Raw genomic sequence first — 57,471 nt, forward strand, 5'->3', positions numbered from 1 at the left:
GCCCCGGACGCCGCGTCACCACCGCGTCCACCGCCGGAATCTCATCGTCCGACCACGGTCCGTCGACCACCGCGACGTCCCGGCCGTGCACCTGGTTCATCCATACGACGGCCGCCGGGTCCAGGCCCATCGCCTTGGCGGCCAGTTCGCGGTTGGTCCGTACGGCCTGGGGGTCGTCGCCGACCGCCCCGCCGAGATTGAGCTCGTCATACGGAGCGGCGCTCACCCCGCCCCACCGATCGGTGAAGGCGAAGTGCGCGCCGCTCGCGTCGTGCTGTTGCGCTATCACGTCTGATTCACTTCAAAGTCGCCGTCGAGCCATGCCGGACGGCTCACTTCAGGAAGTCCGGGACGTCCAGCTCCTCGGCCTGGCTATCCGGGTACGGACGGGCCGGCGGGACCTGGGGGTGCGGGGTGGGCACCGGGGGCGGCGGCACCTCGGCGACCGGAGTCGGGTCCGCCGGGGCGGACTCCTCCTCGCGGGAGGTGACGCTGCCGAGCCCGCCGAAGGACGGGCGGCTGTTCTCCTGGCCGGACGGGCGGCTCGAGGAGCTGCCCGATCCCTCCTCGCGGCTGCCGCTGTAGGAACCCAGCACCTTGTCGCGGTTCTTGGGGGGCGGCTGACCGCCGTCGAAGCCGGCCGCGATCACGGTGACCCGGACCTCGTCGCCGAGCGCGTCGTCGATCACCGCGCCGAAGATGATGTTGGCCTCGGGGTGGGCGGCCTCGCTCACCAGCTGGGCGGCCTCGTTGATCTCGAACAGACCGAGGTCGGAACCGCCGGAGATGGAGAGCAGCACGCCCCGGGCGCCGTCGATGGACGCCTCCAGCAGCGGCGAGGAGATGGCCATCTCGGCCGCGGCCACCGCGCGGTCGTCACCGCGGGCCGAGCCGATACCCATGAGCGCCGATCCGGCCTCGGACATCACGGACTTGACGTCCGCGAAGTCGAGGTTGATCAGACCCGGGGTGGTGATCAGATCGGTGATGCCCTGAACACCCGACAGCAGCACCTGGTCGGCCGACTTGAACGCGTCGAGCACGCTCACCTGACGGTCCGAAATGGACAGCAGCCGGTCGTTCGGGATCACGATGAGGGTGTCGACCTCGTCCCGCAGACCCGCGATGCCGTCCTCGGCCTGATTGGCGCGGCGGCGGCCCTCGAAGGTGAACGGGCGGGTGACCACACCGATCGTCAGGGCGCCCAGCGAACGCGCGATATTGGCGACCACCGGCGCACCGCCGGTGCCCGTGCCACCGCCCTCGCCCGCGGTCACGAAGACCATGTCGGCCCCCTTGAGGACCTCCTCGATCTCCTCACGGTGGTCCTCGGCGGCCTTACGGCCGACATCCGGGTTGGCGCCGGCTCCAAGGCCCCGGGTGAGCTCACGGCCGACGTCCAGTTTGACGTCCGCGTCACTCATCAGCAGGGCCTGCGCATCGGTGTTGATCGCGATGAACTCGACGCCCTTGAGCCCGACCTCGATCATCCGGTTGATGGCATTCACGCCACCGCCGCCAATGCCGACGACCTTGATGACTGCGAGGTAGTTCTGCGGTGCTGCCACGTCGAAGGCCTCTCGCCTCGAGTTACGTGTCGCCACCCCGCCGTTGCCGCGGTGCGCCGACTGATGCCGAATGGGACGGTTCCGATTGCCGACCCCAACCCTAACGCTGAAGTTTAGGGTTACCAGTACCTCTGTTTCCCGGACTCTTCGGAACAGGACACTAAGTCGACAAGTGGCGCGCGTTCAATGAACACGCCGAACCTCCCGCTTTTCTTTTCACCCTATGTGATCACCCTGTGGGCTAGCCAACCAGGGTGCTGGCCTGCCGCTATCAGGTCAACTGCGAGACACCGCAGGGGCGCTCGGCGCACTGACGTCGAAGTGGTCCGCGTCCGGCTGCGCTTTCATCAGTGCGGTGAGCGTCTTCGCCTTCGCCTCGCCTCGCTCTCCGCTCCCCCAGGTGATGGTACGGCCTCCGGTCAGCTCCAGGGTGATCGAATCGTACGAGCGGACCCGGAGGGAACGGGTGTCCTGGCGGACCTTCTCGGGGAGTTGGGTGACCACCCGGACCGCCTCGCGGCGCAGTCCGGCGGGGCCGAAATGGCGCGAACTCGGCGACCGGTCCGGCTCCATTTCCAGCACCGGAACCCCGTTCGGACGCTTGCTCACGGTGGAGAACCGGACTCCGGCGGCGTCCACTTCATGGAACTTCCCGCCCTCTTCGACAATGGCTTCGGGCCTGCGTTCCGTCACTACCAGACTGATGGTGTGCGGCCATGACCGGGATACGTCCACTTTTGCAATCCGCGGCAGCCGCTCGCGCAACCGGTGTTCGATCGCGGCCGTGTCCACCGCGACCATCGGGGTGTTCAGCGGAACGTCGGCGGCGGAGCGCACCTCCTCGACGGTGAGGACGCCGGCGCCGGCGACCCGCACCCGCTCGGCCCGCAGCCAGCTCGAGCCGTACAGCAGCCAGACCGCGCCGGCGCCGAGCAGGGTCACCGCCACCGCCGTCACCACCAGGGGCCGGCGGCCGGGCAGCCGGAACCTGCGGCACGCCCGGAGGAAGCGTGGGGGCGGGCCGGACGGAATCGTCCCTCGTGCGCCGCGCTCGGCGGTCGACGGTCCGGCCACGCTCCCTGCCTTCTCACGCCTGGCGGCGTGCGCTGATCGCCTCGTACACCATGCCGACCAGCAGCTCGTCGGCGTCCCTGCGGCCGAACTCCGCGGCCCGCCGGGACATCTCGTACAGCCGGTGCGGGTCGCCGAGCACCGGGAGCACATTGCCCTGCACCCACTCGGGGCTCAGCTCGGCGTCGTCGACCAGCAGTCCGCCGCCCTCCTTGACCAGCGGCTGGGCGTTGAGCCGCTGTTCGCCGTTGCCGATCGGCAGGGGGACGTAGGCGGCCGGGAGCCCGACGGCGGACAGTTCGGCGACGGTCATCGCGCCCGCGCGGCAGAGCATCATGTCGGCCGCGGCATACGCGAGGTCCATCCGATCCAGGTACGATACCGGGATGTATGGCGGCATTCCGGGCATGTTGTCCACATGCGGCAATTCGTTTTTCGGACCGACCGCGTGCAGCACCTGGATCCCGGCGCGCTGCAGGAACGGCGCCACCGTCTGGACCACCTCGTTGAGCCGGCGCGCGCCCTGCGAACCGCCGGAGACCAGCAGCGTCGGCAGGTTCTGGTCGAGCCCGAAGGCCGCGCGGGCCTCGGGGCGGACCGCCGCCCGGTCGAGAGTGGCGATGGAGCGGCGCAGCGGGATGCCCACGTAGCGGGCGTTGCGGAGCTTGCTGTCGGGGGTGGAGACCGCCACGTACTTGGCGTAGCGCGAGCCGATCTTGTTGGCGAGCCCGGGGCGGGCGTTGGCCTCGTGGACGACGATCGGCACTCCGAGCCGCTTGGCCGCCAGGTATCCCGGCAGGGCCACATAGCCGCCGAAGCCGACGACACAGTCGGCCTTGGTGCGCTCCAGGATCTGCTCGGCGGCCTTGATGGTGCCGCGCAGCCGCCCGGGGACGGTGATCAGTTCGGGGGTGGGCTTACGCGGCAGCGGTACGGCCGGGATGAGCCCGAGTTCATAACCACGCTCCGGTACGAGCCGGGTCTCGAGCCCACGCTCCGTTCCGAGCGCCGTGATCCCCACGGTCGGGTCCTGCCTGCGCAGGGCGTCCGCGAGGGCGAGCGCTGGCTCGATGTGGCCGGCGGTCCCCCCACCGGCGAGTACGACATGCACCGAAATTCACCGCTCTCCGGACGGCCGCCTCTTGACGGGCCGTCGCATCGTCTTCCGTCTCACCCGAGCCAGCTTCTTCCGCAAAGCAGGCTGCCGCATGGCCAGCGCCGCTCGCGCACCGGGCTCAGCCCGTGCGAAGGCGATCAGCAGGCCGACGGCGAACATGGTCGGCAGCAGGGCGGACCCTCCGTAGGAGAACAGCGGGAGCGGAACACCGGCGATCGGCAGCAGACCGAGCACCGCACCGATATTGACCACGGCCTGGGCCGTGATCCAGGTGGTCACGCCTCCCGCGGCGTACCTCACGAAGGGGTCCTCCGTGCGTCCGGCCACGCGGATACCCGCATAGCCTAGAGCCGCGAAGAGAACGAGAACCGACAGCGTCCCCGCCAGGCCGAGTTCCTCCCCGGTAATGGCGAAGATGAAGTCGGTATGCGGTTCGGGTAGTTCGCCCCATTTCTCCATGCTTGCCCCGAGTCCGGATCCGAACCAGCCGCCGTTGGCGAGCGCGTAGATCCCGTGGACGGCCTGCCAGCACTGATCGTGGGCCCCGGGCTCGGTGGCGCCGATACAGGCGAGCCGGGACATCCGGTTGGCACTGGTCTTGATCAGCAGCATGCCGATGGCCCCGGCGAAGGCGAGGACGCCCACAAAAAGCCGGGTGGGGGCACCGGCCAGCCAAAGCAGACCGAAAAGGATCGCCGTGAGAATGATCGCAGTGCCCATGTCCCCGCCCAGCATGATCAGGCCGAGCAGCATGCCGGTCGCGGGCACCAGCGGGACCAGCAGGTGCTTCCACTGGGCCAGCAGCCGCTTGTCCTGTTTGCGGGCGAGAAGATCGGCGCCCCACAGGACGAGCGCCAGCTTGCCGAACTCACTGGGCTGGAGCAGGAACGGGCCGCCGAAGGAGATCCAGTTCTGGTTGCCGTTGACCGCGATGCCCATGCCCGGGACCTGCACCAGACACATCAGGAAGACCGAGACCGCGAGCAGCGGATAGGCGAAGGCGCGGTGCAGTTTGATGGGCATCCGCACGGCGAGCAGCATCAGCGCGCCGCCGAGCACGGCGGCGAAAAGCTGTTTGCGGAAGAAGTACGACGGTGAGAGCCCGGACTGCAGCGCCTTGATCTGGGAGGCGGAGTAGACCATGACCAGACCGAGCACCAGGATCAGCAGCGAGCCGCCGAGCAGCAGGTAGTACGCGGTCAGCGGCCGGTCCCAGGCCCTCCGGAGGCGCTGCTGCAGCCCGCGCAGCGCGTCCAAGGCGTTTCCCCTCGACGGGCGGCGCGGAGGGCGGGAGGCGCCCGCTGTGCCGCGCGGGCGGGCCGGGGACGCCGCCTTGCCCTTCGCCCGCGCGGCCTCCCGCAGCCGGGGGGCGCCGCCCGAGCGCGGCGCGGGGCGGCCGGTGCCGGGGCGGGCCGGCCGGGAGCGCGGGGCGGCGGGCTGGTCAGGCGTCATGGTCTTATCCCCTCCGGTTTCCCCGCGCGGGCGGTCCTCGCCGGGGGGACCGGCGGACTACTGATCGTCCGGCACCCGGCCGGAGGCCAGGTCCTGAACCGCCGCGGCGAAGGCGTCGCCCCGCTTGTTGTAGTTGATGAACATGTCCATCGAGGCACAGGCCGGGGCCATCAGGACGGTATCGCCCGGCCGGGCGAGCCGCGCCGCTTCGCGCACAGCCGCCGCCATCGCCCCAGTGTCGGTCCGGTCGAGGTCCACGACCGGGACATCTGCTGCGTGTCGCGCGAGCGCTTCGCGGATCAGGGCGCGGTCGGCGCCGATCAGCACGACGCCGCGCAGCCGCTTGGCCGCCGTAAGGACGAGCTCGTCGAAGGTGGCCCCCTTGGCGAGGCCGCCCGCGATCCACACGATGTGCTCATAGGCGCCCAACGACGCCTCCGCGGCATGGGTGTTGGTCGCCTTGGAGTCGTCGATATAGGCCACACCGTCGACGTCGGCCACATGCTCCACCCGGTGCGGATCGGGCCGGAAGGCGCGCAGGCCGTCCCGTACGGCCTTCGGCGGGACGCCGAAGGAGCGGGCCAGGGCCGCCGCCGCGAGGGCGTTGGCGATGTTGTGCGGGGCCGGCGGGTTCACATCGGAGACCTCGGCGAGCTCCTGCGCCTGCTTCTGCCGGTCCGCCACGAAGGCCCGGTCGACGAGGATGTTCTCCACGACGCCGAGTTGGGAGGGGCCGGGGGTGCCGAGGGTGAAGCCGATCGCCCGGCAGCCCTCCTCGACATCGGCCGCGCGCACCAGGTCCTCGGTGGCGGGGTCGGCCACGTTGTAGACGCAGGCCACCTGGTTGCCCTCGTAGATGCGGCCCTTGTCGGCCGCGTAGGCCGCCATGGAGCCGTGCCAGTCGAGGTGGTCCGGGGCGAGGTTGAGCACCGCCCCGGAGTGGGCGCGCAGCGAGGGCGCCCAGTGCAGCTGGTAGCTGGAGAGCTCGACGGCGAGCACGTCGTACGGCTCGTCGCCCAGCACGATGTCCAGGAGCGAGACGCCGATGTTGCCGACGGCGGCGGTGCGCAGCCCGGCCGCCTCCAGGATGGCGGCCAGCATCCTTACGGTGGTCGTCTTGCCGTTGGTGCCGGTCACCGCGAGCCACGGCGGGGCGTCCTCCCCGCGCAGCCGCCACGCCAGCTCCACATCGCCCCAGATGGGCACGTTCGCCTCGGCGGCGGCCAGGAAGAGCGGGCTGGTGGGCTTCCACCCGGGGGTGGTCACGATCAGCTCGGTGCCCTCGAGCAGCCCCGCGGCGGAGCCGCTATCGGACACGGCACCGTCCCCGAGGCGGACCGTGATGCCCAGCGGCTCCAGTTCGGCCGCCTGGGCGCGCTGCGCTTCACCGTCGCTGCCGTTCACCACGGTCACCGAGGCCCCGAGGCCCCGCAGCGCACGCGCCGCGGGGACCCCGGAGACGCCGAGTCCGGCGACGATGACCTGCCGTCCGGCGAGGTCGGACACGTCGAGGGCGACGGCGTCGGACGTCACGAGGCTCGCCACCCCGCGTAGAACAGGCCGAGGCCGACGATCACGCACATGCCCTGGATGATCCAGAACCGGACCACCACAAGGACTTCGCTCCACCCCTTGAGTTCGAAGTGGTGCTGGAGTGGCGCCATCCGGAAGACCCGTCGTCCGGTCGTCCGGAAGGAGCCGACCTGGATGACCACGGACATGGTGATCAGCACGAACAGGCCGCCGAGGAGGGCCACCAGCAGCTCCGTGCGCGAGCAGATGGCCAGGCCCGCGAGCGCGCCGCCGAGCGCGAGCGAACCGGTGTCGCCCATGAAGATCTTGGCGGGTGAGGTGTTCCACCACAGGAAGCCGAAGCACGCGCCCATCAGGGCGGAGGCGACGACGGCCAGGTCGAGCGGATCGCGGACCTCGAAACAGGACGCCGGGTTGGTGAGCGTCTGCGCGTTGGCGCAGGACTCCTGGTACTGCCAGACGCCGATGAAGGTGTAGGCGCCGAAGACCATCACGGAGGCGCCGGTGGCCAGACCGTCGAGGCCGTCGGTGAGGTTCACGCCGTTCGACATCGCAAGGATCATGAACAGCGCCCAGATCGCGAAGATCACCGGGCCGAAGGACCAGCCGAAGTCCTGGACGAAGGAGAGCCGGTCGGAGGCGGGGGTCTGCTGGCGCGCGTCGGCGAAGTTCAGCGCGAGGATCGCGAAGGCGATACCGACGATCAGCTGACCGGCCATCTTGGCCTTGGCCCGCAGGCCCAGGCTGCGCTGCTTGACGATTTTGATGTAGTCGTCGAGGAAGCCGACCAGACCCATGCCGGCGAACAGGAAGAGCACCAGCACGCCGGAGAAGGTCGGCTGACTGCCCGTGATCACCTTCGCCAGGGCGTAGGCGATCAGTGTGGCCAGGATGAAGGAGATGCCGCCCATCGTGGGCGTGCCCTTCTTGCTGCCGTGGGTGCGCGGGCCGTCGTCCCGGATGAACTGGCCGTAGCCCTTGCGCGCCAACAGCTTGATCAGCAGCGGGGTGCCGATCAGGGTCAGAAAGAGCCCGATGGCTCCCGAGAAGAGGATCTGCCTCATGCCACCCATTAGCGGACGCCCTCACCCTCGCCCTCGAGCAACGCCTGCGCGACCCGCTCCAGCCCCACCGACCTGGATGCCTTCACCAACACGACGTCCCCCGGTCGCAGCTCGCTGCGCAGCAGATCGACCGCTGCCCGCACGTCGGACACGTGCACCGACTCCTCACCCCACGAACCCTCGTTCTTGGCGCCCATGTCCAGCCAGGCGGCCTCCTGGCCGCCGACCGCCACGAGCTTGCTGACGTTGAGCCGGACGGCCAGCCGTCCGATCGCGTCGTGCTCGGCCAGTGACTCCTCGCCCAGCTCGGCCATCGGGCCGAGCACCGCCCACGTGCGACGCCCCGGTGTGACAGCACCCATGGCGACCAGCGCGCGCAGCGCTGCTCGCATGGACTCGGGGTTCGCGTTGTAGGCGTCGTTGACGACCGTCACGCCGTCCGAGCGCTCGGTGACCTCCATCCGCCAGCGGGAGAGCTGCCCCACCTCGGAGAGCGCCACGGCGATCTCGTCGACGGACATGCCCAACTCATGGGCGACGGCGGCCGCGGCGAGCGCGTTCGACACGTGGTGCTCACCGTACAGGCGCATGGTCACTTCGCTGCACCCGGTAGGGGTGTGAAGCGTGAAGGCGGGGCGGCCGCCGTCGGCGAGCCGGACATTCCCGGCACGCACATCGGCGTCCTCGGCCTCCCCGAACAGGACGGTACGGGCCTTGGTGCGCGACACCATGGCGCGCACCAGGGGGTCGTCGGCGTTGAGCACCGCCACCCCGCCCTCCTCGGCGGGGGGCAGGGCCTCCACCAGCTCGCCCTTGGCCTCGGCGATCTGCTCCCGGCCGCCGAACTCTCCGATATGGGCGGTGCCGACGTTGAGCACGAGTCCGATACGGGGCGGGGTGAGGTCCGTCAGGTACCGGATGTGGCCCTTGCCGCGGGCACCCATCTCCAGCACCAGGTGCAGGGTGGCCTCGTCGGCGCTCATCGCGGTGAGCGGCAGGCCGATCTCGTTGTTGAGCGAGCCCGGCGTCCATACGGTGGGGCCGCGGCGCTGGAGGAGCTGGGCGATGAGGTCCTTGGTGCTGGTCTTGCCCGCGGAGCCGGTGAGCGCGACCACAGTGGCGTCCAGGCGCTCCACGACGGCGCGCGCGAGCGCTCCCATGGCGGCGATGACATCGGGCACGACGATCGCCGGTACGGGGGCGTCCGCGGTGCCGACGGGGCGCGCGGCCAGGACCGCCGTGGCGCCGGCCTCGATCGCCCCTCGGGCGAAGTCGTGGCCGTCCACGCGCTCCCCGGGGAGCGCGGCGAAGAGGCTGCCGGGCCGCACCTCACGGGAGTCGATCACCACAGGGCCCGTGACCTTCAGGTCCGGGTCCGGTATGTCGTGCGGCTGTCCACCGACTAGGCCGGCGATCTCGGTGAGGGACAGTGCGATCACTGATCACCTCCGGCCGTGCGGGAGAGCTGCCTTGAGGGGGCTGGTGCGCGCATGGCGGTCTGTCATCCCTGGTCGTCTTGGTGATTGTCCCGGTGTTGTGGGCTTGCCTCGGGGCGCGTGGCATCGCGCCTGTGGGCTCGCTCACTGAGTTCGATGGCCTCGCGGAGTACCTGGCGGTCGTCGAAGGCACGGATCACGCCGGCGATGTCCTGGCCCAGTTCATGGCCCTTGCCGGCCACGATGACGGTGTCACCCGGCTCGGCGCGGGCGACGGCGGCCGCGATGGCGTTGGCCCGGTCCTCCTCGACCAGCACATCACCGCGCTCGTGAGCGGGCACCTCGGCGGCGCCCGCGAGCATGGCGGCGAGGATCGCGAGCGGGTCCTCGGAGCGCGGGTTGTCGGAGGTGAGGACGGCCGTGTCGGAGTACCGGGCCACCGCGGCGCCCATGGGGCCGCGCTTGAGCCGGTCACGGTCCCCGCCGCAGCCGAGGACGGCGTGCAGCTTGCCGTCGGTCACCTTACGGAGGGCACGCAGCACCGACTCCACGGCGTCGGTCTTGTGGGCGTAGTCGACGACCGCGAGGTAGGGCTGGCCCAGGTCGACCCGCTCCAGCCGGCCCGGTACGCCGGGGACGGCGGCGATGCCGTCGGCGGCCGTCTGCGGGTCGATCCCGGCGACGGCGAGGGCGACGACGGCGGCGAGGGCGTTGGCCACGTTGAAGGGGCCCGGGAGGGGCGCGGCGGCCCGTACGGACTCACCGTTCGGGCCGACGGCGGTGAAGGTCGAGCCGAGCGGGCCGACCTCGACGTCCGCGGCGCGCCAGTGGGCGTCGGGGTGGCCCTCGGCGGAGAAGGTGGTGACGGGGACCTCGGACTGCTCGATCAGCCGCCGGCCGTACTCGTCGTCGTAGTTGATCACTCCGGCGCGGCTGCGGGCCTTGGTGAACAGCTGGGCCTTGGCCTGGAAGTAGTCCTCCATGCCGGAGTGGAACTCCATGTGCTCCGGGCTGAGGTTGTTGAACACCGCGACGTCGAAGACGCAGCCGTCGACGCGGCCGAGGACCAGGGCGTGGCTGGAGACCTCCATGACGACCGAGTGAACGTCGCGCTCCCGCATCACCGCGAACAGGGCCTGCAGATCGGTGGCCTCGGGGGTGGTGCGCTCGGACTTGATGCGCTCGTCGCCGATCCGCGTCTCCACCGTGCCGATGAGACCCGTAAGGCCGCCATCGTGCTTCGCGGCGGCCTTGAGGCCGCCCTCGATGAGATACGCGGTCGTGGTCTTGCCGGAGGTGCCGGTGATGCCGATCTGCAGCAGGTCCGCACCCGGCTCGCCGTAGATCGTGGCGGCCAGCGCGCCCATCCGGCCGCGCGGGTTGTCCACCGCCAGGACCGGCAGTCCGGTGGCGGCGGCGCGCTCGGCGCCGGCCGGGTCGGTCAGCACCGCGACCGCGCCGAGGTCGGCGGCCTGGGCGGCGAAGTCCGCGCCGTGGAGGCGGGCGCCGGCCAGCGCGGCGTACACATCGCCGGGGCGTACGGCTCGCGAGTCATGGGTGATCCCGGTGACCGCGGCCCCCTCCGAGGCATCGGGGGCATCGACGCCCAGCTGATCCGCCAGCTCCGCCAGCGGGATCGGGCGGACCTGGAGAGGGCGGGGCGCTCCCGGGTATTCCACAGAAACGTCCTTCTGAGGGGTTTGGGACTGATCAGCGTGGGGCACGGCGGTGAGCGTACCCGGGACACCCGCTCCCCCGCGAAATGAGGCGGCGAAGCGGGGCCGTACCGGACCGTGGTTCCCGGGGTCCGGCGTGATCGTCGTCACTGCTGGGTCCGCTCACTGGCCCGGGTTGTAGCTCACGGGGAGCCGTTTGGGCTGCTTCCCGGACGGCGGGACCTGCAGGGCCTTGAGGCCGAACTCCATGACCTTCTTGTAGACCGGTCCGCAGACCTGACCGCCGAAGTAGCTGCCCTTCGTCGGGTTCTGAACGGCACAGTAGACGGTCAGCCGCGGTTTGTCGGCCGGGGCGAAGCCGGCGAAGGACGCGGTGTAGCCGCGGTAGCGGCCGGTCTTGGGGTCCACCCGGTTGGAGGTGCCGGTCTTGCCCGCGACGAGATAGCCGGGGATCTTCGCCTTGGCGCCGGTACCCTGCTGGTCGTCGACGACCGACTCGAGCATCTCGGCGAGCGTCTTCGCGGTCTCCTTACTGACGACACGGGTCTTCTCGGGGGCGGGCGCGGCCGTGTAGTCGCCGCCGGGCCCCTTGGTGCCGCGGACGAGGGTGGGCGCGATGCGCTCGCCGCCGTTGGCGATGGTGGAGTACACGGAGGCCGCCTGGACGGCGTTGAGCGACAGCCCCTGGCCGAAGGGGATGGTGTACTGCTGCGAGGCGCTCCAGTCCTGCGGCCGGGCCAGGATGCCCGGGGTCTCGCCGGGGAGGCCGAGCCCGCTGGGCCGGCCGATCCCGAACTTCCGCAGGTAGGAGTAGAGGATCTGGTTCTTCTGCTTCTTGGTCTTCCCCAGCTGCTCGGTGGCCAGGATCGTGCCGATGTTGCTGGACTTGGCGAGCACGCCGTTGAGCGTGAGGTACCAGGTGGGGTGGTCGATGTCGTCGGCGAATGCCCGGTCCGCGCGCGGCAGCCGGTTGGGGACCACCACATGGGTGTCCCAGCGGGCCACGCCCTCCTGGAGGACCGCGGCCATGGACATGAGCTTGCTGACGCTGCCGGGCTCGTAGGCGTCGGAGACCGCGGCGTTGCCCAGGTCGTCCGCGTCCGTCGTGGTGATGTCGCCGGGATCGAACCCGGGCGCGTTGGCCATCGCCAGGAGCTGTCCGGTGCGGGTGTCCTGGACGATGACATAGCCGCGGTCGGCCCCGGACTTGCGGACCTGGTCGGCGATGGCGCTCTGGGCGGCCCACTGGATGTCCCGGTCGATGGTCAGCTCGTAATCGCTGCCGGGGACCGCGGGCTGCTCCTTGAGGTCCCCGGTGGGCACCTGGTGGCCGCCCGACTGGGCGTAGACGCGCTTGCCGTCCTTGCCCGCGAGCTTCTTGTTGAGCTGCTGCTCGAGCCCGGCGGCGCCGCGGCCGTCGGCGCCCACGAATCCCAGTACCCCGGCGGCGAGATCCCCGTTCGGATAGACCCGCTTGCTGTGCGCCTCGCGGTTGACCCCGGCCAGGACGTTGGTGCCCTTGCCCTTGGTCGCCGCGTCGTCCAGGGCGCTCTTCAGGTCCTTGATCTGGTTCCAGACCTGCGGCGACTGCTGCCGGGCGAGCACCACGTACTGCGACGTGGGGTTGTCGGTGAGCTTCTTCTCCAGGTCCGCCTCCTCCTTGCCGAGGATCGGCGCGAGGAGGGCCGCGGCCTGGCGCGGCGCGTCACGGGTCTTGGCCGTCTTGGGCGTGAGCAGGTCGGGGGCGGCGGTGATGTCGTACGCGTCCACCGTGGTCGCCAGGTCGACGCCGTTGCGGTCGGTGATGGAGCCGCGCTCGGCGGACAGCTTCACCGGGATGTAGCGGTTGACGTTGGCCTTGGCCGCGTAGGCGCTGGCGTCGACGGCCTGCACCTGCAGCAGCCGTACGACGAAGACCAGCATGACGAGGGTGAGGCCGAGGCTGATCAGCCGCAGCCGGGGGCGCGGGCTGCCCAGCCGCAGCCGCTGGGCAGCACCGGGGCGCGGGCGCTGGGCCGGACGGCCGGACGATCCTCCCTGGCGCCCACCGGGGCGCCGCGCCGCGTCCTGGCGCGGGCGGCGGTCGCCGCGCGGACCGGCTGGGCCGGGCACGCCACGGCGGCGGGGATGCTGGGGCGCGCTCACGCGACGGCCGCCCTCGGCTCGGCGGCCGCCCCCCGCGCGCGGGCGGTGCTCCGCGCGGGCGGGCCGGGCTGGGCGCGGGCTGGGGATCGCGTCACCGTGTCACCTCTGAGGGGCCGGGGTGGACTGCGCGGAGGCGGAGGAGGTCGCGGAGAGGGCGCTGGGCAGCCCCCACGGGGTCACGGACGCCGTGCCCGTGCCCGCCGCGGACGGGGTGGCGGCCGACGGCGCGAGGACGGACGGGGTGGGCGACGCCTGGGACGGCGTGGGGTCGAGCGCGGACGGCGGCGCCGGGCCGGGGGCGCCGAGCACCGAGGGCTGCCCCGAGGCGGGGGCGGGCACCCCGCTGACCGAGCCGTCGGGGTTGAGGAAGGCCGGGCTGCCGCCGGGCACCATCCCCAGTTCCCGGGCGCGCCGTTCCAGTTCGGCGGGGGCGGAGAGCTGGTCGACGTCCTGCTGGAGCGCCTGGCGCTCGTCGGTGAGTTCCCCGGTCTGCTTCTCGAGCCTGCTGAGCTCGAACGCCCCCTGGTTGAGGGAGGAGTTCAACAGCAGCAGGGCGATCAGGCCGGAGCCGAGCAGGACCACGACGAGCAGCACGAAGGGCGTGCGCCTGGCCGTGGTGGCGCCCGGCACCGGCCGGCCTTTCGGCCCCGTCCCCCGCACGCTCATGGACCGACCTCTTCCCGGATGCGCTCAGCCCCCCGGAACCGGGCCGGGGCGGCCCGCCGGTTCTCGGCGATCTCCTCCTCGGTGGGCAGCTCCGCGCCGCGGGTGAGCAGCTTCAGCCGGGGCTGGTACTGCTCGGGGACGACCGGCAGCCCGGGGGGCGCCGTATTGCGGGCACCGGCCGCGAACACCTGCTTGACCAGGCGGTCTTCCAGCGAGTGATACGAGAGCACGGCGATCCGCCCGCCGACCGCGAGCGTCCCCACGGCCGCCGGAATGGCCTGCTCCAGGACCGCGAGCTCGCCGTTGACCTCGATCCGCAGCGCCTGGAAGGTGCGCTTGGCCGGATTGCCGCCGGTGCGCTTGGCGGCCTGCGGCAGCGCCGCGCGGATCAGCTCGACGAGCCGGGCGCTGTTGGTGAACGGCTCCTTGGCGCGCTCGCGCACCACCGCGTCCACGATCTTCTTGGCGAACTTCTCCTCGCCGTACGCCCGCAGGATGCGCACCAGCTCGCCCGGCGGATAGGTGTTGAGCACCTCCGCCGCGCTGACGCCGGTGGTCTGGTCCATCCGCATGTCCAGCGGGACGTCCTGGGCGTAGGCGAAACCGCGCTCGGCCTCGTCCAGCTGCATGGAGGACACGCCGAGGTCGAAGAGGATCCCCTGGACGCGCGGGACGCCGAGCCGGTCGAGGACCTCGGGCAGCTCGTCGTAGACCGCGTGGACCAGCGTGGCCCGGTCGCCGTACGGGGCGAGCCGCTCACCGGCGAGTCGCAGCGCGGACGGGTCGCGGTCCAGGGCGATGAGCCGGGCCTCGGGGAAGTCGCGCAACAGCGCCTCGCTGTGGCCGCCGAGGCCCAGGGTGCAGTCGACCACGACCGCGCCGGGCCGGGCGAGAGCGGGGGCCAGCATGTCCAGGCAGCGCTGGAGCATGACGGGAACATGGAGAGCGTTGCTGCTCATTGCGCTGCTGGTGCGCCCTTCTGAGGATCGGGCGAGGATGGTACGCACCTCCGGGTCCCCGCCCGCTCTGAAGGGGAAGTGGCCTACTGGCGCCGGGGAAGTGACGTCAGGCGACCGGAGCGGGAGGAGGCCGAGGGGTACGTACGCACCGCGCTCACGCGAAATTCCGGGATCCGAGGGGAGCGTCACGCCTCCCACTTCGCGTCACTTTAGTCCACTCGTCCCTTCGGTCAACCAACCGGCCAGCGCGTCCCGCCCCGGGGGGTGGTATCACCTCCCTCAAGCACCACACCGAGGGGCACAGGGGGCTGTGGGTTGTCTCACATCACCCGCTCGGCCCACCCCGTTGCCCTCGTTTGCCCTACCTAAAGAGAAGACAAAAATTCCTGGTGAGAGGTAGCGTCGTCATTATGTCGATAGCAGCGCCGCAGCCGAATCCGTCCACCGACCGCGACGCCCGTACGGGAGACACGGTCACCGACCGCCTCGTGGAGGCCAACCGCAAGTACGCCGAGAAGTTCACCGACCCCGGAATGGACGCGCGGCCCGTGCAGCGCGTCGCCGTCGTCGCGTGCATGGACGCCCGACTGGACCTGCATGAGGCACTCGGCCTGGAGCTGGGCGACTGCCACACCATCCGCAACGCCGGCGGTGTGGTCACCGACGACATCATCCGGTCCCTGACCATCAGCCAGCGCGCGCTCGGGACCCGCAGCGTCGTACTCATCCACCACACCGGCTGCGGTCTGCTGAGCCTCACCGAGGACTTCCGGCATGAGCTGGAGGAGGAGGTGGGGCAGCGTCCGTCATGGGCGGTCGAGGCGTTCAAGGACCTCGACGCCGACGTCCGCCAGTCGATGCAGCGGGTGCGCACCTCGCCGTTCCTGGTGCACACCGACGACGTCCGCGGCTTCGTCTTCGATGTGACGACGGGTCTGCTGCGGGAGGTCACGCCGCGCGCCTGAGGGATGCCGAGGTACTGAAGGGATTCAGCACCCGAATTCGCACAAGCGTGACAAATAACCCCGGGTTATCCACAGCCGAGTGACGCGAGGCCGCGGAGACCGCAAGAATGCATAGGTGACATCGTCCCCCGCAACCACGCGGGGGACCGATGTCAGCGTTTGCGGTGGGCCGGTCCGTTCCGAGGGCAACGGCCCTGAGAACGGGCCGAGGAGGGCCGGGTGACGACCTATGACGAGCGAGCGAGCCTCAGCGATCTGACCACCACAGCGGAGCGGATCCGCCGGTCGGTGGAGGGTGTGATCGAGGGCAAGCCCGAGGTCGTACGGCTTTCGCTGACCGTGCTGCTCGCCGAGGGGCATCTGCTGATCGAGGACGTCCCGGGCGTGGGCAAGACCATGCTGGCCAAGGCGCTCGCGCGGTCCATCGACTGCTCCGTGCGGCGGATCCAGTTCACCCCGGACCTGTTGCCGTCCGACATCACCGGCGTGAGCATCTTCGACCAGCAGCGCAAGGAGTTCGAGTTCAAGCCGGGCGCCATCTTCGCCCAGATCGTGATCGGCGACGAGATCAACCGCGCCTCGCCCAAGACCCAGTCCGCGCTGCTGGAGTCGATGGAGGAGCGCCAGGTCACCATCGACGGGGAGAGCTACGAGCTGCCCAACCCCTTCATGGTGGTGGCCACGCAGAACCCGGTCGAGATGGAGGGCACCTATCCGCTGCCCGAGGCGCAGCGCGACCGCTTCATGGCCCGTGTCTCCATCGGATACCCCAGCCCGCAGGCCGAGCTGCAGATGCTGGACGTCCACGGTGGCGTCTCCCCGCTGGACGACCTGCAGCCTGTGGCGCACGCCCATGAGATCGTCAAGCTGGTCGAGGCGGTGCGCTCGGTCCATGTCGCCGAGGCCGTCCGGCGCTACGCGGTGGACCTGGTGGCCGCCACCCGCAGCCACCCCGATCTGCGGCTGGGCGCCTCGCCCCGCGCCACGCTGCATCTGCTGCGGGCCGCCAAGGCGTCGGCCGCGCTGGCCGGGCGGGAGTTCGCGCTGCCGGACGATGTGCAGTCCCTCGCCGTGGCGGTGCTGGCACACCGGCTGCTGCCCACCGCACAGGCCCAGCTGAACCGGCGCACCGCGGAGCAGGTCGTCACGGACATCGTGCAGCGCACCCCGGTGCCCACCTCCGGCTCACGCGGCGCGGGTGGCGGGATGCCCCCGATGCCGCCCATGCCCCCGGCCGACTTCGGCCGGCAGCAGCCGGGCGCGCGGAGGCTGTGATGGCCGCGGGGGGGACGGACATGGGCCCCGAGGGCCCCGGCGCCGGCGAGGACTCGGGCGGGCTGCGGGCCGCCCTCGCCGGGCTGACCACCCGCGGCCGTTCCTTCCTGGCCGCCGGGGTGGCCGCCGCGGTGTGCAGCTATGTCCTGGGCCAGGCGGATCTGCTGCGGGTCGGGCTGCTGCTGGCCGCGCTGCCTCTGGTCTGCGTGGCCGTGGTCTACCGCACCCGGTACCGGGTGGCGGGCAGCAGACGGCTCGCTCCCGCGCGGGTGCCGGCGGGCTCCGAGGCCCGGGTGCATCTGCGGATGGACAATGTCTCGCGGCTGCCCACCGGGCTGCTGATGCTCCAGGACCGGGTGCCCTACGTGCTGGGGCCGCGCCCCCGGTTCGTGCTGGACCGGGTGGAGCCGGGCGGCCGCCGCGAGGTGTCCTACCGGGTCCGCTCGGATCTGCGCGGCCGCTATCCGCTGGGCCCGCTGCAGCTGCGGCTGAGCGATCCGTTCGGGATGTGCGAGCTGACCCGCGCCTTCAGCGCCTACGACACGCTCACGGTGATCCCCCGGGTCGAGCCGCTGCCCCCGGTGCGCCTGACCGGCGAGGCCGCGGGGTACGGGGACGGGCGGCACCGCTCGCTGGCCCTGGCCGGTGAGGACGACGTCATCCCGCGCGGCTATCGCATAGGCGACGATCTGCGCCGGGTGCACTGGCGATCCACCGCGCGCTACGGGGAGCTCATGGTCCGCCGGGAGGAGCAGCCGCAGCGGGCCCACTGCACGGTGCTGCTGGACACCCGGCGTACGGCGCACTACGGCTCCGGGCCCGACTCGGCCTTCGAATGGGCGGTCTCCGGGGCGGCCTCGGCAGCGGTCCATCTGCTGGAGCGGGGCTATGCGGTCCGGCTGCTGACCGACTCCGGAAACTCGGTGCCGGGCCCGGACGGCGGAGGCGGCTTCACCGGCTCCACCCATGACTCGGCGGAGACCGCCGGGCTGATGCTGGACACCCTCGCCGTGGTGGACCACTCCGACGGCGGGGGGCTCTCGCCCGCCTTCGAGGTGCTGCGGGGCGGCGGTGAGGGGCTGCTGGTGGCCTTCCTGGGCGATCTGGACGAGGAGCAGGCGGCGACGGCCGCCCGGATGCGGCACCGCACCACGGCCGCGGTGGCGTTCGTGCTGGACGCCGCGGCCTGGTCGCGCGGGGCGGAGTTCGGGGGCACACGGGAGCTGGAGGAGCGGCTGCGGCGGCTGCGCGAGGCGGGGTGGACGGCGCTGCCGGTCGGCCCGGGGGCCTCGCTGGCACAGCTGTGGCGGCAGGCCGACGCCCAGGGCGCCACCCGGGCGGACGCCGGAGGCCCCACGATCGGCGGCATGACAGGGAGCTGGGCATGAGTGGGAGCGTTCGGCTCGCGATATGTGCGGCGCTGGCCACGGTGGCGGCGGCCTGTGCGCTGCTGCCGCTGGTGGACCCGGCGAGCTGGCTGTTGCAGGCCACCCTGTTGCTGGCGGTCCAGAGCGGGACGGGCGTGGCGGCCCGCCGGGTGCCGCTGGCCCGCCCGCTGACGGTGGCCGCGCAGGCCGTGGTGACGCTGCTGCTGCTCACCCTGGTCTTCGCACACGAGCAGGCGCTGGGCGGGGTGCTGCCGAGCCCGCAGGCCCTTCACGAGTTCGCGGTGCTGCTGCGCGACGGCGCCGACGACGTGGGGCAGTACGCGATCCCCGCGCCGCTCACCGATGGCATCCGGCTGATGCTGGTGGCCGGGGTGCTGGTGATCGGCCTGGTGGTCGACGCGCTCGCGGTGACCTACCGCAGCGCGGCCCCCGCCGGGCTGCCGCTGCTCGCGCTGTACTCGGTCGCGGCCGGCCTGTCCGACGCCGGGAGCGACTGGCTGTGGTTCCTGCTGGCGGCGGCCGGCTATCTGCTGCTGCTCCTGGCCGAGGGCCGGGACCGGCTCTCCCAGTGGGGCCGGGTGTTCAGCGGCGGCGCCCCCCGTCCGGGGGGTATGCCGCCCTCGGGCCTGGCCGGGGCCGGAGGCGCCCCGGCGCTCGCCCCGGTCCGCACCGGCCGCAGGATCGGAGTGCTGGCGCTCGGCATCGCGCTGGTGGTGCCCGCGGCGCTGCCGTCCCTGGACGGCGGACTGCTGGACCGGCAGGGCAGCGGTGGCGGGTCGGGCAGTGGCGGCGGCACGATCTCGGCGGTCAATCCGCTGGTGTCGCTGCAGGACAGCCTGAATCAGCCGGAGAACAAGGAGGTGCTGCGCTATCGCACCTCCTCACAGACCACGCAGGACCTGTATCTGCGGATCGTGGCGCTGGACCGGTTCGACGGCACCTCCTGGAAGTCGTCCGAGCGGCATGTCACCGATGTGCCCGGACAGCTTCCGTCGCCCGCCGGGCTCGGCCCCTCGGTCCGGGTCTCCTCGATCGACACCTCGATCTCGGCCGCCGACTGGTACGCGCAGAACTGGCTGCCCCTCCCCTACCCCGCGTCCAGGGTCGAGATCGACGGGCGCTGGCGCTATGAACCGGAGGGCCGCACGCTGGTCGGCGACCGCGGTCAGACCACCCGGGGCGCGCGCTACCGGGTCACCAGCCTGCTGGTGGAGCCGACGGCCGAGCAGCTGGCGGCCGCGCCCGCCCCGCCCTCGCGGCTGCGGAAGGAGTACACCGAGGTGCCGGACTCGCTGCCGTCCGTGGTGGCCAGTACGGCGCGGGAGGTGACCGCCGGCGCGTCCAACGCGTACGAGAAGGCGGTCAAGCTCCAGGACTGGTTCGCGGTGAACGGAGGATTCCGTTACGACACCGAGGTGCAGTCCGGCAGCGGCTCGGCCGCCATCGTCCGGTTCCTGAAGCAGAAGGAGGGCTTCTGCGTCCACTTCTCCTTCTCGATGGCGGCGATGGCCCGGACGCTGGGCATTCCGGCGCGGGTGGCGGTCGGGTTCACCCCCGGCACCGCCCAGGCGGACGGCTCGGTGTCGGTGGGCCTGAAGGACGCGCACGCCTGGCCCGAGCTGTACTTCGAGGGCGTGGGCTGGACCCGTTTCGAGCCCACCCCGAGCCGTGGCACCCAGCCCGACTACACGATGGAGCAGACGCCCTCGGGCAGCCCGTCCGACGAGCCGACGACCGAGCCCAGCACGACCTCCGAGCCGACGGCCGCCCCGACCGCCTCCGACAGCTGCTCCCTGGAGATGAAGAAGCTGGGCACCTGTGGAGGTGCCGCGGCCCAGCAGCCGGACAACGGCGCCTCGGGCGGCGGCTGGTCGGCGACCAAGGTCACCAGCTGGAGTTCGCTGGCGGTGCTGCTGGCCGTGGTGCCGCTGCTGCCCATGCTGTGGCGGCGGCGGATACGGACCCGCAGACTGGACGGCTCGGGCGGGCGCACCGAGCAGGACGCCGCCGACCGGGTCCTCGCCGCATGGCGTGAACTCACGGATTCGGCCTGGGACTTCGGCGTGCTGCCGGACGACTCGCTGACCTCGCGCAGGGCGGTGGCCCGCATGGTGCGGATCGCCGACCTCGACGACGATTCGGCCCGGGCGGCGCAGCGGGTGGCCGAGGCGGTCGAGCAGGTGCTGTACGCACCGCAGCCGCGCCCGTTCGCGGGCGTCGCGGACGACGTCCGGCAGGTGCTGTCCGGATTCCAGGCCAAGGCGGGGCGGCGGGAGCGGCTGCGGGCGCTGCTGGCCCCGCGGTCCGCGGCTCAACTGGCGTGGGCGTGGGGACAGCGCTGGTCCGCGCTGGTCCAGCGGTGGGGAGCCCCCCGCTGGGCCCGCTGGGCCTCCCAGCTCCGGCCCCCGCGCGGCCAGGGGAGCTGACCTCGGGGCGGCCTGACCTTCGAGCGGCCCTGAGCCCTTGCGGCTGAGCCCCGCCACTGAGGCCCCCGCGGCGCGCGCGGGGGCTCAGGCCGCTCGGGCACGCCACGGGGGCTCAGGGCCGCCCAGGCTCGTTCCAGGGCCCTGCGGGGGCCAGGGCCGAGCCCAGGGTCCAGGACGCGGTTGCGGGGCTGGGAGCGGGTTGCAGACCCGGGACACGGTCGCGGGCCCAGGACACGGTTGCTGGGCTGGGGCACGTCTTAAGGGCTACGGCCCGCCCGGAAGGGCTATCGCACGGTTGAGGGGCGGTCGCCAGTCGGCGACCGCCCCTCAACCGCTCATCCAAGAATTATTCTCAGTGGCCCTGCTCATCGCGGCGACGCTGCCACCGCTCCTCGATACGCGCCATCATCGAACGGCGCTGACGGGCCTGACGGCGGGGAGCCGCCCCGCCGCCGCCCTGCGCCTCACCGGGTTTGGGAGCCTTGCGCCAGCCGGTCACCGCGAGCACCGCACATCCCAGCATGATCAGGAAGCCCACCACGCTGATCCAGATCTGGGGGACGATCACTCCGACCATGAGGAGTGCGATGCCCACCAGAAAACCCGCGACCGCCTGGTAGACCCGTCGCCGGGTGTACGTGCGCAGACCGCTTCCCTCAAGCGCTGTCGCGAACTTGGGATCTTCGGCGTACAACGCTCGCTCCATTTGCTCGAGCATGCGCTGCTCGTGCTCCGAGAGCGGCACGGAGTCCTCCTACTCGTCGGTCGCGGGGGGCGACCGGGTGCGACCCTTTCAGGATAGGCAGGGAATCGCCCCCGTGAAACCCGCCCCTCAACGCCAATTCGCCCACCCCCACGGGCGTGGCGAAAGTTGACGCTGAGACGTCCATTCCCCTCCCGCCGATTGGCCATGCCGGACGGTGTACTCCGATCATACGGGGCCTGGCGTCCAATCGGGTCTCCTGTGGCCGACTCCACCTGCGCCGCCCGTCGTCCGGTGGGGCAGGAGGAGCCGCTCAGTCCCGCTCGGCGAGAACGTGCAGCTGAGTGGCGACGGAGCGGAAGGCGGGCAGCCCGGCGGCGGCCTCCTCCAGCTGCAACAGGGCGTCCAGCGCCCCGGGCTCGGTGTCCACGAGCACTCCGGGGACCAGATCGGCGAAAACCCGCACCCCGTGCACCGCGGCGATCTCCAGACCGGCCGCCTCCACCAGCTCGGACAGCTGGTCGGCGGTGAAGCGGCGCGGCATCGGGTCTCCGGAGCCCCAGCGGCCCTCGGGGTCAGTAAGCGCTTGCCGGGCCTCGGTGAAGTGACCGGCCAGGGCGCGGGCCAGCACGGCACCGCCCAGGCCCGCCGCGAGCACGCTGAGGGTTCCGGCGGGGCGCAGGGCCGCCGCCGCGTTCCGCAGGCCCTCGGCGGGGTCGTCCACGTACTCCAGCACGCCATGGCAGAGCACCACGTCGTAACTGCCCCGCTCGACCACGTCGAAGAGCCCGTGGGCATCGCCCTGGACTCCACGCACCCGGTCGGCCACCCCGGCCTCGGCGGCCCGCCGCTCCAGCGCGAACAGGGCGTTCGGACTCGGGTCGACCACGGTGACGCGATGGCCGAGACCGGCCACGGGAACGGCGAAATTGCCGCTGCCGCCGCCGGTGTCCAGGACGTCCAGCGCACCGTGCACGGCCCCGCCCTCGGCGGCCTCCCGGTCCGTGGCCTTGGCCCGCCGTTCCAGGGCGTCCTTCAGGACCTCCCAGACCACGGCGGTACGGAGGGACGCACGGGGGCGCTGCGGGTCTGACACGGCGGGTGGCTCCTCGGCGCGGTGCCGCCACCGCCCGGAGGCGGCGACGACGGCTTACTGACGTCGGCGGTCCCAGCCTATTGCCTCCGTGGGGCGGGGCGCGCCGAGGCGGCCGGCCCCACCGGGCCTCAGCGGATACCGGACGGACAGCGGCCGGCGCCCCAGCGGTACCCGGCGGACGGCGGACGAGCGGACGGCGGACGAGCGGACGGCGGACGAGCGGATACCGGACGGCGCTCCAGCCGATGCCGCATCGCGCCCCAGCGGACACCGGCCCGCGCCGGGGCGGCCACCGGGTCATCTCTCACGCTCCCGACTCTCACGCTCCCGACGGGCCCGGCTCGTCACCCGGTGGGGCCTGGTGGGGCAGGGTCGGCTGCAGCATCAGCATGCGCTCCACCAGCCGCAGGAACATCGCGGTGGCACGCAGCAGATCGTCCGCGTCCCGCCGGCTCGCGGCGCCCTGTATCCCCGCCTCGGCGCGGGCCCGGCGCTCGGCGCCGGAGGCGAACAGCGCGCTCCACTCGGCCAGTTCGGGAGCGACCTCCGGCAGGACCTCCCAGGCGCTGCGGATCCGGGCGCGGCGGCGCGCGGTGGACTCGGGGCGGCCGCGCACGGCGAGCACGGCGGCGGCCGTGCGCAGGGCGGCCAGATGCGCGGTCGCAAAGCGCTCGTTGGCGGTCTCGAGCGCGGCGGCCTCCTCCAGACCCTGATGGGCCTGGGTGAGCAGACCGGCCGCGGCGGGCGGGGCGGACGCGCGGCGCAGCACGGGGTGGACATCGGTCGCGGGGCCGGTCAACGAGGGGGCAGGGGCGGCGGCACGGTGCCGGCGCGCTGCGGCGGTACTGGCCATGACGAACCTCCTGTCGTCGCGTGGCGGCCGGTCGTGTGGTAGAGCGACCGCCGTATGGGGCCATCGTGGGGCACACCACTGACAATCGGCTCTGACCAGCGCGAACGACCCCGACGCCCCGCCTGGCCCCGCCATACTCCATACTGTTTTTGCACTGACCAGTCAGTTCAAAAATCAAGGAAGTGATGTGCGTGGGGGGCACCCCAGAAGCGGAGACCGGGGCGGCGGTGACGGCCGAGGGGCTCGGTGTCAGGGGGTCGCACGGCTGGGCGTTCCGCGGTGCCGACATCGCCGCCGACTCCGGTGCGCTGATCGCGATCGAGGGCCCGTCCGGCTCGGGCCGCACCTCCCTGCTGCTGACGCTCACCGGCCGGATGCGCCCCACCGAGGGACACGGCGTGGTCGGGAGCTTCCGGGTTCCCCAACAGATGGCGCGCATACGCCGGATCAGCGCGCTCGCCCACGTACCGGGTGTCATTGAGCTCGATCCAGTGCTCACGGTCACCGAGCATCTGCGGGAGCGGGCCCTGCTGCGGCGCCGGTTCGCCGACTCCCCGCGCGGGCTGCTGCGTCGGCGCTGTGAGCGGGCCGCCGCGTCCCGGGCCGGCATCGACGCGGCCCTCACGGCCGCCGGGTTGGACCTCGACACGCTGCCCAAGGGGCCGCGTACGGCCGTACGGGACCTGGAGCGGCTGGAGACGTTGCGGCTGTCGATCGCGCTCGCGCTCATCGCCCGGCCGCGGCTGCTGGCCGTCGACGACGCCGACATGAAGCTCTCGGACGCCGAACGCGAGCGCGCCTGGGCGCTGCTGCGGGAGATCGCGGAGGGCGGCACCACGGTCCTCGCGGTGTGCAGCCAGGCCCCGGCCGACGCGGTCGTGGTCCGGACCGCGAGGAAGAGCCCGGCTGAACAGAGCCAGGAGAGCCAGAAGGCCGACGCGGACGCCTCCGCCACTCCCGCCGGACACGAGGCCGGACACGAGGCCGGACACGACGAGAACGAGAAGGGGGCGGCGGATGCGCTCGCCGAAACTCGCCGCGCTTGAGCTGAAGCGGTTCGGGAGGGGGAAGCTGCCACGTGCGGCGCTGGCCGCCCTGCTCCTGCTGCCGCTGCTCTACGGTGCGCTGTACCTGTGGTCCTTCTGGGACCCGTACGGCAAGCTGGACAAGATCCCGGTGGCCCTCGTCAACGCGGACACCGGCGCCACCGTGAAGGGCGACCGCCTCACCGCGGGCGACGACATCAGCGGCAAGCTGCTCGACAGCAAGACCTTCGACTGGCACCGCACAAGCGCCGCCGAGGCCCGTAAGGGCGTCGCGAACGGCACGTACTACCTGTCGCTGACCGTGCCCTCGGACTTCAGCCGGCAGATCGCCACCAGCTCCGGGAAGTCCCCGGAGACCGGCGCCCTCAAGGTGCGCACCAATGACGCCAACAACTACATCGTCGGCCAGATCTCCCGCTCGGTCTTCTCCGAGGTGCGCGCCGCGGCCTCCACCAAGGCATCCCGCGGCTTCTACGACAACATCTTCATCTCCTTCGCCGATATCCACGGCGAGACGGAGAAGGCCGCCAAGAGCGCCGACAAGCTCGGTAAGGGCATCGGCAAGGCCAAGAAGGGCGCGGACGACCTCGCCAAGGGCCTGGCCAAGGCCAAGAAGGGCAGCCGCGATCTGAAGTCCGGGCTCGGCACGCTCTACCAGGGCTCCGGGACGCTCAAGACCGGCGCGGGCGGGGTCGCCGACGGCACCCAGTCGCTGTCGGACAAGGTCAACGACGTGGCGGCCAAGGTGCGCCCGTTCCTCAAGGAGCACGGCAAGGAGATCGGGGACGTCTCCCAACTGGTCGCCGACGCCTCCCAGAAGGCGTCCGACAGCCTCGACACCCTGCCCGAGACGACCGCCACGGCGGCCACCAGGGCCCGTAAGGCGTCCGACGGCCTCGCCGCCGACTACCGGACCCGCTGCGAGGGGGCGGTGCCCCCAGACCCGGACTGTCCCGCGCTCAAGAAGTCGGTGGCGGCGGCCGACACCGCCGCCGATGTGGCCGAGGACGTCAACAAGCTGGTGCAGGACCACACCACCCAACTCGACGCCCTCGGCGGTCATCTGGACGATCTGCACGACCAGGCGCTCTGGCTCGCGCGGAACGCCCCGCACCTGGGCACCGACCTCGACACCGCCGTACGGAAGGTCAACGCCCTCAACTCCGGGGCACAGAAGGTCGCCAAGGGCGCCGGAACCCTGCACACCGGGCTGAGCACCGCCAAGACCGGCGCCTCCGACCTCGACAGCGGCGTCGGTAAGGCGCGCGGCGGCGCGGACACCCTGGGCGGCGGGATGTTCCGGCTCGTCGACGGCTCGGGCAAGCTCTCCGGCGGGCTGCACGACGGCGCCGACAAGATCCCCGACTACGGCAAGCAGGACCGGGACGCCCGGACCGAGGTGATGGCGGATCCGGTGCGGCTGGTCAACCAGGCACTGCACAAGGCGCCCAACTACGGCACCGGTTTCGCCCCGTACTTCATCCCGCTCTCCCTGTGGGTGGGCGCGATGGTGGCCTACATGCTGATCCAGCCGCTGAACAAGCGCGCGCTCGCGGTGGGTGCCTCCTCCTGGCGGATCGCGTTCGCGGGCTGGCTGCCGGTCGCCGCGATCGGTGTGTTCCAGACGCTGGCCCTGATGGCGGTGTTGCACTGGGCGATCGGCCTGCAGATGGCGCGGGCCGCGGGCACCCTCGGCTTCCTGATGCTGGTGACGGCCTGTTTCGCGGCGATCGTGCAGTGGCTGAACGCCCGCTTCGGACCGGCCGGCCGGATCCTGGTGCTGGCCCTGCTGATGCTCCAGCTGACCTCGGCGGGCGGCACCTATCCGGTGCAGACCAGTCCGCGCTTCTTCAACGCCATCCACCCCTTCCTGCCCATGACGTACGTGGTGGACGGGCTGCGCCGGCTCATCACCGGCGGCGGGCTCGGCCCGGTCTGGCTGGCCTGTGGGGTGCTCCTCGGATTCAGCGTGGCGGCCCTGGCGCTCACCGCGTGGTCCGCGCGGCGCCGGCAGGTGTGGTCGGTGGACCGGCTGCATCCGGAGCTGAGCCTGTGAGCGGCATAACATCAACAACGGGCAGAATCGGCGCCATGGACAGCAGCAGCACGCGCCGCCAGGCCACACGCCAGAAACTCTTCGAGGCAGCGGTGACCCTCATCGCCGAACAGGGCTTCTCCTCCACCACCGTGGACGAGATCGCCGAGCGGGCCGGGGTGGCCAAGGGCACGGTCTACTACAACTTCGCCAGTAAGACCGTGCTCTTCGAGGAGCTGCTGCAGCACGGCATCGAGCTGCTGACCGCATCCCTCCAGAGCGCCGCCGACGAGAACGCCGAGCGCGGCGGCAGCCATGTGGACGCGCTGGACGCCATGGTCCGGGCCGGGCTGGACTTCATCTCCCGCTATCCGTCGCTGACCCAGCTGTACGTGGCCGAGCTGTGGCGCACCAACCGCGCCTGGCAGTCCACCTTGATGATGGTCCGGCAGCGGGCCATAGCGGTGATCGAGGCCGAGCTGCGGGCCGGGGTGGCCGCGCACGAGTTCAGCGGGGAGATCGATATCCCGCTGACGGCGTCGGCGCTGTTCGGGATGGTGCTGGTGGCCGCGCTGGACTGGCAGTCCTATCAGCCGGAGCGGTCGCTGGAGGATGTGCACGCGGCACTGTCGCGGCTGCTGCAGGGCCGCGTCGGCGGGACCGTGGCCTCCGGATAGCCGGCCGCGCCTCCGGATGGCCCGGTGTGGCGGGCGGATCGGCGCCCCCGGGTACACGCAGAAGGCGCTGTTCCGGCAGATCGACTCTCGTCGAGCTGACCGGAACAGCGCCTCCCCCCGTAACTCCCCCGTACTTCCCCCGTTGGAGGCTCCAGGTCCTGGAGACTCCCGGTGACTCCCACCTTTCGTCCGGGCCGCCGCGCCGTTCCGCCGCCCCGTGCCGGCGGTGCGGCGCGCGGCCCTTCCGTATGCACCACTCTCTCGTCCCCGCAGGTGGTGGCCCATCCGCGCGACTACTCATCTCCCCGGCTGAGTACGCGTACTCAGGTCTGCGCGCTCGTCCCCAGGCGCGGTGCCCCGGCTGTCGGTGGGGGCGGATAAAGTCGCGGTCATGGCACGGATTGTGGTGATCGGCTCCGGGATGGGCGCCATGGCGGCGGCCGCCCGGCTGGCCGTGGCGGGCCACCGGGTGGTGGTGTACGAGCGCGGGCGGACCCATGGCGGCGGGGTCGGCCGCTTCGCGCGGGACGGATTCCGCTTCGACACCGGCCCGGGGCTGCTGCACCTGCCCGCTGTCTACCGCGATCTGTTCGTGAAGACCGGCAAGCAGACCCTGGAGCAGAGCGTCGAGCTCATCCAGGTCGACCCGGCGAGCCGGCATCTCTTCGCCGACGGCACGGATGTCCGGCTGCCCAATGCCTCGCGGGCCGGGGTGCTCCAGGCGCTGGACGGCGCCTTCGGCGCGGGCGCGGGCGAGCGCTGGAGCGATCTGGTCAACCGGGCGCGCGAGGTGTGGGACGCCACCCGCAGGCCGCTCCTGGAGGAGCCACTGCGCGCCGACTGGCGGGTCCTGGGCCGCGATCCCTATCCGGCCGCCCCTGTGCGCCGCGGGCGGCTCGGCGGCCTGTTCGGCCGGGGCGGTGCCGACGAGTCGCCCACGCTCGCCGGGGTGGCCCGCCGTGAGCTGAAGGATCCGCGTGCCGTGGCCCTCCTGGAGAGTCATGCGCTGGCGCACGGCCTCGACCCGCGCTCCGCCCCGGCCGCGGCCACCGTGCTGCCCTATATCGAGCAGACGTTCGGCACCTGGTATGTGCGCGGGGGCATGCGGGCGCTCGCCGATGCCCTCCATGAGCGCTGCCGTCAGCGGAAGGTCGAGTTCCACTTCGGCGCCGAGGTCACCGGCATCGTGGAGAAGGACGGCCGCGCGGCGGGCGTGGAGCTGGCCGACGGCACTGTCGCGGAGGCCGACGCGGTGGTCTCGGGCATCGACCCCGCCCTGCTGCTCCCACTGCTCGGCGGGCAGGCGCCCTGGCGGGAGGGGGATGTGCGGCCGGAGCCCGGCGCGGGCGACGGCACGCCGGGGCGGCTGACCGTCTTTCTGGCGCTGCGCGACGCCCGCCCCGAGGACACCGCACACCGCACCGTGGTCCATGCCCCGGACCGGGAGGCGGAGTTGGCCGCCGTCTTCGGCGACGGAAGCGGGCTCCGCGAGCCCTGCCCCCACCCCACGGTCACCGTCTTGCGCCCGGACGACCCCACGGTGCGCCCGGACGAGGAGCACGAGGCCGTCACCCTCACCGCCGCCGTCGCCCCGCACGGCCCGGTGGACTGGACGGACGGCGCGGCGGCGGAGCAGGACGCCCAGCGGCTGATCACGGCAGCCGAGGCCGCGATACCGGGGCTGCGGGACCGGATGCTGTGGCATGAGGTCCGCACACCCGCCGACACCGGGGCGGAGACGGGCGCCAGGGGCGGCGCCGTGCCGGCCCCGGTGCTCGCCGGGGCGGACGGCGCGTTTCTGCGGCCCGCCAATGTCACCCGGCTCCCGGGCCTGTATCTGGTGGGCGGCTGGGCCCATCCGGGCGGCGGGCTCGCCCACGCCGGGATGTCGGGCGCGCTGGCGGCCGGGCTGATCGTCGAGGGCGAGGACTGGCGCGGCTCCCAGTAGAGCGGCTCCACGAAACACGTGAGCCCGCTCCCGGGGAGCGGGCTCATCTGGCAGCAGGGCTCAGCAGCGCTGTCGACGCAGAAGCGCTGCCGGCTCAGTAGCGGTACTGCTCGTCGAAGCCCTGGGGGTAGCCCTGACCCTGGGCCTGGCCCTGTTGCTGCTGGTACGGGTACGCCTGCTGGTCCGGCGCCGGCGCGGCGTCGCCTTCGCGCTGCTGCGGCACCCAGGGCCCGCCGGACTGCGTCACGTCGTACGCCGGGTCCGGCGAGGGGTAGGAGGCGTCGGCCGCCCAGTGGTCGCCGCCGTAGGCCCCGCCGCCGTACGGATCCTGCTGGCCGTAGGCCGCGTACTGGTCGGCGTACTGCTGCTGGCCGTAACCCTGCTGGTCGTAACCCTGCTGCTCATAGGGCTGGGCCTGGGGCTGGGGCTGGGCGCCGCCGTACGGGTCCTGGCCGTAGGCCGCGTACGCCTCGTTCCCGTAGCCGTACTGCCCGCCCTGGCCCATCTGGTCCGCGTAGACATCCTGGCCGTAGTTCTGGCCCTGCCCCTGGCTGTGGTCCTGCTGCGCGCCATAGCCCCCGTACGTCTCGTACGCGCTGTAGCCACCGGCCGCATCGGCACTGTACGCGCCCGCGGCCGGAGTGAAGGCCGACGGCTCCTCGTAGACGCCGTACTCACCGGTGTCATCGGGCAGCGGCTGCGGCTGGTACGCGGGCGGCTCCGGCTGCGCCGCCGGGACCGCCTCCAGGTCGGACACCTCGAGGATCGGCTCCTTGTCCGCGTCGTCCGGCCGGGGACTGCGCACCTCGCGGCCGAGCAGCCCGGGCAGCCCGCCGCTCAGCGCCCACCCCGCGGCGAAGCCGCGCCGGAAGGAGAGCGTCACATACGTCTGGCCTATGGCGAAGGCGATCGCCCCCGCCCCGATCACCGGAACCGACGGGATCAGCACGCCGACGACCACGCCCAGAAATCCGACGAAGGCCAGCAGCCGCCAGCGCAGCCGCGCCTTGTACTGCAGGAGGACCTCCCCCAGCAGCCACAGCGCGACGACGCCGAAAGCGATGTAGAGGACCGTCCAGCCCATGCCCGCCCCTCTCAATGCGGCCGCCCGTCGGCTGCCGTCATCAGGATCAGGACCGCTGATGCAGTCCCAGATTCTCGTAGATTTCCAGCGTCGCCGGGGAGTGGTTCAGGGTGATGAAGTGCAGCCCGGGGATCTCCTCGGCCATCAACCGCGCGCACACCTCTGTGGCGTAGTCGATTCCGATCGAGCGTACAGCCGCCGGGTCGTCTTTCACCGCCAGAATCCGTTCAGCCAGTTCGGGCGGGAACGCGGCATTGCTGAGCTGCGCGAAACGCTCGATCTGCTTGACGTTCGTGACGGGCATGATCTCAGGGATGATCGGTGTCGTACAGCCCGCCGCGGCGACCCGGTCGCGCAGCCGCAGATAGTCCTCGGGGTAGAAGAACATCTGCGTGATGGCGAAGTCGGCGCCCGCGCGGCACTTGTCGATGAAGTGACGGATGTCGGTGTCCCAGTCCGCCGAGCGGGGGTGCATCTCGGGGAACGCGGCCACGCCGACGCAGAAGTCGCCGGACTCCTTGATCAGCCGGACCAGCTCGACGGCGTAGTTGAGGCCGTCCGGGTGCCGGACCCACTCCCCCGTGGGGTCGCCCGGCGGATCGCCGCGCAGGGCCAGCATGTTCCGGATCCCGGCATCGGCGTACTGCCCGATGACGTTGCGCAGGTCGGCCCGGGAGTGGTTGACGGCGGTCAGATGGGCGACGGGGGTGAGCGTGGTGTCCGTCGCGATGCGCTCGGTGACGCGCACGGTGCCCTCACGGGAGGAACCGCCGGCTCCGTAGGTCACGGAGACGAAGGTGGGCGAGACGGCTTCCAGCCTGCGGATGGCGTTCCACAGCGTCTGCTCGCCCTTCGCCGTCTTGGGGGCGAAGAATTCGAAGGAATACGACTGCTCGCCCGATGCGAGCAGATCGCGCACGGTACGGGCGCGATCGGTCCTGGTGGAAGCGGTGCCTAGGGCCATACGAGCAGGCTATCCACCCGGCTCGGCTACGCCCACCCGACCCCGGAGATTTGGGGGTTTTGCCAGCTTTCTGTCCGCAGTGCGGACAGCTCGGCGCCCCCTCGACCGGCGGACGGGCCGGGTCGGATGAAAACCGGGTGAAAGCCAGGTGAAGAGCCGGGGCCGGGCTCCGGTCAGGCCGCGCGCACCCGCTTGGCCAGTTCCGCCGTCGCCGCCGCCGGGTCGTCGGCGGCCGTGATGGCCCGGACCACGACGATGCGGCGGGCGCCCGCTTCCAGGACCTGATCCAGGTTGGAGGCGTCGATTCCGCCGATGGCGAACCACGGCCGCTCGGTGCCGAGCGCCGCGGCGTGACGCACCAGGGGCAGCCCGGGGGCGTGGCGGCCCGGCTTGGTGGGGGTGGGCCAGCAGGGGCCGGTGCAGAAGTAGTCCACACCGGGCTGGACGGCCGCCGCGTCCACCTCGGCCTCCGCATGGGTGGAGCGCCCGATCAGCACGTCCGCGCCGAGGATCGCGCGCGCCGCGGGCACCGGCAGATCGCCCTGGCCCAGATGGAGCACATCCGCGCCGATGGCATGTGCGACATCGGCGCGGTCGTTGACGGCGAGCAGCTTTCCGTGGCGGCGGCAGGCGTCCGCGAAGACCTGGAGGTGCTCCAGCTCCTCGGCCGCCTCCATCCCCTTCTCCCGGAGCTGGACGATGTCCACCCCTGCCGCCAGGACGGCGTCCAGGAACTCCGGCAGGTCGCCCTGGCGCTTCCGTGTGTCGGTGCACAGATAGAGGCGGGCCTCGGCCAGCTGCTCATGAGCGGTGGCGGTGGACATGGTTCGGTACCCCCGGAGGGTCGGCGGCGTACGGGCCGTGCGCGAAGCCCGGCCCGTACGCCGGGTACGACAACGTGCGACTAGGTGCGGCTAGGTGCGATGACATGCGACTACGTGCCACTGCGCGCGACACGGACGGCGTAAGCGCGAGAGCGGCCGCCCTGTACACACCCCGTACGAGCTGAGTACGAGCCCCGTACGGAAGGCAGCGGAAGGCTGGGCGGGAGCGGCGTCAGACGGCGAGCGCCTGCGCGCGCCGCTTCACTTCCGTACCGCGATTCTCGCCCAGGGCCCGTGCCGGGGTGCCGGGCAGGCTCGGGTCGGGGGTGAAGAGCCACTCCAGCATCTCTTCGTCACTGAAGCCGTCGTCCTTCAACAGCGTCAAGGTCCCCACGAGGCCCTTGACGACCTTTCCGTCGACGATGAACTCCTCGGGCACCTGAAGCACCCTGTTCTCGCCACGGCGCACCGCGATCAGCTGGCCCTCCTTGACCAGCTGCCGGACGCGCGTCACCTCGACACCGAGTCGCTCGGCGACGTCGGGGAGGGTGAGCCAGGCGGGGACGAGAGCATCGATCTTTGCGTCAATCTCGGTCACGGAACAAGCCTGCCATCTGGGACTGACAGTGGGTAGCCGGGCGCCCGCCGCGCGGGCCGCTTCGGCCCGCCCCGGACACCCCGTCCGCTGACCGGCCGGCCGGTCAGCGGACGGCCGACTTCAGCGGCACCGACGGGTCCTCGGCCCGCGTCCGGTCCAGCCGGGCGCCGCGCTCGATCAGCTTGCGCCCCTGGGCCAGATCGCGCGGACGGCCGACGGCCAGCAGGGCGACCAGGGCGCCCTCGCGCAGCCAGCACACCGACCACGCGGCACCGGCCGGATCGCCGCGCCAGACCAGTTCGTCGGCCCCCGAATGGTGCCCGGCGTACTGCACGAAGCGCCCGAACTGCTCGGACCAGAAGTAGGGCACCGGGTCGTAGACCGCGCCGGGGAAGTGGGCGGCCGTCCGGCTCCCGACCACGTTGGCGGCCACGGTGCGCGGCCCCTGCAGCGCGTTGTCCCAGTGGTGCACCAGCAGCCGCGTGCCGTAGCGGGCGGACGGGAAGGAGGCGCAGTCGCCGACCGCGTAGACGTCCGGCGCCGAGGCCCGCAGCCGGTCGTCGGCGGCGACGGAGCGGTCCTCGGCCAGCTCCACGCCCGAGCCCGCGAGCCAGTCCGTGGCCGGCCGGGCCCCGATCCCGACCACCACCGCGCCCGCCCGCAGCCGGGTGCCGTCGCCGAGCACCAGCCCGCTCTCGTCCACGGCGGCCACCCGGGCGCCGGTCACCAGCCGGGCGCCGTAGTCCTCGTACCAGGCCGCCATGGGGGCCGCGACCTCGGCCGGCAGGGCGCCCGCCAGCGGCCGGTCCGCGGCCTCGACGACGGTCACGGCGCAGCCCGCCTCGCGCGCCGCCGTGGCGAACTCCGCCCCGATCCAGCCCGCCCCCACGACCGCGATCTCGCGCTGCCGGGCGAGCACCGGGCGCAGCCGCACCGCGTCGTCCAGGGTGCGCAGCAGATGGACGCCGGGCACGCCCTCGCTGCCCGGCAGCGGGACCGGCTCGGCGCCGGTGGCGATCACCAGGACGTCGTACGGGAGCTGTCCGGTCGCGGTCTCGACGAGCCGCTCGTCCGTGCGGAGCCCGGTCACCTGGACGCCGAGCCGCAGCGCGATGCCGAGCCCGGCGAAGTCCACGTCGAGCGTCGATCCCTCGGCCTTGCCGAGCAGCACGGCCTTGGACAGCGGCGGCCGGTCGTAGGGCTGGTGGGTCTCCGCGCCCAGCAGGACGATCTCCCCCGTCCAGCCCTGTTCGCGCAGCGCGACGGCGGTCTGCACCCCCGCCATGCCCGCTCCGACGATCACCACCCGCTGTTCGCCGCCGCCGCTCGAGGACGGCTTCGTCGTCGTCTCATCGCTCACACGATCACTGTATTGCGGCTGGTGGGGCGGACCGCAGAGGGCGAAGGGAGATCTCGGGCACAGAGAGGAGGGGGCGGTGGATGGGAGTGCGGGTCGGTGGGCGCCTTCGGCGGGTGGTCCTCCCCCACCCCGCCCCTTCCCGAACCGAAGGGGCTCCGCCCCCTCGGCCCCCGCCGGGGCTCCGCCCCGGACCCCGCTCCTCACACGCCGGAGGGGCTGGATCGCGGCGGGTGGCTGGGCTTTCGGGGGGTTCGGGGCTCGTACTAGGGTGGCGGGACAGAGCACTCGCGGGAGCCCGGACGTACCGGGCTGAGAGGGAAGCTGAAACGGCCTCCGACCGTACGAACCTGATCCGGGTCATGCCGGCGAAGGGAGGGGCAGCGTGTCCACGCACGCACCAGGTCACGACGACCGACCACACACCTCAGGGCTTGACGGCCGACCATCCGTGGGCGGACCGCCCGACGGGCGCTACGACGCCCTCGTCATCGGGGGCGGCATCATCGGGCTGGTCACGGCCTGGCGGGCGGCCCAGCGGGGGCTGCGCACCGCCCTCGCCGACCCGGCGCCCGGCCGGGGAGCCGCCTGGGTCGCGGCCGGGATGCTGGCCGCCGTCACCGAGCTTCATTACGGCGAGCAGACCCTGCTCGGGCTCAACATGGCCTCCGCGCGCCGCTATCCGGACTTCGTGGCCGAGCTGGAGGAGGCGAGCGGCCAGGACGTGGGACACCGCGCGTGCGGCACGCTCGCCGTGGCGTTCGACGCCGACGACCGCGCCCAGCTGCGCGAGCTCCACACGTTCCAGCAGGGGCTCGGGCTGGAGTCCGAGTGGCTGACGGGGCGTGAATGCCGCCGCCTGGAACCGATGCTCGCACCGGGCGTACACGGCGGGCTGCGGGTCTCCGGCGACAACCAGGTCGACCCGCGGCGGCTGACCGCGGCGCTGCTCACCGCGTGCGAGCGGGCCGGGGTCGCCTTCCACCGCGCCCGCGCGGAGCGGCTGCTGCTGGACGGCGACCGCGCCACCGGGATCGAGCTGACCGGGAGCACGCGCCTGACCGCCGAGCGGACCGTACTGGCCGCCGGCAGCCTCAGCGGACGGCTCGCGGGCGTCCCCGACGACGTCCTGCCGCCCGTACGACCCGTCAAGGGGCAAGTGCTGCGGCTGTCGGTACCCGAGCGGTACGCGCCGTTCCTCTCCCGGACCGTACGGGCCGTGGTGCGCGGCGGGCCGGTCTACCTGGTGCCGCGCGAGAACGGCGAGCTGGTCATCGGCGCGACCAGCGAGGAGCTGGGCTGGGACACCACGGTCACCGCGGGCGGGGTGTACGAACTGCTGCGGGACGCCCATGAGGTGGTGCCCGGCATCACCGAACTGCCGCTGGTGGAGACGTGTGCCGGGCTGCGCCCCGGCTCCCCCGACAACGCCCCGATGCTCGGCCCGACCGCGCTGCCGGGGCTGCTGCTGGCCACCGGCCACCACCGCAACGGCGTCCTGCTCACCCCGATCACCGGCGATGTCATGGCCGAGGCGCTGACGAGCGGAGAACTCCCGCCGGAGGCCCGGCCGTTCACCCCGCGGCGCTTCGCGGCCCCCGCAGCCACCCCCTCCCCAGCACAGGAGCAGCACCCATGACCGTCTCCGTCAACGGCGAACCCCGCGAGGTCCCGGACGGGACCACCCTCGACCGGGTTGTCGCGACCCTCACCCAGGCGCCCTCGGGCGTCGCCGCCGCCGTCAACGAGACGGTCGTCCCACGCACCCAATGGCCCGCGACCCCGCTCGGCGACGGTGATCGCGTCGAGGTCCTCACCGCGGTCCAAGGAGGCTGATCCACCCATGGCTCCCACCACGACCACCACGACCACCACACCCGTCACCACCGCCACGACCACCCCGAACGCCCCGGGCCGGGCGCCCCTCGCCGCCCCCGACCCGCTCACCATCGCCGGGACCGACTTCGGCTCCCGTCTGATCATGGGCACCGGCGGCGCTCCCAGCCTGGACATCCTGGAGCGCTCGCTGCTGGCCTCCGGCACCGAGTTGACGACCGTCGCGATGCGGCGGCTCGACCCCACGGTGCAGGGCTCGGTGCTCTCCGTGCTCAACCGGCACAACATCCGCCCGCTCCCCAACACCGCCGGGTGTTTCACCGCCGGTGAGGCCGTGCTCACCGCCCGCCTCGCCCGGGAGGCCCTGGGCACGGACTGGGTCAAGCTGGAGGTGGTCGCCGACGAGCGCACCCTGCTCCCCGACCCGATCGAACTGCTGGACGCCGCGGAGACGCTGGTCGACGACGGGTTCACGGTCCTCCCGTACACCAATGACGACCCGATCCTGGCCCGGAAGCTGGAGGACGTCGGCTGCGCCGCGATCATGCCGCTCGGCTCCCCGATCGGCTCCGGTCTCGGCATCCGCAATCCGCACAACTTCCAGCTGATCACCGAGCGCGCCACCGTGCCGGTGATCCTGGACGCCGGCGCGGGGACGGCATCGGACGCCGCCCTGGCCATGGAGCTGGGGTGCGCGGCGGTGATGCTCGCCTCGGCCGTCACCCGGGCCCAGGAGCCGGAGCTGATGGCGCGGGCGATGCGGCACGCGGTGGAGGCGGGCCGGCTGGCCCACCGGGCGGGCCGGATCCCGCGCCGCCACTTCGCCGAGGCGTCGAGCCCGGCCGAGGGCCTGGCGGCTCTGGACCCCGAGCGCCCGGCGTTCGGCTAGGCCCTGTCCGGGCACGGCATCCGCCGGCCTCGCGTCCGAGCCCGGCCCCCGCCGGGGCCCCGCTCCTCACCCGCCGGAGGGACTGGATTGACGGCCCGGCTCGGCCCTCTACCGTGGATTGAGGGAGCAGCGCACAGCGCGGAGGTGGTCGCCGTGACCGTGACCGTGGACGACCGGATCGAGCGCGAGGTGTACGTACCGGCGCCGATCGACCGGGTGTGGCGGGTGCTGACGACGCCCGAGCACATCCGCGTCTGGTACGCCCCCGGCGGCTGCGAGATCGATCCGCACCCCGGCGGGAGGCTCCGGTTCCGGTGGGACGAATACGGAGAGTTCCACGGTCAGGTCGAGCGGGCGGTCCCCGACACGCTCTTCCGCTTCCGGCTGGCCCTGGAACCCGATCACGCGCCCTCGGACCCCGGGGAGGCGACCCTGGTGGAGTTCGCGCTCTCCCCCGAGGGGCAGGGCACCCGGCTGCGGCTGGCGGAGAGCGGTATCCGCGCCCTGGCCGTCCCCGACGACGCCAAGGCCAAGCACGCCGAATACGCCACGCTGTCCTGGACCTCCGCGCTCGAGGAACTGGCCGCGATCGCCGCCGCGTCGCACAACTGACCCGCGGGTGTCACCGTTCCGCTGCAGTACCCGCCCCACCTGGGGCGGCCGGTCATGGCTCATATCGATGCCTCGTAGACTTCCCCCGTGGATACGACCCTCCAGGACCCCCTCGTCGGGCAGGAGCTCGACGGCCGCTACCGCGTTGAGGCGCGGATCGCCGTTGGCGGGATGGCGACGGTCTACCGGGCCGTCGACACCCGGTTGGACCGTGTGCTCGCCCTGAAGGTAATGCACCAGAGCCTCGCCTCCGACGCCGCCTTCGTCGACCGGTTCATCCGTGAGGCGAAGTCCGTCGCGAGACTCGCGCACGCCAATGTGGTCGCCGTCTACGACCAGGGAGCAGACGGCGGCCATGTCTATCTGGCCATGGAATACGTCGCGGGCTGCACCCTGCGCGATGTGCTCCGCGGGCGCGGGGCGCTGCATCCGCGCGCCGCGCTGGACATCCTGGAGCCGGTGCTGGCGGCGCTCGGGGCGGCCCACCGCGCCGGTTTCGTCCACCGCGACATGAAGCCCGAGAACGTGCTGATCGGGGACGACGGCCGGGTCAAGGTCGCCGACTTCGGCCTGGTCCGGGCGGTGGACACCAACACCAGCGCGTCCACCGGCACCGTCCTCGGCACCGTGTCGTATCTCGCGCCCGAGCAGATCGAGCACGGCACGGCCGACCCCCGCGCCGATGTCTACGCCTGCGGTGTGGTGCTGTACGAGATGCTGACCGGCTCCAAGCCGCACGGCGGCAGCACCCCGGCGCAGGTCCTCTACCAGCATCTGAACCAGGACGTCCCGCCGCCGTCCGCGCTCGCGCCCGGGGTCGCCCCCGAGCTGGACGCGCTGGTCGCCACAGCCACCGCGCGCGCGGCCGAGGGGCGCCCCGTCGACGCCGTCGCGCTGCTGGGCTCGACCCGCGCGGTGCGGGCCGCGCTGACCGACGACCAGCTGGACGCGGTGCCCCCGCAGGCCAGGGAGGACACCTCGGCCGGTGCCGAGAACCGTACGACGGTGATTCCGCGCCCGGCGGCGGCCGTCGACGACGAGCAGGAGCTGCTCAACCACACCAGCCGTCTGGAGCTGCCGCCGGAACCGCCCCGCCAGCAGGGGCATGACCGGCGCGGCCGGGGCGGGATGTCGCGCCGCGGGATCGTGACGATCGTGGCCGCGGTGCTGCTGGCCATCGCCCTCGCCGCCGGTGTCTGGTACGTCAGCGCCGGCCAGTTCACCGAGGTCCCGCCGGTGCTGCGGAAGACCCAGGCGGAGGCGGAGAAGAAGCTGCACGGCGCCGGGCTCGATGTGAAGGTCGTCAACGAGTTCAGCGATGTCATCCCCAAGGGCAAGGTCATCGGTTCCAAGCCCGGTCCGGGCGAGCGCGTCCGCGACACCGGCACCGTGACCATCCGGGTCTCCCAGGGGCCGCCGCGGGCCGAGGTGCCCAATGTGGTGGGCATGCCGCTGGCCGAGGCCAAGCGGAAGATCGCGGACCAGGGGCTGACGATCGGCAAGGTCATCCGCCGCTTCAGCAGTGAGACGGCCCGGGACTCGGTCCTCTCCACCAGCCCGGTCTCCGGCTCCGTGCGCCGTCCCGAGACGCCGGTGTCGATCGTGGTCAGCAAGGGCCGGCCGATCGACATCCCGGACGTGGTGGGTGATTCGGTCGACGAGGCCCGGTCCGAGCTGGAGGACGAGGGCTTCAAGGTGAAGATCGCCGAGCGGCAGGTGTTCTCGGAGGAGGACAAGGGCTCGGTCGCCGAGCAGTCCCCCTCGGGAGACGGAGACGCAGAGGGCGCCAAGGGCGACACGGTCACACTGACCGTCTCCAAGGGCGTGCAGATGATCGAGGTGCCGGACGTCACGGGTATGACGGCCGACGACGCCAAGGCGCAGCTCGAGGGGGCCGGCTTCAAGGTGGACGTCGAGAAGGCGCTGCTGTTCCCCGGGGACAAGGTGCAGGACCAGTCGGTGGACGGCGGGGACGAGGCGCCCAAGGGGAGCACGATCACCATCAAGCTCAAGGGCGGCGTGTTCTAGGGCCACCCAGCTTCCAGGGCCCTTGCTTCCAGGGCCCTTGCTTCCGGGGCCCCTGCTTCCGGGGCCTCTGCCCAGCGGCCTTGCGGCTGCCGGACGGCGAGCGCGACCGTCCGGCAGCGGACCCCCTTGGCTCCAGGCGGTCAGCTTGGCTCCAGGCGGTCAGCCGAAGCTGACCCGCTCCAGCCAGAAGTCGAGCAGCTTCTCATCGCCCAGGATCTCGACGCCCGCGCTCCGGGCCGGGCGCCGCTTGTAGATGATCAGCAGCAGGTCGGTCAGCGGCCCGCGCACCGCGACCGCGGCCTTCTCATGCGCCCGCCGCCAGATGATCGCGTCACCGGTGAGGTCGACCACCCACTCCGCCGCCACCTCCGGTGCGGTGTCGGTGGCGTGGAGGTGGAGGGTGCGGCCGGGGCCGAGCAGCTCGCGCATCCAGGGGTGGACCTCGAAGTGCATCGGCAGCGAGCCGAGTGCCATCCACTCGTCGATCCCGTCCAGGGCGACCTCCTGGTCGAGGGTGTACTCCGCGCCGAGGGCCAGGACCGCGTCGGCCCGGTGGAGCGCCGTCTCATGGGTGAAACGGCGGGCGTAGAAGTCCGCGCGCCCTCCGGCGACCTGCCCGAAGTCCGGCACCCAGGTCCACAGCTCCGCATCGGGCCCCGCCTCGCGCAGCGTTTCGGCCAGCAGCTCGGCGCCCTCGACCAGCCAGGGGGCGACCTCGGCGGCGCCCTCCTCCGCGTACGGCGACAGATCGCGGAAGTGCTGGTCGGGCAACGCGCCCGTGGCCCGGGTCCGCACCATCTCCTCGGCCCACCGATGGGTGCCGCCGAGATGACGCAGCAGCTGCCCGACGTTCCAACCGGGGCAGGTGGGCACGGGGCGCGTCAGATCCGCGCCCTCGATCGCGCCCCGCAACAGCTGGGTCTGCGCGACGATCTCGGAGCAGCGACGGTCAAAGCTCAGCAGAGTCATACACGTCACACTAGAGGCGCCCGCTGACAGTTGGGACGGGCCCGATCACGCGGGCCCTCCTCACCTGGGAACCTTGAACTGTGAGTACGCATCGGATCCGCAATCCCATCGGTGGCCATGTCCGTGTGGCCGGTGGCCTCGCCACCGTCGGTCTGGCGCACGCCGCCGACATCGGCGCCGAGACCGTCCAGGTCTTCGTCGCCAATCCGCGCGGCTGGGCCACCCCGGCCGGTACGCCCGCCCAGGACGAGGCGTTCCGCACCGCCTGCGCCGAGCGATCCATACCGGCGTACGTCCACGCCCCCTACTTGATCAACTTCGGTTCGCACACCGAGGCCACGGCCGACCGGTCCGTGGAGTCCCTGCGCCATTCGCTCCGGCGCGGCCGGGAGATCGGTGCGCTCGGCGTCGTCGTCCACACCGGCTCGGCGACCGGGGGACGCGCGCGGGCCACGGCGATCGCGCAGGTGCGGGAGCGGATGCTGCCGCTGCTGGACGAGCTGACCCGGGACGACGACCCCTGGCTGCTGCTGGAGCCGACCGCCGGGCAGGGCACCTCGCTGTGCGCGCTGGTGGAGGATCTGGGCCCCTACGTCGAGGCGCTGGACCGGCATCCCCGGCTCGGTGTCTGCCTGGACACCTGCCATGTGTTCGCGGCGGGCCATGACCTCGCAGCGCCGGGCGGGATGAAGCAGACCCTGGACGAGCTGGTGGCCGTTGCCGGCGAGGGGCGGCTCAAGCTGATCCACGCCAATGACTCCAAGGACCTGGTCGGCGCCCACAAGGACCGGCACGCGAACATCGGCGCCGGGCATATCGGGGCGGAGCCGTTCCGCGAGTTGTTCGGCCACCCCGCGACGGACGGGGTGCCGCTGGTGGTCGAGACGCCGGGTGGACCGGACGGTACGGCGGGGCATGCGGCGGATGTGGCCCGGCTGAAGGAGTTGCGCGCCGGGGTGGCCTGAGAAAAGCCCGACCCATGGAGGAATACCCCCAGGGGGTATAGCGTTGAGCGAGATCAACCGATCACCGATCACCGCTGGGGGTACGGACATGCGGCAGCATGAGCACACGCGGAGCGGACCTTACGAGCGCCATGGACACCATGAGCACCGTAAGGGCGCGACCAGTTGGACGATGGCCGCCCAGGCCACTTTGCACTGCCTCACCGGCTGTGCCATCGGCGAGATCGCGGGCATGGCCATCGGCACGGCCCTGGCCTGGCATAACGTCCCGACCATGATCCTGGCCATCGCGCTCGCCTTCGTCTTCGGCTACTCGCTGACCATGCGGGGCGTACTGCGGGCGGGGCTCGATGTGCGCAGCGCGCTGCGGGTGGCCCTGGCGGCCGACACCGTCTCGATCACGATCATGGAGCTGGCCGACAACGGAACGATCGCCCTCTTTCCCGGCGCGATGGACGCGACGCTGTCGGACGCGCTCTTCTGGCTCAGCCTGGCCCTGTCGTTCGTGGTGGCGTTCCTGCTCACCACGCCGGTCAACAAGTGGATGATCGCGCGGGGCAAGGGGCATGCGGTGGTCCACCAGTACCACTGACCGCGACACACCGCGGCGGCCCGAACTAGAACTCCGGGCCGTCGCCCGGCTCCTCCTGGTAGGCGTAGCGCTGCTCCGCCCAAGGATCGCCGACGTTGTGGTAGCCGCGCTCCTCCCAGAAGCCGCGGCGGTCGGCGGTCATGTACTCCACGCCGCGCACCCATTTCGGGCCCTTCCAGGCATAGAGCTGGGGCACCACCAGCCGCACCGGAAAACCGTGCTCGGCGGTGAGCAGCTCCCCGTCCTTGTGCGTCGCGAAAATCGTGGTCTCCGCCATGAAGTCCGTCAGGCGCAGATTCGAGCTGAAGCCGTATTCCGCCCACACCATCACGTGGGTGACATCGGGCGCCGGCGGCGCCAGCTCCACGATCTCCAGCGCGGAAACCCCGCCCCATTCGGCGCCGAGCATGCTGAATTTGGTGACGCAGTGCAGATCGGCCACGACCGTCGAGTACGGCAGCGCCGAAAACCCTTCATGCGTCCAGCAGTGTTTATCGCCGTCCGCCGTGGCGCCGAAGACCCGGAACTCCCATCGCTCCGGCCTGAACTTCGGGACCGGCCCATAGTGCGTAACCGGCCAACCGCGCTGCAGTCGCTGCCCAGGGGGCAGCTTCGCGAGCTCCCCCTCGCGGCTTTCCGACTGACCCATGGGCTCCATGGTCTCAGACCGCCGGGGGTGGTCGTGACCAGGGCATCAGAGAGGGCACAACTCGTACTAAGCGTGCACTTACTGGACGCCCCAACAGACGCGGTGACACGATGCGCGGAACCTGCCGTTCCCGATCGGATTGGAAGGAGCCCCTCCGATGCAGGGTGACCCCGAGGTCCTCGAGTTCCTCAACGAGCAGCTGACCGGCGAGCTGACCGCGATCAATCAGTACTTTCTGCACTCAAAGATGCAGGACCACTTTGGCTGGACTCGGCTTGCCAAATACACCCGGTCGGAGTCTTTCGATGAGATGAAGCATGCGGAGCTTCTCACCGACCGGATCCTCCTCCTGGATGGCCTGCCCAATTACCAGCGGCTCTTCCACGTCCGGGTGGGCCAGACGGCGACCGAGATGTTCCAGGCCGACCGGCAGGTGGAGGTCGAGGCGATCGACCGCCTCAAGCGGGGCATCGAGCTGATGCGGTCCAAGAACGACATCACCTCGGCCAATCTCTTCGAGTACATCCTCGCCGACGAGGAACTCCACATCGACTATCTCGACACCCAGCTCGAGCTGATCGAGAAGCTGGGTGAGGCCCTCTACATCGCCCAGCAGATCGAGCAGCCCAGCGATGACCACGGCGGGGGCAACTACTCCGGGAACGGCCACCTGGGCCACTGAGCCCGGAGCGACGCCGGGAACGAGCGGCCGGGCCGCCGGTCAGGCCGCCTCGGCCGCCGTCGGCGCCGGGACGGAAGTGGCAGCGACAGCCGTCGCCGCGCTCGTCGTCGCCGTGGCCGTCGTCAGGACGACCGGGTCCAGCGCCTCGCGCCGGGGGCATGCACCGCGACCCAGCAGCGACTGGATCTTCCGCACGCACGATCCGCAGTCCGTGCCCGCCTTGCAGGCGCCGGCGATCTGGCGCGGGGTGCACGCACCCGTTTCCGCGTGCTGACGCACCTGCTGCTCGGTGATGCCGAAGCATGAGCAGACGTACACGGGCTCTCTCCAGCGAAGGCGTTGATCAGTGAGGTAACCCTTACCTTACCTGCCGCATCGGGGCCCCACAACGGACAAGGGGCGCGGATCGTTGTGATCCGCGCCCCACCTGCGTCTTTATGATCTCTACCGGATGACCCTCACTGGTCCCGGTACATCTCCGCCACCAGGAACGCGAGGTCCAGCGACTGGCTGCGGTTGAGCCGCGGGTCGCACGCCGTCTCGTAGCGCTGGTGCAGATCGTCGACGAAGATCTCGTCGCCGCCGCCCACGCACTCGGTGACATCGTCGCCGGTCAGCTCCACATGGATGCCGCCCGGATGGGTGCCGAGCCCCTTGTGGACCTCGAAGAAGCCCTTGACCTCGTCCAGCACATCGTCGAAGCGGCGGGTCTTGTGCCCGGAGGCCGCCTCGAAGGTGTTGCCGTGCATCGGGTCGCAGACCCAGACGACCTGCGCACCGGAGGCGGTCACCTTCTCCACCAGGTTGGGCAGCTTGTCGCGGACCTTGTCCGCGCCCATCCGGGTGATGAAGGTCAGCCGGCCCGGCTCGCGGTCCGGGTCGATCCGCTCGATCAGTGACAGCGCCTCTTCCGGCGTGGTCGTCGGGCCCAGCTTCACGCCCACCGGGTTGCGGACCTTCGAGGCGAACTCGACATGCGCCCCGTCCAGCTGCCGGGTGCGCTCGCCGATCCAGACCATGTGCCCGGACACGTCGTACAGCTCACCGGTGCGCGAGTCGGTGCGGGTCAGCGCCGTCTCGTAGTCCAGGATCAGCGCCTCGTGCGAGGAGAAGAACTCGACGGTCTTGAACTCCTCCGGGTCCACCCCGCAGGCGTTCATGAAGGCCAGCGCCCGGTCGATCTCGCGCGCCAGCGCCTCGTAGCGCTGACCCGACGGCGACGACTTCACGAAGTCCTGGTTCCAGGCGTGCACCTGGCGCAGGTCGGCGTAGCCGCCGGTGGTGAAGGCACGCACCAGGTTCAGCGTCGAGGCCGACGCCTGGTACATCCGCTTCAGCCGCTGCGGATCCGGGATCCGCGCCTCGGGGGTGAACTCGAATCCATTGACGGAGTCGCCACGGTATGTGGGCAGGGTCACCCCGTCGCGGGTCTCGGTCGGCTTCGAGCGCGGCTTGCTGTACTGCCCGGCGATCCGGCCCACCTTCACCACCGGGACGGATCCGGCGTAGGTCAGCACGGCGCCCATCTGCAGGAGCGTCTTCAGCTTGTTACGGATCTGGTCGGCGCCCACGCCGTCGAATGCCTCGGCGCAGTCGCCGCCCTGCAGCAGAAACGCCTCGCCCCGCGCCACGGCCCCCAGGCGGTGCCGCAGCGCGTCGCACTCGCCCGCGAAGACGAGCGGCGGATAGGACTCAAGCTCAGCGATCACATCGCGCAGAGCCGCTCGGTCCGGCCAGTCAGGCTGCTGCGCCGCGGGAAGAGACTGCCAGGTGTGGCCACCGGCGTGGGATTCAGCGTTCACGGTCACCCGCACAAGGTTACGGGGTCTCCACGGCCGTCCAGTCCGATGCCCACAGGGTGAGACATCTCCCGCCAGGCCCTGGACTCACCCACCGCATCCGAAAACTTAGGCTCGGCCGCCGGGACCGGCCAACTCCGGCCCCGCGGTAGCCCTCCCGCCGCGTACTCTTGCCCCATGAGTGCCGAGCCGCTGCCCGACTGGGTGATTCCGCCACCTGGCGGCTTCACCGCCGAGGACCTTCTGCGGCTGCCCGGACTTCCTCCACACACCGAGCTCATCGACGGGAGCCTCGTCTTTGTGAGCCCGCAGCAAAAATGGCACAGCCGGGTGATCAATCTGCTGGTCAGGGAGCTGGACCAGCAGGCGCCGGACGGTTTGCGGGCCGATCGTGAGATGACCGTGCGCCTCGCCAAGCGCCAGGCTCCCGAGCCGGACGTCATCGTGGTGACCCGTGAGGCGTACGAGCGCGACGAGCCGTCCACGTTCTACCTGCCGGAAGACATCGTGCTGGCCGTCGAAGCCGTGTCGCCGGACTCGGAGGAGCGGGACCGCGACACCAAGCCACGGAAATACGCGAGGGCCGGCATCCGCCACTACTGGCGGGTGGAGAACGACGAGGGCCGCACCGTCGTCTACACCTACGAGCGCGACCCGGCCACGGAGTGCTTCTCCCTGACCGGAATCCACCATGACAAGCTCGCGATCACGGCGCCCTTCACGGTGGACATCGACCTCACCACCATCGGCAAGCGCTCCGCCTGACCCAGTGCCCCGCTCCCTGAGGTAGTGTCCCTCCCATGTTCGCGCGACTGACCATGACCTGGTGGTGGACCGCTCATCCGGCGGCCCGCTGAATCGCGCACTCCCAAGATCTCGCGAAGGCCGCCCGAGGGGCGGCCTTCGGCGTTTCCGCGGGTCGTTCCTCATCCCGGAAGGAACCATCCGCCATGCACCACACCGCTGAGGCCGTCGTCGCCCGGCTGCTCGCCGACGACGCGCCGCCCTTCGCCCTGCTGCACCGACGCACCCCGGGCCGGGCACCCGACACCGTCGAGGTGCTGCTCGGCCCGGTCGGCGAGGTGGAGCGGCTGGCCGACATCCCGCTGCCGACCGGGGCCCCGAAGGACGGCGCGCCGGTGGCGGACGCCCTCGCGCTGGTGCCCTTCCGGCAGATCCGCGAGCGGGGGTTCGAGGTGCGCGACGACGGCACGCCGCTGGCCGTGCTGCGCCCGCGGGAGAGTTACGAGCTGCCGCTCGCCGAGGCGCTGGAGGCGCTGCCCGCGCACCGGGTGCGGGTCGAGGACGGGGCGTTCGACGTGGACGACGACGCGTACGCGTCCATCGTGAGCCGGGTCCTCGAGGACGAGATCGGCACCGGCGAGGGCGCCAACTTCGTCATCCGGCGGACGTTCCGGGGCGAGATCCCGGGCTTCGGCAGGAGCGACGCGCTCGCGCTCTTCCGGCGGCTGCTGGCCGGTGAGCGGGGCGCCTACTGGACGTATGTGGTGCGGCTGGCGGACGGGCGGACGCTGGTGGGGGCCAGCCCCGAGGTGCATGTGCGGATGTCCGGGGGGACCGTCGTGATGAACCCGATCAGCGGGACCTACCGCTACCCCGAGAGCGGGCCGAGCGCGGAGGGGCTGCTGGAGTTCCTGCACGACCGCAAGGAGGTGGAGGAGCTGTCCATGGTCGTGGACGAGGAGCTGAAGATGATGTGCACCGTCGGCGACATGGGCGGAACGGTGATCGGGCCCCGGCTCAGGGAGATGGCACATCTCGCGCACACCGAGTACGAGCTGCGCGGCCGCTCCTCGCTCGACGTCCGGGAGGTGCTCCGCGAGACGATGTTCGCGGCGACCGTCACCGGCTCCCCGGTGCAGAACGCCTGCCGGGTGATCGAGCGCTATGAGCCCCTCGGGCCGGACGGCGCCGGGCGCGGCTACTACGCCGGGGCGCTCGCGCTGATCGGCCGGGACGGCGGCGGCGCCCAGACCCTGGACTCGCCGATCCTGATCCGCACCGCCGACATCGACCCCGGGGGATCGCTGAAGGTGGCGGTCGGCGCGACGCTCGTCCGCCACTCGGACCCGCGCGGCGAAGTGGCCGAGACGCATGCCAAGGCGGCCGGGGTGCTGACCGCGCTGGGCGTGCGGCCGGCGCCCGTACGGCCCGAGGAGGCGGGCCCGCGGCCACGGCTCGCGGACGATCCGCGGGTACGGGCGGCGCTGGACGCGCGGCGGGCGGACCTGGCGCCGTTCTGGCTGCGGATGCAAGCCCTCGAGGAGCCCCAGGCCGGGGGGTTGTCCGGGCACGCCCTGGTGATCGACGCCGAGGACACCTTCACCGCGATGCTCGCGCATCTGCTGCGGACGTCCGGGCTGACGGTGACCGTGCGACGGTACGACGAGCCAGGGGTGCGGGAGGCGGCGCTCGCCCATGAGGGGCCCATCGTGCTCGGCCCCGGGCCGGGCGATCCGAACGACACCGCCGACCCGAAGATGCGGTTCCTGCGGGCGCTGGCCGCCGAGCTGGTGGCCGGGCACCGGCACGGACTGCTGGGGGTGTGCCTGGGGAACGAGCTGATCGCGGCCGAGCTGGGGCTGGAGATCGTGCGCAAGGACGTGCCCTTCCAGGGCGCGCAGGAGCGGATCGACTTCTTCGGGCGCGAGGAGACCGTCGGCTTCTACAACACCTTCACGGCGCGCTGCGACGAGGCGGCGGAGACGGAGCTGGCGATGCACCGCGTGGAGCTGAGCCGGGACCCGGTGACCGGCGACGTGCACGCGCTGCGCGGACCGGGCTTCGCCGGTGTGCAGTTCCACCCGGAGTCGGTGCTGTCCCGGGACGGGGCGGCGCTGATGGCGGAGCTGCTGGCGGGCGTGCTGGTCTGAACGACCCACCGGCCCGCAGGGCGGCGTGAGGGCGGCATGACGGTGGGCCGGGTGCGGTGAACGCGCCCGGCCCATCGCCGTACTGCACCCAGACGGCCTCAGCCGAAGAAGACCTCGGCCTCGGCGTAGAGCGAGGGATCGACGGTCTTGAGCCGTGCGGTCGCCTCGGCGAGCGGAACCCGGACGATGTCGGTGCCGCGCAGCGCCACCATCTTCCCGAAGTCCTCGTCCCGCACCGCGTCGATGGCGTGCAGTCCGAAGCGGGTGGCCAGCCAGCGGTCGAAGGCGCTGGGCGTGCCCCCGCGCTGGACATGGCCGAGGACGGTGGTGCGGGCCTCCTTGCCGGTGCGCCTCTCGATCTCCTTGGCCAGCCACTCGCCGACCCCGGAGAGCCGGACATGGCCGAAGGAGTCCAGCGAGTCGTCCTTGAGGACCGCGTCGCCGTCCCTGGGCATCGCGCCCTCGGCGATGACCACGATCGGGGCGTAGCGGATCTTGAAGCGGGACTCGACCCAGGAACAGACCTGGTCGACGTCGAAGCGCTGCTCGGGGAGAAGGATGACATTGGCGCCGCCGGCCAGCCCCGAGTGCAGGGCGATCCACCCGGCATGACGGCCCATCACCTCGACGACGAGCACGCGCATATGCGATTCGGCGGTGGTGTGGAGCCGGTCGATGGCCTCGGTGGCGATGTTGACGGCGGTGTCGAAGCCGAAGGTGTAGTCGGTGGCGGACAGGTCGTTGTCGATGGTCTTGGGCACGCCGACGCAGCGGATCCCGTAGTCGCCGGAGAGCCGGGCGGCGACGCCGAGGGTGTCCTCGCCGCCGATCGCGATCAGCGCGTCGACCTCCTGCTTGGCCAGGGTCTCCTTGACCCGCCGGATGCCGTCCTCGCTCTTGAGGGGGTTGGTGCGGGAGGAGCCGAGGATGGTGCCGCCGCGCGGCAGGATGCCGCGCACCGCGCGGATGTCGAGGGGAACGGTGTCGTTTTCGAGAGGGCCTCGCCAGCCGTCCCGGAAGCCGATGAAGTCATAGCCGTATTCCTGTACGCCCTTGCGCACGACGGCGCGGATGACCGCGTTGAGCCCGGGGCAGTCACCGCCGCCGGTCAGCACTCCGACCCGCATCGTTTCTTCCCTTCTCCCATGGAATCCCGTGATTGGGCCCGGTACGGAGAGCCACGCTAACGGTGATCCAGGTCACACGGGATGGGGCGTCAGTCGATTCCCGCGCGGATCAAGGGAGTTGGTTTGGAACTTCACCCGTACGAGGGGTGAGGCGGTATCAGGACCTCAGCCGGACGGCCTCAGGCGTCGTCCAGACCGCGCTCGATGGCGTAGCGGACCAGCTCCACTCGGTTGTGCAGCTGGAGTTTGCCGAGGGTGTTCTGGACATGGTTCTGCACCGTGCGGTGCGAGATGACCAGCCGCTCGGCGATCTGCTTGTACGACAGCCCCTTGGCCACCAGCCGCAGCACCTCCGTCTCGCGCTCGGTGAGCTGCGGGACGGCCGGCTGGTCGGCGGCGGTGGGGGCGGGCTCGCCCGCGAGCCGCCGGTACTCGCCGAGCACCAGGCCCGCGAGGCCGGGGGTGAACACCGGGTCGCCGGCCGCCGTGCGGCGCACCGCGTCCAGCAGCTCCTCGGTGCTGGCCGACTTCAGCAGATAGCCGGTGGCCCCGGACTTGACCGCCTCCAGGACGTCCCCGTGCTCACCGCTCGCGGAGAGCACCAGCACCCGCAGCTCGGGGCGGTCGGCGAGGACCTCCTTGCACACCTCGGCCCCCGGCAGCCCGGGCAGGTTGAGGTCGAGCACCAGGACGTCGGGCCCGGCCGCCTTGGCCCGGCGGACCGCCTGCGGTCCGTCCCCGGCCGTGGCCACCACGTCGAACCCGGCCTCGGCCAGGTCCCGGGCCACCGCGTCGCGCCACATCGGATGGTCGTCGACCACCATCACCGTCATCGGGCGGCCGTCGTGCTGAGCGGTCATCGTGCCGCTTCCCCCTTTGCCTTCGCCTTCTTCGCAGGCGCCTTCGGAACCGTCAACTCCACCTCGGTGCCCTGCCCCGGCGCCGAGATCCACGCGGCGGTGCCGCCCAGGTCGCGCAGACGTCCCCGGATCGACAGGGCCACCCCCAGGCGGCCCTCCGCCTCCGCGTCCGCCAGCCGCCCCTCGGGGATGCCGGGGCCGTCGTCCCGTACGGTCACCATCACGGCGTCCGGCTCGTCCTCCAGCAGGATCCAGGCGTGGGCTTCCTCCCCGGCGTGGACCCGTACGTTGTCCAGGGCGGCGCCCACGGCAGCGGCCAACTCCCCGGCGACGCCCGCCGGGAGGAGCACCGGGGCGCCCGGTTCGGAGAAGGTGACCCGGGCGCCCGCGTGCGGCGCCAGCAGGGCCCGCAGATCGCACGGGCCGCCGTCGGAGCGCTCGGGGTCGGGCGGACAGGGCGGGGCCGACGGGCCCGCCGCGTCCGGGAGACCGCCCGGGTCGGGTGCGGCGTCCGCCCCGCGCGGCGGGGTCACCAGACCGGTGGAGACCAGGGTGCGCAGCGCGATCTCCTGCTCCCCCGCCATCCGGCCCAGTTCGGCCGCCTCGCCGCCGATCGCGGCGCCGCGCCGCTGCACCATGGCGAGCACCTGGAGGACGCTGTCGTGGATGTCGCGGGCCAGCCGCTCCCGCTCCCGAGTCGCCGCCTCGATGCGCAGCGCCCGCGCGAGGGTGCGCTCACTGGCCCGGGCCACCTCGACGACGTAGCCGATGGCCACGCTCGCCACCCACACCAGCATCAGCATATGGACCGTGTCCTGGGCGAATCCGCCGCGCTCGATCACATTGGCGGCGCAGACCACGGTGGAGGCCGAGGCGCCCCAGCGCCAGCCGCCCTTGATCGCGAAGCCGAGGACCGCGCCCATCGTCCATATCGAGGGCAGGGTGGGCGTGCCCTGGACGATCCGGTCATGGGTGTCCACGAGCGGAGTGAGCAGAATGCCGGTCACCGCGATGCCGAGGTCGCCGACGAGGAACTGCCGGGTGCAGCGCTCGGCCGAGGAGACCATGCGGAAGGTGAGCGCCGTCCACAGCGTGAGCACCGCCAGATAGACGACGGCGCCGAGCGGATGGTCGTAGTCCTCGAAGGAGTAGACGCACAGGCCGAGCGCGTAGAGCAGGGTGAGCACCCGGTAGGCGGTCAGCGCCTGCCACAGCGGCTGCTCGACGGACATCCGCACCACGCGCTCGCCCCCGGCGCGCTCACCTCTGGACCGCTCCGTCAACGTCCCCCACCCCCGGTGCGGCGCGGCTAGGCGCCGGACTTGTGTTTGTCCTTCTCCTTCTCGGCCGCCTTACGGGCCGCCTCGGCGTCCGCGATCTGCCGCTTGGCGGCGGTCGCGTAGACGTCCACGTACTCCTGGCCGGAGAGCTTCATGATCTCGTACATGACCTCGTCGGTCACCGAGCGCAGGATGAAGCGGTCGCCGTCCATGCCGTGGTAGCGGCTGAAGTCCAGCGGCTTGCCGATCCGGATACCGGGCCGCATCAGCTTGGGCATGACCTTGCCGGGGGGCTGGATCTTCTCGGTGTCGATCATCGCCACGGGGAGCACCGGCGCACCGGTCGCGAGCGCGACCCGGGCCAGGCCGCCCGGCTTGCCCCGGTAGAGCCGCCCGTCGGGCGAGCGGGTGCCCTCGGGGTAGATGCCGAAGAGCTCACCCCGCTTGATCACCTCGATGCCCGCCGTGATGGCGGCCTCGCCGGCGCCCCGCGAACCCGAGCGGTCCACCGGGAGTTGGCCGACGCCCTTGAAGAAGGCCGCCGTGAGCCGCCCCTTGACCCCGGGGGTGGTGAAGTACTCCTGCTTGGCGATGAAGGTGACCTTTCGGTCGAGCATCGCGGGCAGGAAGAAGGAATCGGAGAAGGAGAGGTGGTTGCTCGCGAGGATGGCCGGCCCCTCGGCGGGGACGTTCTCCAACCCCTCGACCCAGGGCCGGAAGGTGAGCTTCAACGCGCCACCCACCGACAGCTTCATAGCGCCGTAGAACAACCGGGACCTCCTGTATCCGACGAGGAGACCTTAACCTGCCTACCCCGTACGCGGCGCGCCGCGTACGCTGAGGACCTCGATACCCGCTCCCCCAGTGAACGGAGATCCGTGGTGCCGCTCCTGCCCGGAGCCGAGCCGTTCCGCCATGACGGCGGAGAGATCGGCGTCCTCGTCTGTCACGGCTTCACCGGTTCCCCGCAGTCCGTGCGGCCCTGGGCCGACCATCTCGCGGCCCGTGGTCTGACCGTCTCACTGCCGCTGCTTCCCGGCCATGGCACCCGCTGGCAGGACCTCGCCGTCACCGGCTGGCAGGACTGGTACGCGGAGGTGGACCGCGAGCTGCGGTCGCTGATCCGGGCCTGCGAGCGGGTGTTCGTCTGCGGTCTGTCGATGGGCGGCGCGCTCGCGCTGCGGCTGGCCGCCCAGCACGGCGCGGAGATCAGCGGCCTCGCCCTGGTGAATCCGGCCAACCGCATCCACGATCCGCTGGCCGTGGCCCTTCCGGTGCTGCGTCATCTGGTGCCCTCGGTGAAGGGCATCGTGAGCGATATCGCCAAGCCGGGGGCGCAGGAGTCGGGCTACGACCGGATGCCGCTGCACGCCGTGCACTCGATGCGCCGCTTCTACCGGGTGGTCGACGCCGAACTGCCGCAGGTGACCCAGCCGCTGCTGGTGATGCACAGCCCGCAGGACCATGTGGTGCCGCCGGCCGACTCCGAGCGCATCCTGAGTCAGGTGTCCTCGCGGGACGTCACCGAGCGGCTGCTGGAGCGCAGCTTCCACGTGGCGACCCTGGACCATGACGCCGAGTTCATCTTCGAGGAGACGGACACGTTCATCACCCGGCTGACGGCGGGTATGGGTGAGGACACCGACACCCGGACCGACGCCGGGAAGGGAAGCGGGAAGGAGGGGGCGGCGGCCAGTGGCTGAGCGCGACTCGAATGAGAACGAGGCGGACGCGCGGCGCGATGACGACGCCGCCTTCGCCGCCATCGTCGCCGCGTACGAGGAGGAGCCGCACGACCCTCCGGGCGCCGAGCGATGGCCCGCCGCCGAGAACCTCGACGAGGGGCGGGAGCGGGACCAGGACCGCCCCTCCGCGGCGGACGACGGCACCGACCCCGACACCGACCGCGAAGGACCCGGTGACGGCGAGGCCATCGGCGGGGCGGCGACGGCCGGGCTGACCAAGACCGACAAGACCGGCAAGCCGGCGGGCAGCTTCATCGTCTACGCGCCGGGCGTGGGCCCCCGCGACTGGGAGCCCGAGGAGCCGTCCGAGGACGACTTCGACGAGACCGACGAGGGCCATTTCGTCCCGCCCGAGCCGCCTCCGCTCCCCGAGTCCGACACCACCTCCCGCTTCGCCTGGCTGGGCGTGCTGGGCGGGCCGCTGCTGCTGCTCGGTGTGGTGCTGTTCCAGGTGGAGATGGTCTGGTGGATCGCGACGCTGGGCGTCGGAGGCTTCCTGGGCGGCTTCGTCACGCTGGTGATGCGGATGAAGGACGACGACGAGGAAGAGGACGAGGACCCGGGGCGCGGCGCCGTCGTCTGATCCCGGGACTGCCGTCGGCTGCCCCCTGCGCTGCGGAGCCGGGCGTCCCGGCTCCGGCTCCGCCCGGGGGCGATCGGCCTCAGACCGCGGCGACGCGGGGCAGCCGGAGCGCGGCCAGCACCGGAAAGTGGTCCGTGGCCGCCAGGAGGTCCGCGTCGGTGACGCCGGGCAGCCCGGCCGGGACCCCACAGCCGATGATCTCGACGCCCTCGGAGGCGAAGACGGCGTCGATGCGCTGATGCGGGTCCTTGGGGTTCGAAGTGGCCTCGCTCCCCCAGGGCTCGGTCGCCCAGCCGTCCCGCAGCTTGCCCGCGATCCGGCGGAAGGCGAGGCCGTCCGGCCGGTCGTTGATGTCTCCGGCCGCGATGGCGTACGGGACGTCCAGCGCGGCCAGGTGGTCCAGCAGCAGCCCGGCCTGCTCGTAGCGCTCGGCCTCCGCGAGGCTCAGATGGCAGCTCACCACGCCGAGCCGCACGCCTTCGGCGCGCTCCGGGGCGCCCTCCCCGCTCTCCCGGGTGCCGGTGTCGCGGTGGCCGCCGCCGAAGCGCAGCACGGCGGTCGCGAAACCGCGCCGGTGCAGCCCGGGCACGCGCGGCAGCAGAGTGTCCTCGGCGTGCTCCACATGGGCGCGCAGCGAGGTGAGGATCATCGGGCCAGCGGCGGTGGCCCCGCCCGTGGTGTAGACGAGGCCGGTCTCCCGGGCCAGCCAGGCGGCGGCCTTGCGCCAGCGGAAGAAGCGCGGCGCCTCCTGGACGCAGACGACATCGGGGGCGCAGGCCCGGATCACCCGGGCCAGCGCCTTACGGTCGTCCCGCATCGAGCGGATGTTGTAGCTGAGCACCCGCACCACGGCCGCGTCCGGGTCGGTGGTGGATCCGGGCAGGTCCGCGAGCGGCACGATGACGGTTCCCCCTCGCCGCTCAGCCCTGGCGGGCCAGGTCGGCGGCGCCGACGAGCCCGGCCTTGCCGCCGAGCTGGGCGGCGAGCACCTGGGCGTGCGGACGCCACTGATTGCCGACCAGCCAGCGCCGGAAGGACTTGCGGATCGGCTCCAGGACCAGATCGCCCTCGTCGGAGACCCCGCCGCCGACGATGAACGCCGAGGGGTCGAAGAGCGAGGCGAGGTCGGCCAGCCCGGCCCCGGCCCAGCGGGCCAGCTCACGGAAGGAGTCGATGGCCACCGGGTCGCCCTGGCGGGCGGCGTCGCTGATGTGCTTGCCCTCGATGCCCTCGGCGGTGCCGTCGCCGAGGCCGAGGAGGACCGTGGCGTTCTCCGGGGTGGCGGCGGCGCGCTGCCTGGCGTAGCGGACCAGCGCACGGCCGGAGGCGTACTGCTCCCAGCAGCCCTGGCTGCCGCAGCCGCACAGCAGACCGTCGGGGACGACCCTTATGTGGCCGAACTCGGCCGCGACGCCGAAGCGACCGCGGTGCAGCTTGCCGCCGATGATGATGCCGCCGCCGAGACCGGTGCCGAGCGTGATGCACACGACGTCGTCATGGCCGACCCCGGCGCCGAAGCGGTATTCGCCCCAGGCGGCCGCGTTGGCGTCGTTCTCCACCACGACGGGCAGGCCGACGCGCTGCTCGACCTTGTCCTTGAGCGCCTCGTGCCGCCAGTTGATGTTGGGCGCGAAGAGCACGGTGGCGCGCTTGTCGTCCACATATCCGGCCGCGCCGATGCCGACGGCCTCGATCTCGTGTCCCTCGCTGACGATGCGCACCGCGTCCGCGATGGCGTCGACGACTCCCTCGGGAGTCTGCGGGGTCGAAACCTGGCTCGTCTCGAGAATCGAGCCCTCTTCGTCGACCACGCCGGCCGCGATCTTCGTACCGCCGATGTCGACGCCGATGGTGAGTCCCATGAGTCCCTCAGTTATTTGGTCGAACCCCGCCGAGGCTAACGGTACCGGAGGTGGCGCTCAGTCGAGGTCGATGTGTTCACTACTCGAACTCTTCGATTCATCGCCGCGATCTTTGGTGCTGCCCTCGGCACCCTGGGTCCAGCGCCGCTCCTGGCCGGTCACGGCGGCGCGATAGGCGGCGAGCAGCTCGGATCCGGCGCTGGCGAGGTGTTCGAAAACATCTGGATTGCGCTCTATGACCGGTTCGGCGGCGGCCTTCGCCTGTTCGATCAACTGTTGTACGGCGCCCTGAACCGCCGTCCCGGCGAGCGGCGCCTGGAGCCCGGCGACCTTGTCGGCGAGCGCGTCGGCCAGCTTGCGGAACTCCTCGGCGACGCTCCCCGGCTCCTCGGCGGTCTGCCGGGCCCGCCGCCTGGCCCGCTCGGCGGCGAGGTCCTCCGCACACGCCTGCTCCCAGGCGTCGGGGTCCAGCTCGGTGACCGGTACATCGGTGGGCGGGGGCTCTGCGGGGCGCTCGGTGGCATCGCTCATGGCGAACTCCTGCGGCGGGGATGCTGGCTGCCCGGTGACGTTCATCCGGGCTTGTGACCGACGTTACCCGAAGGAGGGGGGCGGGGTCAGAGCCCGGGACCGGCCAGGACCGAAGCCGGGGACCCGGACCAGCCGGAGCCGAGGACCGACCGGAGCCGGGGACCCGGACCGGCCGGAGGGAGCCGGATCCGGGGTCAGAGCCGCTTCGGCCACAGGTCGGGGTCGGGGGTGAAGCGCACCTGGAGCCATCCGTCGCGCAGCCCGGCGCCGGAGACGGTGCAGCGGCGCAGGGCGGACGGCAGCGGCAGCACCCGGTGGAACGGGCCGACGGTGACGATCAGTTCGTCGCCCCGGCGCACCAGCCCGAGCCCGTCCCGGTCGGCACCGGGCAGCGGCAGCCGCCACAGCAGCACCCCGTCGTCGGCCAGCCGGTCCTCGACGGTCCAGGGGTCGGGGGCGGGCCGGTCGGGCCGCGCCCCGGGGGCCCCGACGGCCCCGGCGAGCGCGGCGAGCCCGGCCGGGGCGCGCTGGGCGTCCCCACCGCCCCCACCGTCCGCGCCGCCCATACCGTCCATACCATCCGCACCGCCGCCATCGCCGGGCCGCGGCTCCGCGCCCCGGGGGTCGCCGACGCCGTGTGGATCGCGGCCCAGATGCGGCAGCTCACGGACCGGGACGGCGGGCGCCCACTGCTCGTACAGCTCCTTGAGCGCGTCCTGCTGCTGGCCGGAGAGCGCGGCGAGCCACGGGTCGGAGGTGCCGGTGGGCAGCAGCCGGTTCGCGATCACCGCCTCCACCCGGCAGCCGTGCAGCGCCAGACCGGCGCGGGCGGTGCGCAGCGCCCGGTCGGCGAGCGGCCCGGGCTCCACGACCAGCCGTACCGTCGTGGCCTCGGACTCGATCACCCCTTGGACGGCGGCCAGTTCCCGCTCCCAGCGCTCGGCCGTCTCGTACAGCCTCTGCGCGGGCATCGGCACCCCCGCCAGCTGGGCGAGCATCGGCCGCAGCGCACGGGCCGCCTGCCGCTCGGCGGGCAGCAGCCGCCGCAGATAGCGCCGAAGCTGCTCGGGCAGCGCGAGCAGCGCGACGGTGTCCGGCGCGGGCGGCATGTCGACGACGAGAACGTCCCAGCCGGTGCCGGGCGGGGCGGTCTGGGCGGCACGCAGGGCGCGCAGCAGCGCGATGGACTCCACCCCGGGGAGGGCGGTCAGCTCCTCGCCGTCCAGCGGGGTCGCGCCGAGCAGGTCGAGCAGGCCGTGACCGCGGTCCTGCAGGGCGGTGAGCTCACTGCGGAACCACTCGTCCGTGATGATCCGCGCGGCCCACAGCCCCGGGGCGAGCTCGACGGGGACGGACCACGGCAGCCGGTCCGCCGACCGCCCGGGGGCGGAGCGCAGCGCGCGGATGCCGAGCAGCGCCTCGGGGGTGCCGTCCGGGTCGGCGGTGAGCAGCAGCGTCCGCTGCCCCTCACGGGCGGCGGCGAGGGCGGTCGCGGCGGCCACGGTGGTGCGGCCCGCGCCGCCGGTACCGGTGACGAGGACCGTACGCATGAAAGGAGCCTCCGGCAGGATGGTGCGTCAGATGCGCGGCGCGGGTTGGATGGTCCGCCCGGCCGGAGCGTACCCCGCGCCGCGGACCTCCC

Annotated in this window: 52 protein-coding genes and 1 riboswitch (1 of these 53 running past the window's edge); of the genes, 20 read left to right on the forward strand and 32 right to left on the reverse strand. The window is 72.1% G+C overall.

Annotated elements, in window-relative coordinates:
- From pgeF to rsmH, 12 genes are all read right to left on the reverse strand, one after another.
- A protein-coding gene (pgeF, locus tag AS97_RS14330) for a peptidoglycan editing factor PgeF (protein ID WP_210565021.1) crosses the window boundary here: on the reverse strand, window positions 1-289 show its 5' portion. 452 nt of this gene lie to the left of the window's left edge; 289 of the gene's 741 nt are visible here — the first part of the coding sequence; it begins with the start codon at window positions 287-289; its stop codon lies off the left edge, out of view.
- A gap of 43 nt (window positions 290-332) precedes the next feature.
- On the reverse strand, window positions 333-1,568 hold the full coding sequence (ftsZ, locus tag AS97_RS14335) for a cell division protein FtsZ (RefSeq protein WP_059143460.1): 1,236 nt from the start codon (window positions 1,566-1,568) through the stop codon (window positions 333-335).
- Between the two features lie 276 nt (window positions 1,569-1,844).
- A complete protein-coding gene (locus AS97_RS14340; protein ID WP_210565022.1) occupies window positions 1,845-2,642 on the reverse strand; it encodes an FtsQ-type POTRA domain-containing protein in 798 nt (265 codons plus the stop codon).
- A 13-nt stretch (window positions 2,643-2,655) separates the two neighbouring features.
- On the reverse strand, window positions 2,656-3,750 hold the full coding sequence (murG, locus tag AS97_RS14345; RefSeq protein WP_059143458.1) for an undecaprenyldiphospho-muramoylpentapeptide beta-N-acetylglucosaminyltransferase: 1,095 nt from the start codon (window positions 3,748-3,750) through the stop codon (window positions 2,656-2,658).
- Between the two features lie 6 nt (window positions 3,751-3,756).
- Window positions 3,757-5,208, reverse strand: coding sequence for a putative lipid II flippase FtsW (gene ftsW / locus AS97_RS14350; protein WP_107119200.1), 1,452 nt, complete (start codon window positions 5,206-5,208; stop codon window positions 3,757-3,759).
- 57 nt (window positions 5,209-5,265) lie between these two features.
- A complete protein-coding gene (gene murD / locus AS97_RS14355; RefSeq protein WP_185930284.1) occupies window positions 5,266-6,741 on the reverse strand; it encodes a UDP-N-acetylmuramoyl-L-alanine--D-glutamate ligase in 1,476 nt (491 codons plus the stop codon).
- The gene (gene mraY / locus AS97_RS14360; RefSeq protein ID WP_059143485.1) at window positions 6,738-7,805 is read right to left on the reverse strand and encodes a phospho-N-acetylmuramoyl-pentapeptide-transferase; all 1,068 of its coding nucleotides are present in this window, start codon (window positions 7,803-7,805) and stop codon (window positions 6,738-6,740) included. Before mraY ends, murD begins: the two co-directional genes overlap by 4 nt.
- Before the next feature lie 8 nt (window positions 7,806-7,813).
- Entirely contained in the window at window positions 7,814-9,244 is a 1,431-nt protein-coding gene (murF, locus tag AS97_RS14365; RefSeq protein WP_086706041.1) for a UDP-N-acetylmuramoyl-tripeptide--D-alanyl-D-alanine ligase, read from the reverse strand.
- A 62-nt stretch (window positions 9,245-9,306) separates the two neighbouring features.
- Entirely contained in the window at window positions 9,307-11,067 is a 1,761-nt protein-coding gene (locus tag AS97_RS14370; RefSeq protein WP_059143456.1) for a UDP-N-acetylmuramoyl-L-alanyl-D-glutamate--2,6-diaminopimelate ligase, read from the reverse strand.
- Between the two features lie 12 nt (window positions 11,068-11,079).
- Window positions 11,080-13,062: a penicillin-binding protein 2 gene (locus AS97_RS14375; protein ID WP_210565023.1), complete on the reverse strand. Its 1,983-nt coding sequence runs from the start codon at window positions 13,060-13,062 to the stop codon at window positions 11,080-11,082.
- 99 nt (window positions 13,063-13,161) lie between these two features.
- Window positions 13,162-13,728: a septum formation initiator family protein gene (locus tag AS97_RS14380; RefSeq protein WP_197049052.1), complete on the reverse strand. Its 567-nt coding sequence runs from the start codon at window positions 13,726-13,728 to the stop codon at window positions 13,162-13,164.
- A complete protein-coding gene (gene rsmH / locus AS97_RS14385; protein WP_125759397.1) occupies window positions 13,725-14,687 on the reverse strand; it encodes a 16S rRNA (cytosine(1402)-N(4))-methyltransferase RsmH in 963 nt (320 codons plus the stop codon). The genes AS97_RS14380 and rsmH overlap by 4 nt, the downstream gene beginning before the upstream one ends.
- 410 nt (window positions 14,688-15,097) lie before the next feature.
- On the opposite strand from rsmH, the gene AS97_RS14390 reads away from it, so the two are divergent.
- From AS97_RS14390 to AS97_RS14405, 4 genes are all read left to right on the forward strand, one after another.
- Window positions 15,098-15,652, forward strand: coding sequence for a carbonic anhydrase (locus AS97_RS14390; protein ID WP_086706037.1), 555 nt, complete (start codon window positions 15,098-15,100; stop codon window positions 15,650-15,652).
- Between the two features lie 219 nt (window positions 15,653-15,871).
- Window positions 15,872-16,927 (forward strand): MoxR family ATPase, encoded by a 1,056-nt coding sequence (locus AS97_RS14395; RefSeq protein ID WP_059143451.1) that lies wholly within the window; start codon window positions 15,872-15,874, stop codon window positions 16,925-16,927.
- Window positions 16,927-18,315, forward strand: a complete 1,389-nt coding sequence (locus tag AS97_RS14400; protein ID WP_185929987.1) for a DUF58 domain-containing protein — start codon at window positions 16,927-16,929, stop codon at window positions 18,313-18,315. Before AS97_RS14395 ends, AS97_RS14400 begins: the two co-directional genes overlap by 1 nt.
- Complete coding sequence (locus tag AS97_RS14405) at window positions 18,312-20,741, forward strand: DUF3488 and transglutaminase-like domain-containing protein (protein WP_086706036.1); 2,430 nt, start codon at window positions 18,312-18,314, stop codon at window positions 20,739-20,741. The genes AS97_RS14400 and AS97_RS14405 overlap by 4 nt, the downstream gene beginning before the upstream one ends.
- A 352-nt stretch (window positions 20,742-21,093) precedes the next feature.
- Here the strand turns inward: AS97_RS14405 and AS97_RS14410 are convergent, their stop codons facing one another.
- The 3 genes from AS97_RS14410 to AS97_RS14420 all read right to left on the reverse strand — a co-directional run bounded on the left by AS97_RS14410 (window position 21,094) and on the right by AS97_RS14420 (window position 23,393).
- Window positions 21,094-21,486 (reverse strand): DUF3040 domain-containing protein, encoded by a 393-nt coding sequence (locus AS97_RS14410; protein WP_059143448.1) that lies wholly within the window; start codon window positions 21,484-21,486, stop codon window positions 21,094-21,096.
- A 271-nt stretch (window positions 21,487-21,757) separates the two neighbouring features.
- Window positions 21,758-22,540 (reverse strand): methyltransferase, encoded by a 783-nt coding sequence (locus AS97_RS14415; protein ID WP_210565024.1) that lies wholly within the window; start codon window positions 22,538-22,540, stop codon window positions 21,758-21,760.
- Between the two features lie 319 nt (window positions 22,541-22,859).
- Window positions 22,860-23,393 (reverse strand): SAV_6107 family HEPN domain-containing protein, encoded by a 534-nt coding sequence (locus AS97_RS14420; protein ID WP_059143446.1) that lies wholly within the window; start codon window positions 23,391-23,393, stop codon window positions 22,860-22,862.
- 185 nt (window positions 23,394-23,578) lie between these two features.
- On the opposite strand from AS97_RS14420, the gene AS97_RS14425 reads away from it, so the two are divergent.
- From AS97_RS14425 to AS97_RS14440, 4 genes are all read left to right on the forward strand, one after another.
- Window positions 23,579-24,439 (forward strand): ATP-binding cassette domain-containing protein, encoded by an 861-nt coding sequence (locus AS97_RS14425; RefSeq protein WP_210567212.1) that lies wholly within the window; start codon window positions 23,579-23,581, stop codon window positions 24,437-24,439.
- On the forward strand, window positions 24,411-26,495 hold the full coding sequence (locus tag AS97_RS14430; RefSeq protein ID WP_210565025.1) for a YhgE/Pip domain-containing protein: 2,085 nt from the start codon (window positions 24,411-24,413) through the stop codon (window positions 26,493-26,495). The genes AS97_RS14425 and AS97_RS14430 overlap by 29 nt, the downstream gene beginning before the upstream one ends.
- Window positions 26,496-26,530: 35 nt before the next feature.
- Entirely contained in the window at window positions 26,531-27,151 is a 621-nt protein-coding gene (locus tag AS97_RS14435) for a TetR/AcrR family transcriptional regulator (protein ID WP_059143443.1), read from the forward strand.
- Window positions 27,152-27,542: 391 nt separating this feature from the next.
- Entirely contained in the window at window positions 27,543-29,099 is a 1,557-nt protein-coding gene (locus tag AS97_RS14440; RefSeq protein WP_125759403.1) for an NAD(P)/FAD-dependent oxidoreductase, read from the forward strand.
- 94 nt (window positions 29,100-29,193) lie between these two features.
- Here AS97_RS14440 and AS97_RS14445 read toward each other — a convergent pair whose 3' ends face one another.
- The 5 genes from AS97_RS14445 to AS97_RS14465 all read right to left on the reverse strand — a co-directional run bounded on the left by AS97_RS14445 (window position 29,194) and on the right by AS97_RS14465 (window position 33,854).
- Complete coding sequence (locus tag AS97_RS14445; protein ID WP_125759405.1) at window positions 29,194-30,183, reverse strand: hypothetical protein; 990 nt, start codon at window positions 30,181-30,183, stop codon at window positions 29,194-29,196.
- Between the two features lie 46 nt (window positions 30,184-30,229).
- Complete coding sequence (metF, locus tag AS97_RS14450) at window positions 30,230-31,147, reverse strand: methylenetetrahydrofolate reductase [NAD(P)H] (protein WP_059143440.1); 918 nt, start codon at window positions 31,145-31,147, stop codon at window positions 30,230-30,232.
- A gap of 173 nt (window positions 31,148-31,320) precedes the next feature.
- Window positions 31,321-31,971, reverse strand: coding sequence for a thiamine phosphate synthase (gene thiE, locus AS97_RS14455; RefSeq protein WP_086706031.1), 651 nt, complete (start codon window positions 31,969-31,971; stop codon window positions 31,321-31,323).
- Window positions 31,972-32,203: 232 nt separating this feature from the next.
- On the reverse strand, window positions 32,204-32,569 hold the full coding sequence (locus tag AS97_RS14460) for an Rv2175c family DNA-binding protein (RefSeq protein ID WP_059143438.1): 366 nt from the start codon (window positions 32,567-32,569) through the stop codon (window positions 32,204-32,206).
- Window positions 32,570-32,672: 103 nt separating this feature from the next.
- Window positions 32,673-33,854: an FAD-dependent oxidoreductase gene (locus AS97_RS14465; RefSeq protein WP_247204805.1), complete on the reverse strand. Its 1,182-nt coding sequence runs from the start codon at window positions 33,852-33,854 to the stop codon at window positions 32,673-32,675.
- Between the two features lie 352 nt (window positions 33,855-34,206).
- Window positions 34,207-34,320, forward strand: a riboswitch (TPP riboswitch).
- Between the two features lie 57 nt (window positions 34,321-34,377).
- On the opposite strand from AS97_RS14465, the gene thiO reads away from it, so the two are divergent.
- From thiO to pknB, 5 genes are all read left to right on the forward strand, one after another.
- Entirely contained in the window at window positions 34,378-35,565 is a 1,188-nt protein-coding gene (thiO, locus tag AS97_RS14470) for a glycine oxidase ThiO (protein ID WP_059143436.1), read from the forward strand.
- Complete coding sequence (gene thiS, locus AS97_RS14475) at window positions 35,562-35,762, forward strand: sulfur carrier protein ThiS (protein WP_059143435.1); 201 nt, start codon at window positions 35,562-35,564, stop codon at window positions 35,760-35,762. The genes thiO and thiS overlap by 4 nt, the downstream gene beginning before the upstream one ends.
- Window positions 35,763-35,769: 7 nt before the next feature.
- Window positions 35,770-36,651 (forward strand): thiazole synthase, encoded by an 882-nt coding sequence (locus AS97_RS14480; RefSeq protein WP_079059281.1) that lies wholly within the window; start codon window positions 35,770-35,772, stop codon window positions 36,649-36,651.
- Between the two features lie 153 nt (window positions 36,652-36,804).
- Window positions 36,805-37,263, forward strand: coding sequence for an SRPBCC domain-containing protein (locus AS97_RS14485; RefSeq protein ID WP_059143483.1), 459 nt, complete (start codon window positions 36,805-36,807; stop codon window positions 37,261-37,263).
- Between the two features lie 87 nt (window positions 37,264-37,350).
- A complete protein-coding gene (gene pknB, locus AS97_RS14490; RefSeq protein ID WP_210565026.1) occupies window positions 37,351-39,291 on the forward strand; it encodes a Stk1 family PASTA domain-containing Ser/Thr kinase in 1,941 nt (646 codons plus the stop codon).
- A gap of 159 nt (window positions 39,292-39,450) precedes the next feature.
- Here the strand turns inward: pknB and AS97_RS14495 are convergent, their stop codons facing one another.
- The gene (locus AS97_RS14495) at window positions 39,451-40,260 is read right to left on the reverse strand and encodes a maleylpyruvate isomerase family mycothiol-dependent enzyme (protein WP_059143433.1); all 810 of its coding nucleotides are present in this window, start codon (window positions 40,258-40,260) and stop codon (window positions 39,451-39,453) included.
- Between the two features lie 80 nt (window positions 40,261-40,340).
- Here AS97_RS14495 and AS97_RS14500 point away from each other — a divergent pair, with 80 nt between their 5' ends.
- Together AS97_RS14500 and AS97_RS14505 are read left to right on the forward strand one after the other, a co-directional pair.
- Entirely contained in the window at window positions 40,341-41,225 is an 885-nt protein-coding gene (locus AS97_RS14500; RefSeq protein ID WP_247204370.1) for a deoxyribonuclease IV, read from the forward strand.
- Between the two features lie 88 nt (window positions 41,226-41,313).
- Window positions 41,314-41,817, forward strand: coding sequence for a DUF4396 domain-containing protein (locus AS97_RS14505; protein ID WP_210565027.1), 504 nt, complete (start codon window positions 41,314-41,316; stop codon window positions 41,815-41,817).
- Window positions 41,818-41,842: 25 nt separating this feature from the next.
- Here the strand turns inward: AS97_RS14505 and AS97_RS14510 are convergent, their stop codons facing one another.
- Window positions 41,843-42,466 (reverse strand): sulfite oxidase-like oxidoreductase, encoded by a 624-nt coding sequence (locus tag AS97_RS14510; protein WP_059143431.1) that lies wholly within the window; start codon window positions 42,464-42,466, stop codon window positions 41,843-41,845.
- Between the two features lie 157 nt (window positions 42,467-42,623).
- Here AS97_RS14510 and bfr point away from each other — a divergent pair, with 157 nt between their 5' ends.
- Window positions 42,624-43,148: a bacterioferritin gene (bfr, locus tag AS97_RS14515; protein WP_059143430.1), complete on the forward strand. Its 525-nt coding sequence runs from the start codon at window positions 42,624-42,626 to the stop codon at window positions 43,146-43,148.
- Between the two features lie 39 nt (window positions 43,149-43,187).
- Here bfr and AS97_RS14520 read toward each other — a convergent pair whose 3' ends face one another.
- Together AS97_RS14520 and AS97_RS14525 are read right to left on the reverse strand one after the other, a co-directional pair.
- Window positions 43,188-43,466, reverse strand: a complete 279-nt coding sequence (locus tag AS97_RS14520) for a (2Fe-2S)-binding protein (RefSeq protein ID WP_059143429.1) — start codon at window positions 43,464-43,466, stop codon at window positions 43,188-43,190.
- Window positions 43,467-43,606: 140 nt separating this feature from the next.
- The gene (locus AS97_RS14525; RefSeq protein WP_059143481.1) at window positions 43,607-44,956 is read right to left on the reverse strand and encodes a 3-deoxy-7-phosphoheptulonate synthase class II; all 1,350 of its coding nucleotides are present in this window, start codon (window positions 44,954-44,956) and stop codon (window positions 43,607-43,609) included.
- 168 nt (window positions 44,957-45,124) lie between these two features.
- On the opposite strand from AS97_RS14525, the gene AS97_RS14530 reads away from it, so the two are divergent.
- Window positions 45,125-45,712 (forward strand): Uma2 family endonuclease, encoded by a 588-nt coding sequence (locus AS97_RS14530; protein WP_059143428.1) that lies wholly within the window; start codon window positions 45,125-45,127, stop codon window positions 45,710-45,712.
- 185 nt (window positions 45,713-45,897) lie between these two features.
- On the forward strand, window positions 45,898-47,841 hold the full coding sequence (locus AS97_RS14540; RefSeq protein WP_059143427.1) for an anthranilate synthase family protein: 1,944 nt from the start codon (window positions 45,898-45,900) through the stop codon (window positions 47,839-47,841).
- Window positions 47,842-47,939: 98 nt separating this feature from the next.
- On the opposite strand, the gene AS97_RS14545 is transcribed toward AS97_RS14540, so the two are convergent.
- The 4 genes from AS97_RS14545 to AS97_RS14560 all read right to left on the reverse strand — a co-directional run bounded on the left by AS97_RS14545 (window position 47,940) and on the right by AS97_RS14560 (window position 51,863).
- Entirely contained in the window at window positions 47,940-48,968 is a 1,029-nt protein-coding gene (locus AS97_RS14545; RefSeq protein ID WP_086708526.1) for a 6-phosphofructokinase, read from the reverse strand.
- A gap of 179 nt (window positions 48,969-49,147) precedes the next feature.
- Window positions 49,148-49,828 (reverse strand): response regulator transcription factor, encoded by a 681-nt coding sequence (locus AS97_RS14550; RefSeq protein ID WP_059143425.1) that lies wholly within the window; start codon window positions 49,826-49,828, stop codon window positions 49,148-49,150.
- Entirely contained in the window at window positions 49,825-51,111 is a 1,287-nt protein-coding gene (locus AS97_RS14555) for a DUF5931 domain-containing protein (RefSeq protein ID WP_269137987.1), read from the reverse strand. Before AS97_RS14555 ends, AS97_RS14550 begins: the two co-directional genes overlap by 4 nt.
- A gap of 26 nt (window positions 51,112-51,137) precedes the next feature.
- The gene (locus AS97_RS14560; protein ID WP_210567213.1) at window positions 51,138-51,863 is read right to left on the reverse strand and encodes a lysophospholipid acyltransferase family protein; all 726 of its coding nucleotides are present in this window, start codon (window positions 51,861-51,863) and stop codon (window positions 51,138-51,140) included.
- A gap of 126 nt (window positions 51,864-51,989) precedes the next feature.
- On the opposite strand from AS97_RS14560, the gene AS97_RS14565 reads away from it, so the two are divergent.
- Both AS97_RS14565 and AS97_RS14570 read left to right on the forward strand, forming a co-directional pair.
- Entirely contained in the window at window positions 51,990-52,811 is an 822-nt protein-coding gene (locus AS97_RS14565; RefSeq protein ID WP_079059286.1) for an alpha/beta fold hydrolase, read from the forward strand.
- Window positions 52,804-53,436 (forward strand): hypothetical protein, encoded by a 633-nt coding sequence (locus AS97_RS14570; RefSeq protein ID WP_059143422.1) that lies wholly within the window; start codon window positions 52,804-52,806, stop codon window positions 53,434-53,436. The genes AS97_RS14565 and AS97_RS14570 overlap by 8 nt, the downstream gene beginning before the upstream one ends.
- A gap of 79 nt (window positions 53,437-53,515) precedes the next feature.
- On the opposite strand, the gene AS97_RS14575 is transcribed toward AS97_RS14570, so the two are convergent.
- From AS97_RS14575 to AS97_RS14590, 4 genes are all read right to left on the reverse strand, one after another.
- Complete coding sequence (locus tag AS97_RS14575; protein WP_059143421.1) at window positions 53,516-54,334, reverse strand: endonuclease/exonuclease/phosphatase family protein; 819 nt, start codon at window positions 54,332-54,334, stop codon at window positions 53,516-53,518.
- A 22-nt stretch (window positions 54,335-54,356) separates the two neighbouring features.
- A complete protein-coding gene (locus tag AS97_RS14580; protein WP_059143420.1) occupies window positions 54,357-55,298 on the reverse strand; it encodes an ROK family glucokinase in 942 nt (313 codons plus the stop codon).
- Between the two features lie 57 nt (window positions 55,299-55,355).
- Window positions 55,356-55,829, reverse strand: a complete 474-nt coding sequence (locus AS97_RS14585; protein WP_086708524.1) for a DUF5304 domain-containing protein — start codon at window positions 55,827-55,829, stop codon at window positions 55,356-55,358.
- Between the two features lie 194 nt (window positions 55,830-56,023).
- Window positions 56,024-57,379 (reverse strand): ArsA family ATPase, encoded by a 1,356-nt coding sequence (locus AS97_RS14590; protein WP_210565029.1) that lies wholly within the window; start codon window positions 57,377-57,379, stop codon window positions 56,024-56,026.
- Between the last annotated feature and the right edge of the window lie 92 nt (window positions 57,380-57,471).

The organism is Streptomyces sp. AgN23, assembly GCF_001598115.1.
GTDB lineage: Bacteria > Actinomycetota > Actinomycetes > Streptomycetales > Streptomycetaceae > Streptomyces > Streptomyces antimycoticus.

Coding starts and splice junctions, on each gene's coding strand:
- ftsW (WP_107119200.1), bottom strand. CDS start 5,208: ATGACGCCTGACCAGCCCGCCGCCCCGCGCTCCCGGCCGGCCCGCCCC.
- AS97_RS14465 (WP_247204805.1), bottom strand. CDS start 33,854: ATGGCGGGGGTGCAGACCGCCGTCGCGCTGCGCGAACAGGGCTGGACG.
- AS97_RS14400 (WP_185929987.1), top strand. CDS start 16,927: ATGGCCGCGGGGGGGACGGACATGGGCCCCGAGGGCCCCGGCGCCGGC.
- AS97_RS14390 (WP_086706037.1), top strand. CDS start 15,098: ATGTCGATAGCAGCGCCGCAGCCGAATCCGTCCACCGACCGCGACGCC.
- AS97_RS14545 (WP_086708526.1), bottom strand. CDS start 48,968: ATGCGGGTCGGAGTGCTGACCGGCGGCGGTGACTGCCCCGGGCTCAAC.
- bfr (WP_059143430.1), top strand. CDS start 42,624: ATGCAGGGTGACCCCGAGGTCCTCGAGTTCCTCAACGAGCAGCTGACC.
- AS97_RS14405 (WP_086706036.1), top strand. CDS start 18,312: ATGAGTGGGAGCGTTCGGCTCGCGATATGTGCGGCGCTGGCCACGGTG.
- AS97_RS14505 (WP_210565027.1), top strand. CDS start 41,314: ATGCGGCAGCATGAGCACACGCGGAGCGGACCTTACGAGCGCCATGGA.
- rsmH (WP_125759397.1), bottom strand. CDS start 14,687: ATGAGCAGCAACGCTCTCCATGTTCCCGTCATGCTCCAGCGCTGCCTG.
- AS97_RS14380 (WP_197049052.1), bottom strand. CDS start 13,728: ATGAGCGTGCGGGGGACGGGGCCGAAAGGCCGGCCGGTGCCGGGCGCC.
- AS97_RS14440 (WP_125759403.1), top strand. CDS start 27,543: ATGGCACGGATTGTGGTGATCGGCTCCGGGATGGGCGCCATGGCGGCG.
- AS97_RS14540 (WP_059143427.1), top strand. CDS start 45,898: ATGCACCACACCGCTGAGGCCGTCGTCGCCCGGCTGCTCGCCGACGAC.
- AS97_RS14590 (WP_210565029.1), bottom strand. CDS start 57,379: ATGCGTACGGTCCTCGTCACCGGTACCGGCGGCGCGGGCCGCACCACC.
- AS97_RS14580 (WP_059143420.1), bottom strand. CDS start 55,298: ATGGGACTCACCATCGGCGTCGACATCGGCGGTACGAAGATCGCGGCC.
- AS97_RS14510 (WP_059143431.1), bottom strand. CDS start 42,466: ATGGGTCAGTCGGAAAGCCGCGAGGGGGAGCTCGCGAAGCTGCCCCCT.
- AS97_RS14420 (WP_059143446.1), bottom strand. CDS start 23,393: ATGGCCAGTACCGCCGCAGCGCGCCGGCACCGTGCCGCCGCCCCTGCC.
- AS97_RS14445 (WP_125759405.1), bottom strand. CDS start 30,183: ATGGGCTGGACGGTCCTCTACATCGCTTTCGGCGTCGTCGCGCTGTGG.
- AS97_RS14425 (WP_210567212.1), top strand. CDS start 23,579: ATGTGCGTGGGGGGCACCCCAGAAGCGGAGACCGGGGCGGCGGTGACG.
- AS97_RS14480 (WP_079059281.1), top strand. CDS start 35,770: ATGGCTCCCACCACGACCACCACGACCACCACACCCGTCACCACCGCC.
- AS97_RS14435 (WP_059143443.1), top strand. CDS start 26,531: ATGGACAGCAGCAGCACGCGCCGCCAGGCCACACGCCAGAAACTCTTC.
- AS97_RS14560 (WP_210567213.1), bottom strand. CDS start 51,863: ATGAAGCTGTCGGTGGGTGGCGCGTTGAAGCTCACCTTCCGGCCCTGG.
- AS97_RS14550 (WP_059143425.1), bottom strand. CDS start 49,828: ATGACCGCTCAGCACGACGGCCGCCCGATGACGGTGATGGTGGTCGAC.
- mraY (WP_059143485.1), bottom strand. CDS start 7,805: ATGAGGCAGATCCTCTTCTCGGGAGCCATCGGGCTCTTTCTGACCCTG.
- AS97_RS14430 (WP_210565025.1), top strand. CDS start 24,411: ATGCGCTCGCCGAAACTCGCCGCGCTTGAGCTGAAGCGGTTCGGGAGG.
- AS97_RS14495 (WP_059143433.1), bottom strand. CDS start 40,260: ATGACTCTGCTGAGCTTTGACCGTCGCTGCTCCGAGATCGTCGCGCAG.
- thiE (WP_086706031.1), bottom strand. CDS start 31,971: ATGTCCACCGCCACCGCTCATGAGCAGCTGGCCGAGGCCCGCCTCTAT.
- thiS (WP_059143435.1), top strand. CDS start 35,562: ATGACCGTCTCCGTCAACGGCGAACCCCGCGAGGTCCCGGACGGGACC.
- AS97_RS14530 (WP_059143428.1), top strand. CDS start 45,125: ATGAGTGCCGAGCCGCTGCCCGACTGGGTGATTCCGCCACCTGGCGGC.
- AS97_RS14585 (WP_086708524.1), bottom strand. CDS start 55,829: ATGAGCGATGCCACCGAGCGCCCCGCAGAGCCCCCGCCCACCGATGTA.
- metF (WP_059143440.1), bottom strand. CDS start 31,147: ATGGCCCTAGGCACCGCTTCCACCAGGACCGATCGCGCCCGTACCGTG.